A 56,043-nucleotide genomic window follows, 5' to 3' on the forward strand; every position below is an offset into this window, starting at 1 on the left:
CACCACCCGGATCTCGCCGCCCCGCGCGGCGAAGTCGTCCATGAACGCGGGGATCAGCAGCCGGAAGTCGACCGCGTGGAACGGCTCCGCGACGTTCGCCGTGAACTCCAGCGGCGGCTCCCCCTTGATCGAGAGCTTGGCGGTGCGCATCAGCGACGCGGGATCCCGGTAGTGCTCGCTGCCCAGCTCCCGCTCCCTGGCCTGGGTGTGACCCATCCTGGCCACGGTGCTGGGCAGCCGCGACGCGCGCATCGCGGCGGCGTCCCGCTCGCAGTAGAGCGTCGTCTCGACGCCGCGTTGCCGCAGCCGCAGCGCCAGGGTCAATCCCGAGATGCCCGCGCCCACGATCCCGATGCCCGCCATGCGAACCCCCTTTGTGCCGGCTTGTCACCAGTGCACGTGGCGCGGCTTGCAGTTGGATTGGAGCACCCTTGGTGGCCGGGCAAACTGGTAGGTGTGCCAGCCACCCTTCCTGACGGCGATCCCGTGCCCACCTCCGGCGAGCTGCCCGGCAGCGCCCTGAGGGGTCTCGGCGAGCGGCCGTTCGGCTTCTACGTGCATGTGCCGTTCTGCGTGACCCGCTGCGGCTACTGCGACTTCAACACCTACACCTCCGCCGAGCTGGGCCCCGGCGCCTCGCACCACGACTACGCGGACACGGTCGTCGAGGAGATCCGCCTGGCCCGCCGCGTCCTGGGCCAGGCCGACCTGCCGGTGGAGACGGTGTTCTTCGGCGGTGGCACGCCCACGCTGCTGCCCCCGGAAGACCTGGCCAGGATCCTCGCCGCCATCGGCTCCGAGTTCGGGCTGCGGCCGGGAGCCGAGGTCACCACGGAGGCCAACCCCGAGTCGGTCGACCCCTCCTACCTGGAAAAACTCCGCCACGGCGGGTTCAACCGGATCAGCTTCGGCATGCAGAGCGCCCGCGAGCACGTGCTGCGGGTCCTCGAACGCGGGCACACGCCCGGCAGGGCGGCGGCGGCCGTACAGGAAGCAAGGAAGGCCGGGTTCGAGCACGTCAACATCGACCTGATCTACAGCGCGCCAGGCGAGTCCGACGACGACTGGCGGGCCTCGCTGGCCGCCGCGATCGAGGCCGGGCCCGACCACGTGTCGGCCTACTCGCTGATCGTCGAGGAGGGCACCAGGCTGGCCGCCCGGATCAGGCGCGGCGAGCTGCCGATGCCCGACGACGACGTGGCCGCCGACCGCTACCTGATCGCCGACGAGATGCTGGCCGAGGCCGGGTTCCAGTGGTACGAGGTGTCCAACTGGGCCACCACCGACGCCGCCCGCTGCCGGCACAACCTGCTCTACTGGACCGGCGGCGACTGGTGGGCGGCAGGCCCGGGTGCCCACAGCCACGTCGGCGGCACCCGCTGGTGGAACGTCAAACACCCGGCCGCCTACGCCCAGCGCCTTGCGGCCGGCGTCTCGCCCGCCCACGCGCGCGAGGTGCTCGGCCAGGACGACCGCGACGCCGAGCGGCTCATGCTGGAGCTGCGGCTGATCTCCGGCTACCCGCTGGCGGAGGTGGCGCCCGCCGCGCGCACGACCGTGGCGAGCGCCCTGGCGCGCGGGTTGCTGGAGCCCGAGCCGTTCAAGTCGGGCCTGATGGTGCTGACCCTGAAGGGGCGGCTGCTGGCCGACGCCCTCATCAGGGACCTCCTGGTCTAGCTGATCATGCGGATGGAGAAGGGGTAGCGGTAGTTCTCGCCCTTGTTGGCGGCCAGGGCGGCCTGGATGTGGAAGATCAGGGACAGGACCCAGATGACCGGCAGCAGGAAGATGCCGATGATGATGATCGACAGGATGCCCGCGACGGCGTAGCCGATGAACATCGTGATCTGGAAGTTGAGCGCCTCGGCCGACTGGTCCCTGACGTAGGGCGACTCGTCCTTCTTCATCAGGTAGATGACCAGCGGGCCGACAAAGGAGACCAGCAGGCCCAGCAGGTGGGAGAGCATGGCCATGGTGGTGTCGTCGCTGCCGGGGCGGGGGCCGTACCTGCCGGGGATGTACGGCTGGCCCGGGGGCGGGCCGTACGCCTGGCCGGGATACTGCTGAGGAGCCGGGCCGTAGCCGGGCGGGGGCTGTCCATAACCGGGCCCGTAGTTCGGCGCCGAGCCGGGCTGCTGGCCATAAGGGGTGTTCGGGTAGGAATTGGGCTGCTGACCATAGCCGGGCTGACCAAGACCGGGCTGGCCATATCCAGGCTGGCCAGATCCGGGCTGCTCGCCATAGCCGGGCTGCCGGCCGTAGTCGGGCTGCTGAGGGGCGGGGCCCGCGCTGGGCGGCAGGTCCTCGGGGGTCACGCGGCGCGTGGCGTCGTCATCGGGCAGTGGCTGGGACGGGTCCTGGCTCATGGTGCCTCCGTAACGAAGTCGATCAGTTCCTCGACCCGGCCGAGCAGCTCCGGCTCAAGGTCCGTGTACGTCGAGACGGCGCCGAGAATCCGGCGCCACGCCTGCGCCGGCTCCATGCGCCAGCCCAAAGCGGAGATCACGCCCTCCTTCCAGGGCACCCCGCGCGGCACCTCGGGCCAGGCGGGGATACGCAGCACGGACGGCTTGACCGCCTGCCAGATGTCGATGTACGGGTGCCCCACCACCAGCACGTCAGGCGAGGTGATCTCGGCGGCGATCCTGCTCTCCTTGGAACCGGGCACCAGGTGGTCGACCAGCACACCCAGGCGCCGCCCCGGCTCGGGGTCGAACTCCGCGACGATGGCGGGAAGGTCGTCGACGCCTTCCAGGTATTCGACCACGACCCCTTCGACCCGCAGGTCATGGCCCCAGATCTTCTCCACGAGCGCGGCGTCGTGCACGCCTTCGACGTAGATGCGGCTCTCCCTGGCGACCCGCGCCCGCAGCCCCTCCACGGCGATCGAGCCCGAGGCGCTGCGCCTGGGGGCCGCGGGGGCGGCCGGCGGGCGTACCAGGGTGACGGGTTTGCCGTCCAGCAGGAACGCGGCCGGCGCGAGCGGGAACAGGCGGCGCTTGCCGAACCGGTCTTCGAGGGTGACCGCCTCCTTGTCGCACGCCACCACCGCGCCGCAGAAGCCGCTGTCGGCATCCTCCACGACGAGGTCCAGCTCGGCGGGCACCTGAGGGATCTTGCCCTTGCCCGGCCGCCGCCAATTTCCCGCCAGTACATCGCCCTCGTACACACGGGGACCGTAGCAAATCACCCGCTGACCGCAAGGCGCTTGCGCGCGCCGTTCCGGCGTACCAGGACGACGATCGTGCCCGCGATCCCGATGAGCAGCCCGGCGACGGGGAACAGGAACAGCGCGGCCAGCCCACCGGCGATGCCGCCGCCGGCGGCGGACAGCATGTCGCGGCCCACGCCGTAGCGGACGCCGGCCTGCTCGGCGTTGGCGCACGTGAGCTGGTAGTCGCCCTTGGCCGGGGCGTTGATGACGAGGAACTGCTCCCAGGTGGTGCCGTTCGCCGTGATCGTCTGGGTGCCCGTGGTCTTGGCCAGCTTGGCCGGACCCGGGCCGCCCGTGATCGCGCACTGGTACGTGATCTTCGCGTCGCTGGCGACGTAGAGGGCGGGCTTGTCGGCCGGGTCGACCGTCACGGTGATGCTCTCGCCCGGCGCGAACGTCTTGGTCGGAGCCGCGTTGACCACGCCCCCGAGCACTCCGCCGGCGAACAGGCCCACGCCGGCGACCGCGCACACCACGGCCACGGCCCAGACCACCGCCAGCCACCACAGGCGGGGCTTGATGGCTTTTGGGTCGATTCGTGGAGGGAACTGGGGTGCTTGGCCGTATTGTCCGTACTGCGGAAAAGGCCCGGACTGGGTGGGCTGCCCGTACGGTGGCGGCTGCCCGTACTGCGGTGGCCCATACTGTTGCGGTCCTCCAAAGCCGGGCTGCGGACCGTATGGAGGTGGCTGCGGCTGACCGTGGTGCGGACCCTGCCCAGGCGGCGGGCCGTACGACGGGGGCTGGGAATCGTCGGTCATGTGCGCAAGTGTGAGGCCTGACGCTTTCAAGAAGCTAGCAGCAGGTGTTATCGCACCTTGTGGGCGGGAGCCGTACACTTGGCACTCGGGAACACCGAGTGCCAGTCAGGACGTTCCTGAAGAGGGGCAGAGGCAGGAGGTGAGCACGTGCTCGACGATCGGAAACTGGCGGTGCTCCGCGCCATTGTCGAAGACTACGTGTCCACCAACGAACCGGTGGGCTCCAAGGCGCTCGCCGAGCGCCACAACCTGAAGGTCTCCCCGGCGACGGTCAGGAACGACATGGCCGCGCTGGAGGAGGAGGGATATATCACCCAGCCGCACACCAGCGCGGGCCGCGTGCCGACGGACAAGGGCTATCGCCTGTTCGTCGACCGGCTCTCGCAGGTCAAGCCGCTCTCGTCGGCCGAGCGCCGGGCGATCGAGACCTTCCTCGCCGGGGCCGTCGACCTCGACGACGTGGTCACCCGCACGGTCCGGCTGCTGGCGCAGCTCACCAGGCAGGTGGCGGTCGTGCAATACCCGACGCTGACGCGTTCAACGGTCCGGCACGTCGAGCTGGTCCCGCTGAACGACCGCCGCGTCATGCTGGTGCTGATCACCAACACCGGCCGCGTCGAGCAGCGCGTGATCGAGCTGCCCGAGGCGGTGGAGGACACCCGGATCGCGCACATGCGCGCCGTGCTCAACGCCTGCCTCGACGGCTGCGGCCTCAGCACCGTTCCCGAGCTGGTCGCCGACCTGCCGGAACGCCTGCCCCTCGAAGACCGGCCCGCGGTGGCCACGATCCTGTCCGTGCTGCTCGAAACCCTGGTGGAGCGGCACGACGAGAAGATCGTGTTCGCCGGCGCGGCCAACCTCGCCGGAGCCGACTTCACGATCGGCCTGCGCGACGTGCTGGAGGCACTGGAAGAGCAGGTGGTCCTCATGCGCCTGCTCGGCGAGACTTCCACAGACACCCCGTCCGCGCTCACCGTGCGCATCGGCTCGGAAAACCCCTACCTGCGGGGGACATCCATCGTCGCGACCGGATACGGTTCAGGCGACAACCAACTGGCCCGGCTCGGTGTGCTGGGGCCGACCAGGATGGACTATCCCGTGACGATGGGCGCCGTACGCGCGGTGGCACGCTACGTCAGCCAGATCCTGGCTGCATCATAAGAGGTCGATAAGTGGCAAACAGCGACTACTACGCCACCCTCGGGGTGCGCCGTGACGCAAGTCAGGACGAGATCAAGAAGGCCTATCGCCGACTCGCCCGCGAGCTGCACCCCGACGTGAACCCCGACCCTGAGACCCAGGAGCGGTTCAAGGAGATCACGCAGGCCTACGAGGTGCTGTCCGATCCGAACAAGCGCCAGATGTACGACCTGGGTGGCGACCCCTTCGGCGGCGCGGGAGCGGCCGCGGGCGCCGGTGGCTTCGGCGCCGGCTTCCCGTTCAGCGACATCATGGACGCCTTCTTCGGCACCGCCGGCGGCACCCGGGGGCCGCGCTCGCGCGCCCGCAGAGGCCGCAACGCCACCATCCGGGTGGAGCTCGACCTGCGCGAGACGGCCTTCGGCACCACCCGCGAGCTGGTCGTCGACACGGCCGTGCTGTGCGAGGTCTGCCACGGGGCCGGCGCCGCCTCCGGCACCCACCCCGACACCTGTGACATGTGCAACGGGCGCGGCGAGATCTCCCAGGTCACCCGCTCGTTCCTGGGCCAGGTCATGACCTCGCGGCCGTGCCCGCAGTGCGGCGGCTTCGGCACCATCATCCGCCACCCCTGCCAGGAGTGCTCGGGCGACGGCCGGGTGCGCACCCGCCGCACCATCAAGGTCCGCATCCCCGCGGGCGTCGAGGACGGCACCCACATCCAGCTCGCCGGCGAGGGCGAGGTCGGCCCCGGCGGCGGCCCACCCGGAGACCTGTTCCTCGAAATCGTCGAGCGGGCCCACGAGATCTTCGAACGGCGCGGCGACGACCTCCACTGCACCGTCCAGATCCCGATGACGGCCGCCGCGCTCGGCACCATCCTCACCGTCGAGACGCTCGACGGCTCCGAGGAGATCGACGTCCGCCCCGGCACGCAGTCCGGGCAGGTCATCACCATGTACGGGCGCGGCGTGCAGCGGCTCAACGAGTCCGGCCGCGGCGACCTGCTCATCCACGTCAACGTCGAGACCCCGACCCGTCTCGACACGGCACAGGAGGAGCTTCTTCGCGAGCTGTCCCGGCAGCGTGGGGAGGAACGGCCGCCGGGGAAGTTCGCGCCGGGGCAGCAGGGTTTTTTCTCCCGTCTGCGTGACGCCTTCAACGGAAGGTGAGCGCACCGGTTTTCCTGGCCTCTGACCTCGACGGGCCGGAGCTGACGCTCGACGGCCCCGAGGGGCGGCACGCGGCCTCCGTACGCCGCCTGCGGGCCGGCGAGCGGGTCGACCTGACCGACGGCGCCGGCTCCGTCGCCGAATGCGTCGTCCGCGAGGCGCTGAAAGACGCCCTCCGGCTCGACGTGCTGCGCCGCTACGAGGTCGAGGCGCCCAAGCCCCGGCTGGCCGTCGTCCAGGGGCTGCCCAAGGGCGACCGGGGCGAACTGGCCGTCGAGATGATGACCGAGGCCGGCGTCGACGTGATCGTCCCCTGGTCGGCCGCGCGCAGCATCACGCAGTGGAAGGGCGACAAGGTCGCCAAGGCGCTGGGCCGCTGGCGCGCCACCGCCCGCGAGGCGGGCAAGCAGGCCCGCCGCTTCCACCTGCCCGAAGTGACCGAACCGGCCACGACCGCGCGCGTCGAGCGGCTGCTGGCCGACGCGGCGCTGGGGCTGGTGCTGCACGAGGAGTCCGCGGAACCGCTGTCCGGCGTGGCGCTGCCCGCCGGCGGCGACATCGTGATCGTCGTGGGACCAGAGGGCGGCGTGTCCGACGAGGAACTGGCCAGATTCAGGGCCGCCAAGGCCGTGCCCGTGCTGCTGGGGCCGACGATCCTGCGCACCTCCACGGCGGGCGTGGCGGCGGCGTCCGTGCTGCTCAGCCGTACCGGACGCTGGTGAACTAAGAGCGTCCGTGCCGCCTAAGGCCGTGCTGCCTAGGGCGTCGTCTGCGAGTCGATCAGCGGGCTGGCCAGCTCCGTCGGAGCCGGAGTCTCCGTCACCTCGTCGGACGGCGGGCACTCGTCCAGCGGGCACGGCGTCGGCTGCGCCGTCGTCTCCTCCACGGTCGGCGTCGGCGTGGGCGTCGAAGAACAGGTGGCAGGCGGCTCGGCCTGCTCGGGAAGCGGCGACGGGCAGTCTGTGGGCGACGGGCTGGGCGACGGCGACGGCCTGCTGGTCGACTCGGCCTTCTTCGTGGGCTTCGGCGACGGCCTCGGAGTGTCGGGAATCACGCCCACCTGCGGTTGCTCAGGCGACGGCTCCTTCTCCGGCGGCTGCGGGGCGCGCGTGGTGGAGGAATTGGACGGGAACTCGGAGCTCTCATCGTCCACGACCCGCACGGGCTGCTCATTTATGATCTTGGTACGCAGTTCCGGAACGGCCATCACGATCGTCCCCGCGACCAGGACGGCACTGGCGGCGGCCGCACCCGCACGCCACCAGAACAGGTTACGAACTCCGCGCCGCTCGATCCGGCCACGGATGATCTCCAGCCCTTCCGGCGAGGGCACGACCGCGTCCGCCTCCGCGCGGAGCGCACGGCGCAACACGTCGCCGTACTCGTCGGGGAGCTGGGTCATGACATTTTCTCCAGGACCGATCGCAAGGCGGCCATGCCACGGGCCGTGTGGCTTTTGACCGCCCCCTTGCTGATGCCCATGGCGTGGGCGATCTCAGCTTCGGACAGATCACCGTAGTAGCGTAGAACCAGTGCTTCTCTCTGTCTGGTCGGCAGGGCACGTAACGCCTCGATCACGGCGGAGCGTTCCAGCTCGCCGATCGCGCCGTTCTCGGCGCTCGGGGCGTCGGGCAGGCCCTTCGGAGCATACTTCTCGACGACCGCCCGGTGACGCAGCACGGACCGGGACCGGTTGACGACGGACTGACGCAAGTAGGCGAGCGCCTTGTCGGGATCGCGCAACCTGCGCCAGGCGCCATGAATGGCGACGAACGCATCCTGCACGACTTCCTCGGCGGTTGCAATGTCGCGCACCAGCAACACCGCAAGACGCACCAATGACCGAAAGTGCGCACTATAGAGCGCAGTCACGGCCATGTCGGCATCCCACCCGACCGGCACCGCCCCCATCGACCTGTCGGCCAGGAGGGTTTCGGTGGTCACATCAGTGGGACGCGCGGCCTTCCCAGAGGGTTTACGCTCTTCCGGTTCTTGAGGTTTCCCCGGTTCCTTAGGGTGCATTACCCAGTCGTGTCCTCGCCAGGTGGCGCCTCGCCCGACCCTGAATCGTCTCTTTTTTTGCTGAAGTGTCGCACACTAACCCTAACCGTGTTGATCTTCGTACGCACGACGCAGGTGATTACCGATTCGCAACGGACTCGCTGACAACGACGCCTCGATAGGGTGACCAGGTGAGCGATTGCCTCTTCTGCAAAATCGTCGCCAAGGAGTTCAACGCCGAGATCGTCTACGAGACCGGCCGGACACTGGCGTTCCGCGACATCAAGCCCCAGGCGCCCACCCACGTGCTGGTGATCCCCAAAGACCACCACGCCGACGCCGCCACCCTCGCCAGAGCCGACGACGGCCTCGCCGACGAGGTGCTCAAGGCCGCACACGCCGTCGCCGTGCAAGAAGGCGTGGCCGAAGGCGGCTACCGCATCGTCTTCAACACCGGCGCCGACGCCGGCCAGACCGTCTTCCACGTGCACGCCCACGTGCTCGGCGGACGCGACCTCACCTGGCCGCCCGGCTGATCATCCGCCGAAAGCCGGACGCGGTGATATTGACGCGAGCAATCGGCCTGCTCCCGGATACGATGGGCGAAGAAGCACACCGAAAGAGACCGGGAGGCATCAGGCCACTGGCCTGCCCATGTCCGAACTACACGAATCCCGACGCACGGCACCTCCCTCGCGCACTCAAGCGAAGGTGCTGATACCGGATGAATACCCGATGGTCAGCCTCCTGGGCTCCCGCGACGAGCTGCTACGCGTCATCGAGGGCGCCTTCCGGGCCGACATCCACGTGCGGGGCAACGAGATCACCGTCACCGGCAGCCCAGACGAGAGCGGCACCGTCGTGCGGCTCTTCGAAGAGCTGGTCGAAGTGCTGCGCAGCGGCGGCGAACTCACCCCCGACGCGGTCGAGCGCAGCATCGCCATGCTGCGCATGACATCCGACCGCCCCGCCGAGGTGCTGTCCCTCGACATCCTCTCCTCGCGCGGCCGGACCATCCGCCCGAAGACGGTCAACCAGAAGCGCTACGTCGACGCGATCGACCAGCACACCGTCGTCTTCGGCATCGGCCCGGCCGGCACCGGCAAGACCTACCTCGCCATGGCCAAGGCCGTCCGCGCGCTGCAGGAGAAGCGGGTCAACCGCATCATCCTGACCCGCCCGGCCGTCGAGGCGGGCGAACGGCTCGGCTTCCTGCCCGGCACCCTCTACGAGAAGATCGACCCCTATCTGCGGCCGCTCTACGACGCGCTGCACGACATGGTCGACCCCGACTCGATCCCCAAGCTGATGGCCGCGGGCACGATCGAGGTCGCGCCGCTCGCGTACATGCGAGGCAGGGCATTGCCAAACGGGACAGGTGTGCTGACACCGGACGGCTGGCGCTCTATCGGGGAGCTGGAAGTCGGTGACCTCGTCATAGGGTCGAACGGCGAACCGACTCCCGTGCTGGGCGTCTATCCGCAGGGCGAGAAGAAGATCTATCGGCTCTTCAGCCAGGACGGTGCTTCGGTGCTCGCCTCCGAAGATCATCTCTGGTCTGTCCGCACGCGCGACGACGCCGACCGTGGCAAGCCGTGGCGGGTGCTGGAGACGAAGGAGATGATCGGCGACCTGCGGACGGCGCACCATCGGAAGTGGGAGTTGCCGCTGCTGAGCGCACCGGTCTGCTTCCCCGGGCAGCCGGTCCCGATGGACCCCTACGCAGTGGGTCTGCTCCTGGGAGACGGATGTGTCACCGGGACGACGCCCCCGAGCCTGGCGACGAACGACCCAGAGCTGGTCGAAGCGCTCGAGCGTGCTCTCCCCGGCGTCCAGGCAAAGCCCAACGGTGGTCCGGACCATGTGCTCAACCGGGTGAGCGAGCCCGGCGGCAGCATGACGATCGCCAATCCGATCACTGACGTCATGCGGCGCCTGGAGCTTTCAGGCCGCGGTTCGTCCGCGAAGTTCGTTCCTGAGGTCTATCTTCGCAACACGCCGGAGATCAGGACCGCCGTTCTTCAGGGTCTGCTCGACGCGGACGGAGGACCTGTCACCCAGCAGGACCGGACGTGCCGGATTCAGTTCAGCACCGTGTCGCCGCGGCTGCGTGACGACGTCGTCTTCCTCGTTCAGTCTCTCGGAGGCGTGGTCTACCGGCGTACTCGTCAGGCGGAAGGGCACAAGCCGGGGTCGGCGAGCGGCACGCGGGTCCACCGCCACGATACGCATGTCCTCGACATCCGGCTTCCGGAGGGCATCGAACCCTTCCGGCTGTCGCGCAAGGCGGAGGTCTACAAGGCTCATGGTGGCGGTCGCCCCATGCGCTACGTGGACCGCATCGAGCCGCGTGGCACGGCGGAGTGCGTGTGCATCCAGGTGGCGGCCGAGGACTCGCTCTACGTCACCGAAGACTTCCTCCTGACGCACAACACCCTGAATGACGCGTTCATCATTCTCGACGAGGCACAGAACTCCTCGGCCGAGCAGATGAAGATGTTCCTCACCCGGCTCGGGTTCAACTCCAAGATCGTGGTGACGGGTGACGTGACGCAGGTGGACCTGCCCTCGGGCACGGTCAGTGGGCTGCGGGTGGTGCAGGAGATCCTCGACGGCATCCCCGACATCCACTTCGCGCGGCTGTCCAGCGCCGACGTGGTGAGGCACAAGCTGGTCAGTGACATCGTCGACGCCTACGGGCGCTACGACGCCCTGCAGGAGCCCAAGCGCATCCAGCAGCAGCAACGGGGGAAGCGGCGGGTGAGCGACCGTGAGCATTGAGATCAACAACGAGTCCGGCGTAGGGGTGGACGAGGAGGGTCTGTCCGCCCTGGCCGGTCACGTGCTCGGCGAGATGGGCATCAACCCGCTCGCCGAGTTGTCCATCGTGGTGGTCGATGAGGACGCCATGGCCGAGTTGCACGAGAAGTGGATGGGCGAGCCGGGCCCGACCGACGTGCTGGCGTTCCCGATGGACGAGTTGCGTCCCGGGGGCGGCGCGCGTGGCGAGTCCGAGGGTCCCGCGGATCCGGCGCTCCTCGGCGACGTCGTGCTCTGCCCGCACGTGGCCGCCAGGCAGGCGGAGGAGGCGGGTCACACTACGGCGGAGGAGCTGGAGCTGTTGTGCACGCACGGCATCCTTCATCTGCTCGGCTATGACCATGCCGAGCCGGAGGAGCACAAGGAGATGTTCGGACTGCAGGCCCGGCTCCTCGAGTCGTGGCAGGAGGTGCGCAACCCGCGGTGAACGCCTGGTTGCTGTCAGCCATCGCCCTCGTCGTCATCGGTGGCCTGATCGCCAGTGCGGAGACGGCGTTGACGCGCATTTCGCGAGTGCGTGCCGACGAGTACGTGCGTGAGCGCAGGCGGGGGGCCGTTCGGCTGCACGCCATCGTGACCGACCCGCCGCGCTACCTCAATCTGCTGCTGTTGCTGCGGCTGAGTTGTGAGCTGGTCGCGACGGTGATCGCGACGCTGCTGTTCATCGATCTCATGCACGACCAGGGCTGGGCCTATTTCTGGGCCGCCGTCGTCATGATCGTGATCAGTTATGTGGTGGTCGGTGTCATGCCGCGGACGCTGGGGCGTCAGCACGCCGAGCCGATCGCGCTGGCGAGCGCTCCCATCGTGTACGGCCTGACGCGCATCTTCGGCCCGTTGCCCAAGCTGCTCATCCTGCTCGGCAACGCGCTGACGCCCGGCAAGGGCTTCCGTGACGGGCCGTTCACGTCGGAGGCCGAGCTGCGTGACCTGGTCGACCTGGCCGAGGAGCGCCGGGTGATCGAGCCGGACGAGCGCGAGATGATCCATTCGGTCTTCGAGCTGGGTGACACGCTGGTGCGCGAGGTCATGGTGCCGCGCACCGACATGGTCTACATCGAGCGGGGCAAGTCGATCAGCCAGGCGCTGTCGCTCGCGTTGCGCAGTGGGTTCTCGCGGATTCCGGTGGTGGGTGAGAACGAGGACGACGTCGTCGGCATCGCCTATCTCAAGGACATCGCTCGCAAGATTCACGAGTCGGGTGAGGGCGGGGGCAAGGAGCCGGTCGAGTCGATCATGCGTCCGGCCGCATACGTGCCCGAGAGCAAGCCCATCGACCAGCTCATGCGGGAGATGCAGGCCAGGCAGATCCACATCGCCATCGTCATCGACGAATACGGCGGCACGGCGGGCCTGGTCACCATCGAGGACGTCCTGGAGGAGATCGTCGGTGAGATCACCGACGAATACGACCAGGAGGCGCCGCGGGTGGAGTCCATGCCGGACGGCGGTATGCGGGTGACCGCCCGCATGCCGGTGGACGAGCTGGGCGAGCTGTTCGACACGGAGATCGACGTGGACGACGTGGAGACGGTGGGCGGGCTGCTGGCGCACGCGCTCGGCCGGGTTCCGATCGCCGGGTCGCACGCGGAGGTGGCCGGGCTGGACCTGACGGCCGAGAGCCTGGCGGGCCGCCGTAACCGCATCAGCACGGTGGTGGTCCGGCCGGTCGCGCCGCCGGAGGACGAGGTGGTCTCGGCGGCGGCGGAGCGCGACTAACGGCCCGCGATCAACGGCGCGATCAACGGCTTGGACAAATGCCGCAAGCGTTCTACAAGTCTTCTGCAAGCCGGGTCCGCCACTCTCTTCTTACGACATCCAGTGCGGTGGGTGTCACAGGAGGAAGCGTCCGAAGGCCGGGTGGGGTTCGCGGCCAGAGGGTGCTCCTGGGGGGACGACGGCATCACGGTTCGCTGTGACGCTGGTCGGCGTAAAGGGTGTTCTCGTCCGGAAAACCGGGTGGGGGCACCCTTTTTGCGTATTGGTGGAAACTCCGGTGGATTGCCGCATTCGTCGGTGGGGGAGGCTGCGATCCAGGGGGGATCATGAAAGGCAAACCGGGGATCATCGCCTGCGTCCTGCTGGCCGGCGGCCTTGCGGGATGCGGCGGCGGGGGAGCCGAGAGCTTCCTCGACGCGCAGGCCATGGCGCAGTTGCACGAGGTGCTCAGCAAGGAGCCGCGACTGCCGGACGGCTTCACGGTCAGACCGCAGCAGGCGTGGCGCATGCCGTTCGGACAGGCGGACAGGAACTGCCGGGCCCTGCTGGAGCCCGCAGGGGGGCGGGCGCCCAAGCAGGCGCTGACCGCCCAGGCGGCCGTCAGCTACCACGGCGACGGGCTGGGGGAGCAGGCCGGGGTGGGGCTGGCCAGGTACGCGAACAAGGGGGCGGAAGGGCACCTGAACGACCTGGCGAAGGCGCTGGGGTCGTGCCACGCGGTGCGTACCTCCAGCGGCACCGACCTGCGGTTGCAGCGGCTCGCGGTCAAGGACACGGGGGACGAGGCGCTCGGCGCGCGGTTGCGCGGGCGGCTGAACGGCTATCCGTACGCGATGGACGTCGTGGTCACGCGGGTGGGCGACACCCTGGTGTCCGTGGTGCACACGGGGATGAACGAGGTGGACGCCGCCCGTACCAGGAAGGTGGTCGACGCGGCGATTTCCATGGCCAGCGCCTAACCTGGATCCCGTGACTCTCGATCCTGAAGACAGCAAGCTCATCACGCTGGCCCGGGCGGCCAGGGCGCGCAACGGCTCCGCCGAGGGGGCCGCCGTGCGCGACGAGACCGGCCGCACCTACTCGGCGACCGACGTGGCGCTGTCCGCGCTGACGCTGTCGGCGGTGCAGGTGGCCGTCGCCATGGCGATCTCCAGCGGCGCGCGGTCCCTGGAGGCCGTCGCGCTGGTGAGCGAGGGCGTCCCGAGCGCCGCCGACGAGGCCGTGGCCGCCGAGCTGGGCGTCAAGGCGCCGCTCGTCGCCGGCCCCGACGGCACCCTGCGAGGCTGACGTGCCGATGTCGCCGTTCCTGGCGAGGCTGCGGGAGAAGGTCGGCTGCGATCTGCTGATGCTGCCGTCGGTGACCGGGTTCGTGTTCGACGACGCCGGGCGCCTGCTGCTGGCCCGGCACGACGACGTGAAACTCTGGGCGGCGCCCGGCGGCGGCGTCGATCCGGACGAGCGGCCCGAGGACGCCGTGGTCAGGGAGCTGCGGGAGGAGGTCGGCGTCACGGTCGAGGTGCGCGGCCTGATCGGCGTCTACGGCGGCCCCGAGTTCCAGACCGTCTACCCGAACGGGCACCGGGTCGGCTACGTGATCGCGGCCTTCGGCTGCGTGATCGCCTCGGGCGAGCCGGAGGCCGACGGCGTGGAGATCAACGAGGTTCGCTGGGTCCCGGAGGAGCGACTGTCCTCGTACGAGACCACCGCGTGGACACCCGTCGTGGCGCCGAAGGCGTTCGCGTGGTGGCGTGAACACGCTCGATGATGGGACAGAATGCACTAGTGACTTCGCCAGACAGCCATCGCGCCGGATTCGCCTGCTTCGTGGGGAGGCCGAACGTCGGCAAGTCCACGTTGATGAACGCCCTGGTCGGCACGAAGGTGGCGATCACGTCGTCCAAGCCGCAGACCACCAGGCGCGTCATCAGGGGCATCGTGCACCGGCCCGAAGCCCAGCTCATCATCGTCGACACGCCCGGCCTGCACCGCCCGCGCACCCTGCTCGGCGAGCGGCTCGACAGCCTGGTGCTGTCCACGCTCACCGAGGTCGACGTGATCGGCTTCTGCCTGCCGGCCAACGAGCCGATCGGCAAGGGCGACCGGTTCATCGCCGACAAGCTCGCGGCCGTCAAGAAGACCCCGGTGATCGCCGTCGTCACCAAGTGCGACCTGGCGAGCAAGGAGCAGATCGCCGAGCAGTTGCTGGCGGTGTCGCAGATGGCGGAGTTCGCCGCGATCGTGCCGGTGTCGGCGTCGGCGGGGGAGCAGCTCGACGTGCTGGCGGACGTGCTGATCGAGCACCTGCCGGAGTCGCCGCCGCTTTACGAGGACGGCCGGCTCACCGACGAGCCCGAGCAGGTGCTGGTCGGTGAGCTGATCAGGGAGGCGGCGCTGGAGGGCGTACGCGACGAGCTGCCGCACTCGATCGCCGTGGTCGTGGACGAGATGCTGCCCCGCGAGGGGCGCGACGACCTGCTCGACATCTACGCGCACATGTTCGTGGAGCGGCCCTCGCAGAAGGCCATCGTCATCGGGCACAAGGGGGAGCGGCTGCGCGACGTGGGCACCAAGGCCCGCAAGCAGATCGAGGCGCTGCTGGGCACGCGGGTCTATCTCGACCTGCGGATCAGTGTGGCCAAGGACTGGCAGCGCGACCCCAAGCAGCTTCGCCGCCTGGGCTTCTACGACTGATCCTTTTCATGAGCGGCGGACGAGGGCGAGGATCGACAGGACGACGACGGTCAGTGCGCTGGCCAGCGCGCCGAACCAGCCGAACCTGAGCACCGGCTCGATCGACAGCAGGTCGCCCAGGTCGATGGAGAGCCGGTCGCGCAGGCCGCTGCCCTCGGTCAGGAACCGTACGAGCACCAGCATGGCGACGCCGCCGGGGACGATGGCCAGGGCGGCGACCCTCGGGCGGCTCAGCGCCCCGGCCAGGCCGCAGCCCAGCGCCACCAGGCCGGCGACCAGCGTGTAGACGCCGAACGGGTCGTCGACGCCGCGGACGTCGCTGGTCACGCCGCCTCCGATGATGCTGCTGGTCGCCTGGAGGCCGGCCCAGGGCAGGACCGCGCAGAACACCAGGAGGGCGCCGGCGATCGCCACGGCCAGCGCGTAGCCGCGGCGGGTTCTTGGTGGGGCGGGCGTGGGCTTGAGGTGGTCGGCCACACGATCACTGTAAGCCGGGCATGGCCCGTCCACCACCGTACGCGACGGTGTCGTCACCATGACGGCCCATATTTCGCATTCCCGCCGTACTCCGGCCGGGGTCCCTACTGAAGGGAGGCGGGGTCGCCAGGTGCTTGCCGTGCTTTCTGGAGGTCACTGGGGTGTGGTGGTAGCGGTGTGTTCGCCCCATTCCAGGCGGGTGCGGAGCTGGACCGCGTCGGTGGCCAGGGCGGAGACGAGGGTGCCCGAGCCCGCCAGCGGGAGGACGGCGACGCCGTCGCCGAGGGCCGGTTCCTTGGCGCAGGTCGTCAGGAACGTGGTGCCGACGCAGCGCGCCGTGCCGTAGACGGCGGGGGAGGCGTCCAGGGCCGGGTCGCCGACGGTGAACTCCTGCCGGAGCAGCGGCAGCCCGTCGCGGGTCGCGTCGAAGCGCGCGTGGCAGCGCCCCGGCCGCTCCCCGTGGCGGCCGAAGACGATCTCCTCCCGCCAGAAGACGTTCGCGTCCGCCTCCAGCGCGAGCCGTACCAGGAGGCGGTGCGCGCAGCCGGCGGCGAGCACCGTGGGCTCCGGCGCGAACCGCAGCGTCGCGCCCGCCCCCACCCGTGCGGTGACCAGCAGCTCCGACTCGCCGTCTCCGGGCAGGACCAGCGTGGCCGCGACCGAGCCCAGCTCCAGGGTGGTGCGCGGGGCGACGTACAGGTCCAGCGCCAGCCGGTCGCCCCCGAGCGGCCCGGCGGCGGTCGAAATGAGATGGACACTGTACGGGCCCGTCTGGCGCAGCGTCAGCGGTGGCGCCGAGGCCAGGCGGCGCACGATGGTCCGGCCGTCGTCCGCCAGCGCGGTCGCCACCGCGGCAGAGGCCCGCATGGCCATGAGGTGGGCCACTAGACGGGGGAGGACGCGTGGGCGTGCGACCAGGCCCGCACTTGTTCGGAGACCCAGCCGGCGACGGTGGCCGCGGCCGGTTCCTGCCGGATCGAGGTGAACAGCACCGGCCGCTCACCTCGTACGGCCGCCGCGTCGCGCGCCATCACGCCCAGGTCGGCGCCCACCATCGGTGCCAGGTCCGTCTTGTTGATCACCAGCAGGTCCGCGGAAGTGACGCCGGGCCCGCCCTTGCGCGGCACCTTGTCGCCGCCCGACACGTCCAGCACGAAGATCTGCCGGTCGGCCAGCCCCCGGCTGAACGTGGCCGTCAGGTTGTCGCCGCCGCTCTCCACGATCACCAGGTCGAGCGGGCCGAACCGGTGCTCCAGCGTTTCCACGGCGTCCAGGTTGGCGGCGATGTCGTCGCGGATGGCCGTGTGCGGGCAGCAGCCGGTCTCGACGGCCAGGATGCGCTCCTGGTCGAGTACGCCCGCCCGGCGCAGGAAGTCGGCGTCCTCGGTGGTGTAGATGTCGTTCGTCACCACGCCCAGGGACAGAGACGGGCCCAGCGTCCGGCACAGGGCGGCGACCAGGGCGGTCTTGCCGCTGCCCACGGGACCGCCCACCCCGAGGCGCAGCGCGCGGCCGCGGCCGTCGGGGGCGTGGTGATGGTCGTCGTGATTGGCTCCCATGTTCTGAAGGTCCTTCCTAAGAGACGAACAGCCTGACCTCGGCCTGAGCGTGCTGCTCGGCCAGCAGGTCGAGGGCGGGTGCGGAGTAGGCGGGCAGTGTTTCCCACCGAAGCGGGGCGGCCGCGAGGCAGGCTTCCGCGGCGACGGCGGTGAGGTCGGGGGTCAGGCGGGCCAGCAGGGCGTGCACCGCGACCGGGTCCAGGCCGAGCAGCCGGACCGCCGCCGTGGCCGGGCCGCTGACCGCGTGGTACGCCGCCGCCAGCGCGGCCTCCTCCGGAGTGGCCCCGGCCGCGTGGGCGGCCGCCCCGAGCACGATCGGATGATGGGGGTTGGGTATGGCCCGCGCCAGTTCGTCCAGCACGGCCGACGGCCACACCCGGCGGGCGACCCGGAGCAGCAGCCGCCCCTGCGTCCTGGAGGCGTCCCGCTGCGCGGGCGAGGCGGTCCTGGCGTCCACCTCCGCGTCGAGCGCCTCCCAGGGCGGGGACGGCGCGCAGGCGGCCGCCGTCAGGGCGGCCGTGACCGTGCCGGTCGTGCGCAGGCGGCCGTGCAGGAAGGCCGCCAGCGACGGCACGTCGTGGACCGCCCCCGAGGCGATGGCGCGCTCCGTGCCGCCCGAGTGGGCGTGGCCGCCGGCCGGGAGGCGGGAGTCGGTGAGGAGGAGCAGCGACGGATGCATCAGAACAGGAAGTAGCGCTGCGTCATCGGCAGGCTGGTGGCGGGGGCGGGTTCGATGAGGTCGCCATTGACGCGGACCTCGAAGGTGTCGGGGGCGACCTCGATCTCGGGCAGGGCGTCGTTGAGCGGCATCGAGGACTTCCCGCGCCGCCGTACGTCCTCGACCGGGGCCAGCCGGCGGCGTACGGCCAGCCGGTCGGCCAGGCCCGACTCCAGGGCGAGCGGCGAGACGAAGTGCAGCGAGGTGGCCGCCGCCGTGACCGGCGAGGCGCCGAACATGGGCCGCGGCAGCACCGGCTGCGGCGTCGGGATGGAGGCGTTGGCGTCGCCCATCTGGGCCCAGGCCACCATGCCGCCCTTGAGCACGAGGTCGGGCTTGACCCCGAAGAACGCCGGGTCCCACAGGACGAGGTCGGCGAGCTTGCCCGGTTCGACCGAGCCGACCTCGCCGTCGAGGCCATGGGCGACGGCCGGGCAGATCGTGTATTTCGCGATGTAGCGGCGGGCGCGCAGATTGTCGGCCGGGCCGTCGCCCAGCGAGCCGCGGCGGGCCTTCATGACGTGCGCCGTCTGCCATGTGCGGATGATCGTCTCGCCGATCCGCCCCATGGCCTGCGAGTCGGAGCCGATCATCGAGATCGCCCCGAGGTCGTGCAGCACGTCCTCGGCGGCCATGGTGGTCGGCCTGATGCGCGACTCGGCGAAGGCCAGGTCCTCCGGGATCGACGGGTTGAGGTGGTGGCAGACCATCAGCATGTCGAGGTGCTCGTCGAGCGTGTTGACGGTGTGCGGCCTGGTCGGGTTGGTGGAGGACGGGAGCACGTTGGGGTAGGCGGCCACCCGGATGATGTCGGGCGCGTGCCCGCCTCCGGCCCCTTCGGTGTGGTACGCGTGGATCATCCGGTCGCCGATCGCCTTGAGCGTCGACTCGACGAAGCCGGCCTCGTTCAGGGTGTCGGTGTGGATCGTGACCTGCACGCCGGAGGCGTCGGCCACGCTCAGGCAGGCGTCGATGGCGGCCGGCGTCGTGCCCCAGTCTTCGTGCAGCTTGAAGCCGGAGGCCCCGGCCTTGAGCTGTTCGAGCAGGCCGTCGCTGCTCACGGTGTTGCCCTTGCCGAGCAGCGCGAAGTTCAGTGGGTAGGCGTCCAGTGACTCCAGCATCCGGCCGAGATACCAGGTCCCGGTGACGGTGGTGGCCTTGGTGCCCTCGACGGGCCCGGTGCCGCCGCCGACGATCGTGGTGACGCCGGAGCCGATGGCCTCGTCGAGGAGTTGCGGGCAGATCAGGTGGACGTGCGAGTCGACGGCCCCGGCGGTGAGGATCTTGCCGTTGCCCGCGAGCACCTCCGTGGACGGCCCGATGACCAGGTCGACGCCGTCCATGGTGTCGGGGTTGCCGGCCTTGCCGATGGCGTAGATGCGGCCGTCGCGGATGCCGACGTCGGCCTTGACGACGCCCCAGTGGTCGAGGATCACCGCGCCGGTGATGACCAGGTCGGGCGCGCCCTCCGCCCGGGTGGTGCGCGCCTGTCCCATGGACTCGCGGATGACCTTGCCACCGCCGAAGACGGCCTCGTCGCCGGGCCCGGCGGGGCCCATGGACCGGTCTTCGGTGACCTCGATGAACAGGTCGGTGTCGGCCAGGCGGATGCGGTCGCCGGTGGTGGGGCCGTAGAGCGCCGCGTACCGGGCGCGTGAGATGTCAGCCATCGAGCGGCCCCGCCCACTCAGGCCGCAGGCCCGGCACCACCCGGTGGCCGGCCAGCGGCACCAGCGTCACGTCGCGCTCCACGCCTGGCTCGAACCTGACCGCCGTCCCGGCGGGCACGTCGAGGCGCATCCCCCAGGCCGCTTTCCTGTCGAACGAAAGGCCGGGGTTGGCGGCGGCGAAGTGGTAGTGCGAGCCCACCTGCACCGGCCGGTCGGCCGTGTTGACCACCCGCACCGTCACCCGCTCGCGCCCCGGGTTGAGCGCGATCGTCCCTTCCGGGTGCGTGTACTCGCCCGGGATCACGGGATGGGCCTGTGGACGGTGACCAGCTTCGTGCCGTCGGGGAATGTGGCCTCGATCTGCACGCTGTCCAGCATCTCCGGTACGCCCTCCATGACGTCGGCCCGCGCGAGCACCGACCGTCCCGCCTCCATCAGGTCGGCCACGCTGCGGCCGTCTCTGGCACCCTCCATGAGGAAGGAGGCGATGATGGCGGTAGCCTCGGGGTGGTTGAGCCGCAGGCCCCTGGCCCGCCGCTCGCGCGCGACCCCGGCCGCGACGTGGATGAGCAGCCGCTCCTGCTCGTGTGAGGTAAGCCGCATGGCCGGACCATAGGAACCGGCGGTTTCCACGCTGTTGCCGGGTGATGTCGTGTTGGTTTCGCGCCGCGCGGGTGAACATCGCGAGTTTCTGTGAACGCTTGGCAATCGCCAATTAACAAATGGGATCTTCCGGCGAAATGTCGCGGAGTCACCTTTCTCGCAGAACCGGTCTGCAGGAAGGAACTCCTGTGCGCATCTCCCGCCCGATAGTCTCCGCGCTGCTCCTCTCAGCCCTCGTGGCCTGCGGATCCAACGCCGAAACCGCCACTTCCGCCAAAGAGATCAAGGTCGGTCTGCTCCATTCCCTGAGCGGCACGATGGCGATCAGCGAGGTCACCGTCCGCGACGCCGAACTGCTCGCGATCGAGGAGATCAACAAAGCCGGAGGTGTGCTCGGCAAGCAACTCGTCCCCGTCGTCGAGGACGGCGCCTCCGACTGGCCGACGTTCGCCGAGAAGGCCACGAAGCTCATCAGGCAGGACAAGGTCGCCACCGTCTTCGGCGGCTGGACGTCGGCCAGCAGGAAGGCGATGCTGCCGGTCTTCGAACGGTATAAAGCGCTGCTGTGGTATCCGGTGCAGTACGAGGGCCTGGAGAGCTCGCCGTACATCTTCTACACCGGCGCCACCACCAACCAGCAGATCATCCCCGGCCTCGACTATCTCAAGGAACAGGGCAAGAAGAAGCTGTTCCTGGTCGGCAGCGACTACGTCTTCCCGCGCACCGCTAACAAGATCATCAAGGCGTACGCGGCCGCGAACGGCATGGAGATCCTCGGCGAGGAGTACACCCCGCTGGGCCACACCGAATACTCCACGCTGGTCAACAAGGTCATGGGCGCCAAACCGGACGCGGTCTTCAACACGCTCAACGGGGATTCGAACGTCGCGTTCTTCAAGCAGCTCAAGAGCGCGGGCGCGACGGCGGAGAGCATGCCCGTGCTGTCGGTGAGCGTCGCCGAGGAGGAGGTCACCGGCATCGGCGTGGACAACATCGCCGGCCAGCCGGTCGCCTGGAACTACTACCAGACCACCGAGACCCCGGCCAACGACGCGTTCGTCAAGGCGTACAAGGCGAAATACGGTCAGAACAAGGTCACCAGCGACCCCATGGAGGCCGGCTACAACGCCGTCTACCTGTGGGCCGAGGCGGTCAAGAAGGCGGGTTCGACCGAGGTCGAGGCGGTCAAGAAGGCCGCGCCGGGCATCGCGCTCGAACGCCCCGAGGGCCTGGTCACCATCGACGGCGAGAACCAGCACATGTACAAGACCGCCCGCATCGGCATCATCCAGCCGGACGGCCTGATCAAGCAGGTGTGGGACTCGGGCGAGCCCATCAAGCCCGACCCCTTCCTCAAGGGCTACCCGTGGGCCGGCGGCCTGGCGGCGGGACAGTGATGACGGCCTTCGTCAACCAGCTTCCCATCGGGCTGTCCATCGGGGCGGTGCTGCTGCTCATCGCGCTCGGGCTGACGTTCACGTTCGGCCAGATGGGCGTGATCAACATGGCGCACGGCGAGTTCATCATGGCCGGGGCCTACACCGCGTTCCTGCTGGGCGACCTGGTGCTGGCGCTGCCGGTGGCGTTCCTGGTCGCCGGGGTCATGGGGCTGATCCTGGAGCGGGCCGCGATCAGGCACTTCTACGGCCGCCCGCTGGACACGCTGCTGCTCACCTGGGGCGTCAGCCTGGTGCTGCAGCAGCTCGCCCGCGACCTGTTCGGCGCGCCCAACGTGCAGGTGACCGCGCCGTCGTGGCTGGCGGGCGGCGTGGGCATCCTGCCGTACAACCGGCTGTTCATCATGGGGCTCGCGATCGCCGGCGTGGTCGCGGTGTGGGCGTACCTGACCAGGACCGGGCTGGGGCGCAGGACGCAGGCCGTCGTGCAGAACCGGCAACTGGCCGCGACCAGCGGGATCGACACCGGCCGGGTGGACATGCTGACGTTCTTCATCGGGTCGGGGCTGGCGGGCGTGGCCGGGGTGGCGCTGACGCTCATCGGTCCCGTCGGGCCGGCGCTCGGGACGTACTACATCGTGGACGCGTTCCTCGTCGTGGTCGCCGGCGGGCTCGGGCAACTGCGCGGAGCCGTGCTCGCGGCCATCGGGCTCGGGCTGCTCAACTCCTACGCCGAGTTCTGGTCGGACGCCTCGCTCGCGAAGGTGATCGTCTTCGCCGTCATCATCGCGTTCCTGCAGATCCGGCCGCAGGGCATGTTCGTGCTGAGGTCGAGGGTGCTCACATGATCAAGAGACATCTGCCCTTCGCGGCCGTGGCCGTGGTCGCGCTGGTGGCCGCGCCGCTGCTGCTGGAGCCGTTCCGGCTGGGGCTGCTGGCCAAGTATCTCTGCTACGCGATCGTCGCCCTCGGGATCGGGCTGGCCTGGGGGAAAGGCGGCATGTTGACGCTCGGCCAGGGCGTGTTCTTCGGGCTCGGCGGCTACTCGATGGCGATGTACCTCAAGCTCACCGAGGCCGGCGACGGCGGGCTGCCCGACTTCATGGTGTGGAGCGGGGTCGAGAACCTGCCCGCCCTGTGGACGCCGTTCGCCAACCCGGTCTTCGCCCTCGGGATGGCGGTGCTCGGGCCCGTGCTGCTCGCGCTGGTCCTGGGCACGCTGGTGTTCCGGCAGCGGGTACGCGGCGCGTACTTCGCCATCCTCACCCAGGCCCTGGCCGCAGCCATGGTCATCCTGCTGGTCGGCCAGCAGGGGCTGACCGGCGGCACCAACGGCATGACCAACTTCTTCGAGCTCTTCGGCCAGGACCTCGCCGACGACTCCACCCAGCGGGGGCTCTACCTGGTCGTCGCGAGCGTGCTCGGCGTGCTCTACCTCGCCACCCGGCAACTGGTGAACAGCCGGTACGGCCGCCTGCTCGTCGCCGTCCGCGACGGCGAGGACCGGGTGCGCTTCCTCGGCTACGACCCGGCCCTGGTCAAGACCGTCACCTTCGCCGCCTCGGCGGGCATGGCCGGGCTGGCGGGCGCGCTGTTCGTCCCGGTCGTCGGCATCATCTCGCCCGCGCTGCTCGGCGTCGTGCCCTCGCTCGAACTCGTCGTCGCGGTGGCCGTCGGCGGGCGGCACGCGCTGGCCGGGGCCGTGCTCGGCGCGGTCGTCATGGGCTACGCCAAGACCGCGTTCAGCGAGCAGTTCGCCGACGGCTGGCTCTACCTGCAGGGCGCGCTGTTCATCCTGGTCATGACACTGGCGCCCAAGGGGATCGCCGGTCTCACGGAGAGGCTGCGACGTGCTCGAACTACGTGACGTCCAGGTCGTGTTCGACGGCTTCCGCGCGCTCGACGGCGTGGACCTGACCGTGCCCGACGGGGAGCTGCGCTTCCTCATCGGGCCCAACGGGGCCGGCAAGACCACGCTCATCGACGTGATCACCGGGCTCACCAGGCCGGCCGCCGGGACCGTGCGGTTCGGTGGCCAGGACCTGGTCGGCAGGAAGGAGCACCAGATCGTCCGGCTGGGCGTCGGCCGGACGTTCCAGACGTCGGTCGTGTTCGAGGAGCTCACCGTCCTGGAGAACCTCGACCTGGCGGCCAGCTTCAGGAAGCCGCTGTGGTCGCTGGCCCGGCGCCGCAAGGGCGTCTCTGAGGCCGTCGAGGAGGCCCTGACCAGGACCGGTCTCGAAGACCTCGCCGAACGTTCGGCCGGCGTTCTCTCGCACGGCCAGCGCCAGTGGCTCGAAATCGGGATGCTGCTCGCGCAGCGGCCCCGGCTGCTGCTCCTGGACGAGCCGGTGGCGGGCATGTCCAAGGACGAACGCGAGCGCACCGGTGAGCTGCTCACCCAGATCGCCGACGACCACACGGTGATCGTGGTGGAGCACGACATGGAGTTCTTGCGGCGGCACGCCTCGAAGGTGAGCGTGCTGCACGAGGGCAAGGTGCTCGTGGAGGGGTCGGTGGAGCAGGTCAGCGCCGATCCTCGCGTACAGGAGGTCTATCTGGGGAGGAGGGCTGGCGATGCTGTCGGTAACCGGCCTTGAGTCGGGGTACGGGAGAGCCCGCGTCCTGTTCGGCGTCTCACTGGAGGTCGGGCCAGGGCAGCTCGTGTGCGTCATGGGACGCAACGGCGTCGGCAAGACCACGCTGCTCAACACCGTCATGGGGGTGCTGCCCGCGACGGCGGGCACGGTGACGTTCGACGGCCGCGACATCACCAGGCTCAAGCCGCACGAGCGCGTACGCCTGGGCATGGGGTACGTCCCCCAGGGCCACCAGTGCTTCCCCCAGCTTTCCGTGCTGGGCAACCTGCTGGTGACCGTGGAGGCCGCCAAGCAGCCCAGGGAGGCCGTCGACGAGGCACTGGAGATCTTCCCCGCGCTCAGGCCCCTGCTCAAGCGGAGCGCCGGCCACCTGTCGGGCGGCCAGCAGCAGCAGCTCGCCATGGCCCGCGCCCTGGTGACCCGGCCCAGGATGCTCATCCTCGACGAGCCCACCGAGGGCATCCAGCCCTCGATCATCCTGGAGATCGAGGCGGCCATCGAGCGGCTGCACGCCTCCGGGCTGGCCGTGCTGCTCGTCGAGCAGTATCTGGACATCGCGCTGCGGCTGGCCGACACGTTCGTCATCCTCGACGGCGGGCACGTCGTCCGCACCGGCGCCGCCGAGGAGCTCCACCGCGAGGACGTCCAGCGGTTGCTCGCCGTCTAGAGCCCGGCGAGCAGCGCTCGGGCGTTGGCGGCGCCCGAGCGGTCGCCCGTCTCGTCGAAGACGGTCAGGGCGGACACCGTCAGCTCACGGGCCCGGTCCATCGCGCCCTCCGCCCGGTTCACCCGGGCCAGCGCCAGCAGGGCGTGGGCGTCGAGCAGGCGGTCGCCGAGGCGTACGGCGATGCTCCTGGCCCGCTCGGCGGCCGACCTGGCGGCCGGCTTGGCGGCCTGGGACAGGTAGACGGCGGTCAGGTCGAGCAGCGTGTCGGCCTGCCGGTGACGGTCGCCCAGCTCGGTCAGGTGCCCGATGGCGGTCAGCAGGCGCTGCGCGGCCTCGTCGAGGCGCCCCGCCCGGCGCAGCACCGCGCCGAGCACCCGCTCGGCGTCGGCGGAGTCGCGCAGGTTGCCGGCGCCCGCCAGGCAGGTGAGCAGGGCCTGCTCGGCCTCGTCGAGGCGGCCCAGTTCGAGGTGGACGCGGCCGAGCCGGCGCCTGACGTGGTCGACGTCGCGGGCCCGGCCCTCGCGCAGGAACGTCTCCAGCGCCGGCCGCAGCACCTCGTGCGCCCGCTCCCACTGCCGCTCGGCCAGGTGCAGGTCGCCCTGGTCGAGCAGGATGAGCGCCTCGCCCCGCCGGTCGCCGGCCCGCCGCGCCGACTCCAGCGCCAGCCCGGACACCGTCCGCCAGTCGTCCAGGTACCGGTGCCGCTCCAGGTAGGGCGCCAGCAGGTGCCCCAGCTCCCAGCAGCCGTCGTCGAGCCTGGCCGCGTGCAGGTCGGCGACCAGGCTGACCAGGAACGCCCGCTCGGCCTCCAGCCACTCGACCGACTCCCTGATGTCCCTGGTCTGCACGGCCGTGCCCGGATCGCCCGACACCAGTGAGAACCGCGACGCCCGCACCCGGGCCGGCACCACCGCCGCCAGCTTGTCCAGCACCCCGGGCGCCGGCTGCTCGCGGGCGAACAGCCGGGTCAGGTCGTGCATCCGGTAGCGGACCTGGCCCGCCACGTCGACGCCGTGCGTCTCCAGCAGCCCCGCGTCCACCAGCGCCTCCGCGTGCCCGCCGAGCTGCTCGGTCACCCAGTCGGCGAAGTCGGGCGCGGACAGCGCGCCGAGCCCGCGCAGCGTCCGCCGGGCCGGCTCGGGCAGGCCGTCGAAGCCGATCGCGAACACGCTGCGCACCGCCTGGTCGCCCGCGTGCAGCCGGTCGAGCCGCCCGTGCTCGTCCTGCAGCAGGCTCACCAGGTAGTCGACGGTCCACTCGGGCCGGGCGGCCAGCCGGGAGCCGGCCACGCGCAACGCGATCGGCAGGCCGCCGCAGAAGGCCGCCAACCGGCGCAGGGAGTCGTCGGCCTGGCGGCCCGAACCGCTGACGAGCAGGTCGAGCGCCTCGCCGTCGTCCAGCACGCCGACCGACAGCCGCATGGCGCCGGTCAGGCCGCCGAGCGACGAGCGGCTCGTCACGACCGTCGGGCAGGAGGTGAGCAGCGGGCGCACCTGGGCCTCGCTCGCCGCGTTGTCCAGCATCACCAGCAGGCCGCGGTTGGCCGTGTAGGTGCGGAACAGGCGCTCGCGCTGCTCCAGCGAGGCGGGGATGGCCTGGGCCGGGCAGCCCAGCCAGCGCAGGAAGTCCTCCAGGACCGCCGCGGGGGTGGTCGTCTCGCGCAGGTCGGCGTACAGGATGCCGTCGGGGAAGCTCTCGCGCGCCCGCCAGGCCGCGTGCACCGCCAGGGCCGACTTGCCCGCGCCCGCCTGGCCGTGCACCACGACCTGGCCGCCGATCACCCGGTCGAGCAGCTCTTCCCGGCCGGTGAAGCCGGCCACGTCGGGCGGCAGCAGCACCGGCGGGCCCGCCGAGACATGCAGGGACACGTCGTCGTGCAGCATGCGATGGTAGAGGAGCTGCAGCTCGGGGTCGGGCTCGATGGCGTGGCCGCCGTCGAGCCGGTCGCGCAGCACCGCGTACGCCGCCAGCGCGTCCACCCGGCGGCCGCTGCGGTAGAGGGCCAGCATGTACTGGCCACGGAAGCGCTGCCACAGGGGGTGTTCCTTGGTCAGCCGCCGCAGCTCGGCCAGCAGCTCACGGTGGCGCCCCGCGTCGAGGTCGGCCTGCACCCGGCGCTCCAGCGCGAGCAGCCGCAGCTCCTCCAGCTCCTCGCGCAACCGCAGCGTCTCGGTCCACCGCTCGCCCTCGGGGTCGACGTCCGCCAGCGCGTCGCCGCGCCACAGCGACAGGGCCTCCTCGTAGGCGCCCTGGTCGACCAGCAGCCGGAACCGGTCCACGTCGAGCAGTCCGCCGGCCAGCACGTACGACCCCGACACGGTCGTGATCACGTCCTTGCCGACCAGCCTGCGCAGCTCGCCCACGTAGCCGCGGACCAGGGAGTCGGACCGGTCACCGCCCTCGCGCGGCCAGAGCAGCCTGCGCAGCCGCTCGACGGTCAGCGGACGGCCGGCGTTGAGCAGGAACATCGCCAGCAGGTCACGGTGCTTCGGCACGGTGGGCGTGCGGTCGATCCCGTCGCCGTCGCGAACCTCGAGCGGCCCCATGATGCGGAATTCCACGCAACCTACCTTTGAGGAGGAGAAAGAGGTAACACCTTGTGTAGAACAACAGTTATACCTGGTAGTGGATTATCATCACCATGACGGCTGTTTGCCCGGGTAACGGCTATCGTCACTGACCAGGCAAACAGCACTGTTTCAGCAGGAGCCCTGTCCGGCTTCTCGCTGAACGTCGATCGAAGGCGCCTCGCCTTCATGGGGCGGCATCGCGGAGGCCACCATCATGGGGCCGTCCGCGGTGCCGTCGACTTTCTCCAGGAAATCGGCCCAGACCGCCGGTACGGTGAGCGCCGAGATGGAGAACCACTGTCCGGCCATCCTGGGATCGTCGGCTTCCAGCGAGACGGTCACATCCCACTGGCCGGAGGCGCGGGCGGGGTCGACGCGGTAGAAGTCCGTCGTCCTCTTCCGCGGCCACCCCGTTTTCCTGCGCACGGCCACGAGCAACGCCATGCCCTCGGCGAGCTTCGCGGTCCCCCGGACGGCGGGACAGGGCGAGGCGGTGGCGCCCGCTCCGACCGCCGGCGCCACGATGGCGATCGCCGGAGAGTCGTCGCCGGCGACGGCGGCGCGGATGGTCAGCAGCCCGGCGGGTACGCCGACCAGCGCCGCGACCACCGTGAAGACGGTGACGACGACCTTCCCTCGCCTCCCCCTTTTCGCGGGGCCGGACCCGACGTCGTTGTCGGGTGCCGCTGGGTTATCGGGCATTGTTGATACATCCTCCTATCTCGGAAGAGTGACGGTACGCGCATAACGCGCGGTACCGACAAAGTATCGGAATTGTGGGTGGCGCGGGCAAAGCGCAGCGAATCATGCCAATATGCCCGTATTCCACAAATGCGAAAGATGCTCCCGTTGGGAATGGCCGGTCAGGGCTTCGCGGGTCATCGGCCAATGGCTGAATCGCTCATGGCCGCGCAGGTGGAGGGCTGTTCTGAGATCAACTTGAGGTTGATTCCAGATTCCATTGCAAGGAAAGAGGTGTTACCGATTGTCTGCGTTATTGGCCCAGATTTGTGCCGACTGCACGATTTCTTCCAGATGACCGCTGTGGGCGCCGTGCCAGTAGATCTGGCCACAGTCGGCACAGCGGCCGTAGGCGTCGTAGCTGCGCCGCGTGCCCGCCTCCAGCAGGGGCTCGACCTCGTCCTTCGTCACCGGCACCAGCTCGCCGTTGCACGCCGTGCAGCGCGTCCACGGGCGCAGCGGCGGGGAGAAGCGTTCGAGCAGGTCGCGGAGCTGGTCGGCGGGGGCGGAGCCGCGGACGTAGGCGCCCAGCCACAGCGCGCGGCGGCGCAGCAGGCCGCGGTCCTGCGTGAGCAGCACCCGGCGCTCCTCGTTGGCCTGCACCACCAGCGCCGGGTCGTCCATGTCGTTGTGGTAGGCGGTGTCGATGCCGAGCAGGCGCAGCCGCCGCGCGAGCGTGCCCAGGTGCACGTCGAGCAGGAAGCGCGGCTCCGCGGGCAGTTGCTGGGGCCGCGGCACCGGATGGACCTCCACCACGTCGCCGTGCGCCGGCTGGTAGGAGGGCGGCACGCCCCTGCCGTTCACCACCATGGGACCCACCTCGGTCAGCGGGATGCCGATCGACTCGACGTGGTGGCCCAGCGTGGAGGTGCCGTCCGGCGTCACCTCCTGCCACTCCTGGCGGCGGCTGACGGGCAGGAACATCTTCAGCTCTGGGGCGATGCGCATACGTGCGGTCACGAGGTCCATTCTGTGGCACCAGATAACGTGAATTCATGCCCATATCCCGCCGCTCCCTTCTCGGTCTGGTCGCGCTGGCGGCCGGGTGCTCGGGGAGTGGTGACGGGCACGAGGAGCTGCGACTGGCGACCGGGCTGGCCGGCGGGCCGTACGGGCAGCTCGGCGACCGGCTGGCCGAGGAGCTGCGGCGCGACGGGCTGCGCGTGCGGGTGCTGCGCACCGCCGCCAGCGTGCAGAACCTCGGGATGATGGCCGGCGGGCGCGCGGACGTGGGGTTCGCGCTGGCCGACAGCGCCGACGACGCGGTACGCGTACGGCATCAGCCCGTCGCCGCGCTGGCCCGCATGTACATGAACTACGTCCACCTCGTCGTCCCCAGGGAATCGAGGATCACCACGGTGGCGGCGCTGGCCGGCCGGGCCGTGTCCATCGGCGTGCAGGGATCGGGCACGGCGGTGACCGCCACCCGCGTGCTGGCCGCCGCCGAGCCGGCCCGGCCGCCCGAGGTTGTCCGGCTGGATCTGGACGACTCCATCAAGGCGCTGCGCGACGGCGAGATCGAGGCGTTCTTCTGGTCGGGTGGCGTGCCCACGCCCGCGCTGGCCGCGCTCGGCGGCATCCGGCTCGTGCCGCTGGAGTCGCTGGTGCCGGTGCTGCGGCGCGGGTTCGGGCCCGTGTACGAGCACGCGTCCGTGCCCGCGGGCGCCTACGGGGCCACCGAGCCGGTGCCGACCCTGGGCACGCCCAGCTACCTGATGTGCCGGAGTTCGCTGTCCGGGGATCTGGCGTACACGATCACCGAGACGCTCTTCCGCGCCCGCGACCGTCTCAAGGCCCCGTCGGCTCCCGGCGGGCGCCTCGACAAGCGCTACGCCATCGGCACCGGTGTCGTGCCCTTGCACGCGGGCGCGGCCCGCTACTACCGGTCCGTCTACGGCTGAGGGAGCCGGAGTTCGACCACCAGCCCGTGCGGTGCCGCTGGGAGGAGGTGCAGCGTGGCGCCGCAGGCGCGGGCCAGCTCGGCGGCGATGGCCAGGCCGAGGCCGCTGCCGGGTACGTTCGCGTGGGTGCCGGAGCGCCAGAACCGTCCCAGCGCCTCCGCGCGCTCCTCCTCGCTCAGCCCGGGCCCGTCGTCGGTCACCCGGAGCACGCCGTCGTGGAGGGTGACGGTCACGGTGCCGTTCGGGGGGACGAACTTCTGGGCGTTGTCGAGGGCGATGTCCGCGATCCTGGCCGCCGGTTCCGGAACCACCACCGATTCTGAAATGTCGGTTATGAGGTGCACGTCCTTCGCCGCGTACACCTCCCGCCACGTCGCCAGCCGCGGCCCCAGCGCGGTCTCCTTGCTCTCGGCGCCCGCCTCGACCCTGGCCAGCGTCAGCAGGTCGGCCACCAGCAGCGCCAGCCGGTCCAGCTCGGCCATCGCCTCCTCGTACTCGGCCGTGCCCTCCGCCCGCAGATGCGGCTCCAGGTTCTCCAGCCGCAGGCCCAGCACCGTGAGCGGTGTCCGCAGCTCGTGCGAGGCGTCGGCCACGAACGCCCGCTGCCGCTCCATCGCGATGGAGACCGCGTCGGCCATCGCGTTGAAGCGCTCCTCCAGCCGCCGCAGCTCCGAAGGGCCGACACCGGGATGCGCCCGCGCGTCGAGGCGGCCCCGCGCGATGGCCCGCGTGGCCTGGTCCAGCTCGGTGACCGGCCGCAGGATCCAGCGGGCCAGCCGCCTGGCCGCCAGCACCGAGGAGGCCAGGGCCGCCAGCGCGCCGAGCGCCAGCGCGCCCCACACCAGCGACACGTCCAGCCGGGCCTGGTCCGTGGGGGTCTCCAGGAGCACCACGCCCGAGAGCTGGGCGTCCCTGCCCGCCGGTTCGGCCAGCAGCACGGTGGCCGGTCCGAAGGGGCCGATCGTGGGCAGGTCCTCGGTGGTGCGGCCGGCCAGCGCCAGGCGCAGCGCGTCGCGGTCGTCGGCCTCGAAGCGGCCCGCGGTCAGGCGGAGTGAGCCGTCGCGGTCGCGTACGCGGACGGCGGCGCCGTACAGGTCGGAGTAGCGGGTGATCTCGGCGATCAGCCCCGTGCGGTCGCCGTCCCGCGCCGCCTGGTCGGCCAGCTCGGCGAAGCGGGTGGCGTCGGCGCGGCGGTCGAGCAGCAGCCGGTTGGTCCGGTGGGAGGCGTAGGCCAGGCCCAGCGGGATCGCCAGCGCCGCGATGAGGAACACGATCAGCGTGGTGAACGTGACCACCAGCCGCGCGTTCACGCCGTCGAGCCCAGCCGGTAGCCGGTCCCGCGCAGCGTCTCCACCAGCCCCGGGCGGCCGGTCTTCGAGCGCAGGTTCGCCACGTGGACGTCCAGCGAACGGGACGCCGACAGCAGCGGGTCACCCCACACCTCGTCGAGGATCTCCTCCCGGCCGCGCACCACGCCGGGCTCGCGCGCCAGCAGCGCCAGCAGGTCGAACTCGCGCCTGGTCAGCGTCACCGGCTCGCCGGCCACCGTCACCTGACGGGACTCCAGGTCGATGCGCACGTCGCCGACGCTCACCACGTCGTCGCGGTGCGGCAGCGGGCGGGTGCCGCGCCGCATCACGGCCTCCATGCGGGCCATCAGCTCGACCGTACGGAACGGCTTGACCAGGTAGTCGTCCGCCCCAGACCGCAGGCCGCGCAGCACCTCGCGCTCCTCGGTACGGGCGGTGACCACGATCAGCGGCACCGCCGACACCCGGCGCAGGCGGCGCAGCGCGTCGAGCCCGTCCATGTCGGGCAGGCCCAGGTCCAGCAGCACGAAGTCGGCGCCCCCCGCCAGGCGGAGGGCGTCGACGGCCAGCCCCGCCCGGGTGACCTGGTGGCCGTGCCGGGCGAGGGCCGTGGTGAGCGCGGAGGCGAGCCGATCGTCGTCTTCGACCAGGAGAACTCGCATGTCGCCAGGTTATGTGCGGATCGGCACCGGCTCATGCGTGCCCTGCTCGGCGCGCGAGAGGGCCGCGTCCCTGGTCTCGCGCATGGTCAGGTAGACGAGGAGGGACACGGCAGCGCAGCCGGAGACGTACCAGAAGAAGCCGGACTCGATGCCGCTGTCCTTGAACCACAGCGCCACGTACTCGGCGGTGCCGCCGAACAGGGCGTTCGCGATCGCGTACGGGAGCGCCACCCCGAGGGCGCGCACGTTCGTCGGGAACAACTCGGCCTTCACCACCGCGTTGATCGAGGTGTAGCCGGTGATGATGATCAGCCCGGTGAGCGAGAGCAGCAGCCCGCCGCCGAACCCTGTCACCCCGCCCAGCGCGGTCATCAGCGGCACCGTGCCCACCATCGACCCGATCCCGAACGTGATCAGCAACGGCCTGCGCCCGATCCGGTCCGACAGCGCGCCCGCCAGCGGCTGCAGGCACATGAAGATGAACAGCGCGCAGAAGCTCACCAGCGTGGCCGTCTCCTTGGCCAGGCCGGCGGTGTTCGACAGGTACTTGGTGAGGTAGGTCGTGTACGTGTAGTACGCGACCGTGCCGCCCATCGTCAGGGCGATGACCAGCAGCGCCTCCTTCTTGTGGGCGAGCAGCGCCTTGATCGTGCCGCGCCCGGCCTGGCCCTCCTCCTGCTGCTCCTCCTCGTCGTACGCGTCCGTCTCCATGAGGTTGCGGCGCAGGTAGAACACGACCGCGGCGGCCAGGGCGCCGACGATGAAGGGGATGCGCCAGCCCCAGGAGTTCAGGGCCTCCTTGGACATCGAGTTCTGCAGGACGATCTGCAGGCCGAGGCCGACGAGCTGGCCCGCGGTCATGGAGACGTACTGGAAGCTGGAGGCGAAGCCGCGGCGGCCGGGCGGGGTGGCCTCGGTGAGGTACGTGGCGCTGGCCGCGTACTCGCCGCCGACGGACAATCCCTGCAGCAGGCGCGCCACCACCAGCACCGCGGCGCCGAAGTAGCCGACCGCCTCGTACGTGGGCGCGATCGCGATCAGCAGCGCGCTGGCCGACATCAGCGTGACGGTGAGCGTGAGCGCCGCCTTGCGGCCCTTCCTGTCGGCGTAGCGGCCGAGCAGCCAGCCGCCGAGCGGGCGCATGAAGAAGCCGACGGCGAAGATGGCGGCCGTGTTGAGCAGCTTCGCCGTGTCGTTGCCCTCAGGGAAGAAGGAGGCGGCGAAATAGACGGCGAAACTGCTGTAGACGAACCAGTCGTACCACTCGACCATGTTGCCGATCGAGCCGCCGACCACGGCTTTCCACGGGACGCGTGCCTTGCTCACCGAATACCTCCTGGGGGGGAGTAGTTGCAGGCCAGAGCCTTACCCCAGAAGGATGTTCGGACAAGGGAGCAAAGGTCAGATCTAACGTGCGCTTAACATGGGCTTACCTCAGCGCAACGGCGGTTCGGCGTTCTTCGCCCTCTCCAGCGCCAGCTCCGGCCACCATTCGCCGGCCTGCGGGGTTACGATGCCGCGCTCCGGGTCCTTCTCACCGTCGGTGCCGCGGCGGCACCGGCCGCTCGACGTGCCCGCGCGGGCGATCCACAGGTAGGCGTCGACCAGCTCATCGTTCGTCTCCGTCGTGGGCCGCGGGCCGACACCCCTGTCCGGCGGGTTGCACCACGTCTGCGGGTCTTTGTAGAGCCCCTTCTTCGGGGACCAGGAGCCCTTGCCGTTTCTCGCGGTGTCGACGACGAAGTGCGGCTGCTTCGCCGGATCCGGCCGGAGACCGTCAGGGCAGCCCTTCCTGCCGTGCGTCAACTGGATGCCGACGCAGGTGGACAGCGCCTTGCCGTACAGGATGGCCTTCTCCGTGGCCTGGTGGGCGGTGGCATTGACGAAGAACCCGTCCGCCTTGTCCACCCCCGCGCCGACCAGCCGCTCCGCCATTTCGGCGGCGCCCGGGTAGAGCTCCACGCCGCCGTCGAGGTAGACGGCCGTGTTCGGGCCGGCCTTGAGGATCGCCACCGCCTTTCTGACGTCCTGGTAACGCTGCTCGGCGGTGCCCGCCATCGCGCACTGCTTGGTGCCGGGGGTCTTGACCAGGCTGGACGGCTCCAGGATGACCGCCGCCCTGGCCTGCCCGATCCGCTGGGCGATGCCCTCCAACCAGTTCTGGTACGTGTTCATGTCGGTGTCGGCGGGAACGCAGTCGCCGCCCGGCATGGAGTTGATCAGGAACACGGGGACGCCCTGCCCGGCTCTGGCCAGCGTCTCCTCGACCGTGACCGGGGCCTCGGTGCCGGCCAGGCGGATGGCATGGGGGACCTTGGCCAGCTTGGCCATCAGCTCCGAGTCCGCCGGCCGGTCCTTCTCCCAAGCCCTGGCCTGCTTGTCGGCCGCCGGTTCGGGCGGGGCGTAGAAGAGGACGTTCTGCTGCGCCGTCAGCGGGTTCTTGACGCTGAGAGTTTTCGTCGTGGGGGCGTCGTCCTGACCGGGCAGGGCGATCGCGGCCGTCACCCCGGCCGCCGCGACCACCACGGCCGCGACCCCGGCCACCAGCTTCCGCTTCTGGGCCGGCGGCCGGGTCGGCGGAGCGGTTTCCCGGCCCGGTTCGCTCTCCTGGACCGGTTCGCTCTCCTCGACCGGCGGGATCGTGCCTGAACCGCTCAACCGGTCCATGAGGTCCTGGGCCGTGGGACGCTCGGCGGGGCTCTTGGTCAGGGAGGCCGCGACCAGGTCGCGCAGGGGCCCCGTGAGGCCGGTGAGGGCAGGGGCCTCGTTGATGATGCGCAGCAGGATCTCCGGGACGGAGCCCGTACCGAAGGGGGCGTTGCCACTGGCGGCGAAGGCCACCGTGCAGCCCCACGAGAAGATGTCCGACGGCGGCCCGATCGTGGCGCCCGAGATCTGCTCGGGCGACATGTACGACGGCGTCCCCACGATCGCGCTGCTCATCTCCGCGTCCATCAACTGCGCGATGCCGAAGTCGATGACCTTGGGGCCCACCTGGGAGAGCAGCACGTTCGCCGGCTTGAGGTCGCGGTGGACCACCCCGGCCCCGTGGATGGCGCGCAGGGCCATGGCCATCGCGGCGGCCAGCCCGTCCAGCTCCGACCCCTTCAGCGGCCCCGACCGGCGGACCGCCTCCCCGAGACTGGGACCTTCGACGTATTCCGTGACCAGGTAGGCCACGTCGCCCTCCACGTCGGCGTCCAGCACAGGGGCGGTACAGAAGCGGGCGACCCGCTTGGCGGCCGCCACCTCGCGGGCGAAACGGCGCCGGAAGTCGGCGTGGGCGTCCATCCTGGCGTGGATCAGCTTGACGGCCACCCGCGTGTCGTCAGGGCCCTGCCCCAGGTAGACGACGCCCATGCCGCCCTCGCCCAGCCGCCCGAGGAGGGCGTAAGGTCCCACCTGCCGCGGATCCCTGTCCCTCAGCGCCTCCAAGGTCATAGATCGTCAGGTTAGTCCCGAGTGCTCCTCCGCGCCTACAGCTCCAGCCGCCACTCGGTCCACTCGTCGAAGAGCTCGAACCCCATGGCCTCGTTGATGGCGAGCATGTGGGCGTTGGAGGTGGCGTTCCAGGTGATGACGCGTTCGATGTGCGGCTCGTGTTCCCGCAGCGCGAGCAGGTTGCCGAGCTTGAGCAGCAGCCCCAGGCGGTGGCCCCGGTGCTCGCGCAGCACCGTCGTGTCGGACTGGGCGGCCCACGTGTGGGAGCGGTCGGTCCTGACGTACACGCGCGTGTAGCCCGCGGGCGCGCCGTCGGAGTCGCGGCGGGCGATCGCGGTGTAGCAGGTCTCGCCGAGTCCGGGGATGCGCTGGTCGCGGTCACGGACTCGGTCGAGGGTGAAGGTGACGTTCTCGACGCCGCCGTCACGCGGGGCGTCGTTCATGCCGTTCATGAGCGTCGCCAGGTCCGGCAGCAGTTCGGGGGCGGCCGGGCCGATCGAGAGCTCCAGGCTGTAGCCCTTGGCCTCGGGCATCAGGCGTTCCAGGGCGGGCCAGTCGGCCTGGGTGAGGTCGAGCGTGCGGCGGGCCTGCCGCAGGGCCACCGTCATGCCGTGGGCCTCGGCGAACCGGGCGCCGCTGCCGGTGGCCGGGGTCTCGGTGAGGACCAGGCTCCTGCCGTGCGTGCGCAGACGGTCCAAGGCATGCTCGAACAGGGCCGAGCCGAGGCCGCGGCCCGCGCGCTCCGGGCGTACGGCGAGGGGGAACAACCAGCCCATGTGGGTGTTGTCGAGCTGGGAGAGCGACAGCGCGTAGCCGCCCGCCACCTTGCCGTCCTCGACCACCGCCCACGCCTCGGGCCGCTCACCAGGGGTGTGCGTGAAGATGTCGCGGCGGAAACGGGCGTAGGAGAGCAGAGGGCCCGGGTCGTCGGCGGCCGAGGAGGCCGCGAACGCGTCGTGAAGCCCTCTGATCAGGTCCTCGTCCGGCCGGTCGTCGAGTTCGATGGGCTGGATGCGCATGCGCTCAGCAAATCGCAGGCGACCAGGGGAAGCGAACGATTTTCCGGCTTGGTTTCCGCTCGGGGTTCGCGCCGCTACTGGCGGTAGTTCTCCACCTCGCGGGCCGGGCGGGCGCCGGCGCCCTCGGGGTCCGCGCCCGCGTCGCGCCTGGCCCTGCGCTGCCTGAGCAGATCCCAGCACTGGTCGAGGGCGCTTTCCAGCTCCCTGATGCGCGCGTGCTCCTCGTCGGAGGTGACGTCGCCCGCTGAGAGTTTGTCGCGCAGCTCGTGCTCTTCGGTGACCAGAGCGCTGATCCTGGTGAGAATCTCGTCGTCCCGCATGCCCAAGACTCTAATCATCGCGTGATAGAACACGCCCTATGTCTGGTATCGCGCTGGTAAGGAAGCCCGGCTCCCGGCTCGCCGAGGGCATCGTGACGCACATCGAGCGCGAACCTGTGGACCATGAGCGGGCTCTCGTCCAGCACGACGCCTATGTCGAGGCCCTGGCCGCTCATGGGTGGCGGCCCGTGCACGTACCGGTTGCCGAGGATCTGCCCGACTCTCCGTTCGTGGAGGACACGGTGGTGGTGTCGGGGCGGGTGGCCGTACTGACCAGGCCGGGGGCGCCGGAACGGCGGCCCGAGGTGGAGTCCGTGGCGGCGGTCGTGCGGGAGCTGGGGCTGAAGGCGGTCAGGATCGCGCGGCCCGGCACGCTCGACGGCGGCGACGTCCTGCAGTCAGGCCCCACCGTGTACGTGGGCAGGTCCGCCCGCACCAACCCCGAGGGCATCACGCAGTTGACCGCCCTGCTGCCCGAGCGGCAGGTCGTGCCCGTGGACATGCGGGGTGTGCTGCACCTGAAGTCGGCCGTGACCGCCCTGCCCGACGGCACGCTGATCGGGGATCCCCGGCACGTGGACCTGCCCGGGCTGCTGGTGCCGGAGGAGGAGGCGGGCGCGCACGTGGTGCCGCTGGGCGGGGACCGCGTGCTGCTGGCCGCGTCGGCGCCGGCGACGGCCGCCATGCTGGAGCGGCGCGGGTTTGCCACGATAAAAGTGGATATTTCAGAGTATGAGAAGCTAGAAGGCTGCGTCACTTGCCTCAGCGTCCTCATCGCCGACTGACGCTCCCACGATGTCGTTCTCATGATGTCGTTCTCATGATGTGAGATCCAGGACGGCGCATCCCGAGACCTCTGGTAGCGTCTATGGCATGCTGCGCGGGCTCCTTCTTAGCTGCCGCGGCGGGGGCCTCTGAGGCCGGCTCCCTCGCCGCGGAGCGAGTCATGCGCGTCGGCCGCTTTCTTCCGGACCGACGAGGAGCTTCCGACATGACCGCTCAGCAGCCCAGTTCCATGCCGATCAGCCGTTATCAGCCGTTCGAACCCATCCGGCTGACCGACCGCACCTGGCCCGACCAGGTCATCACCAAGGCGCCCCGATGGTGCGCGGTGGACCTGCGTGACGGCAACCAGGCACTGATCGACCCGATGGACTCGCACCGCAAGCTGCAGATGTTCGAATTGCTCGTACGCATGGGCTACAAGGAGATCGAAGTAGGCTTCCCGGCCGCCTCGCAGACCGACTTCGACTTCATCCGGCAGATCATCGAAGAGGGCCGCGTGCCCGACGACGTCGTCATCCAGGTGCTGACCCAGGCCAGGCCCGAGCTGATCGAGCGTACCTTCGAGTCGATCGAGGGCGCCAAGCAGGCCATCGTCCACCTGTACAACTCGACCTCCACCCTCCAGCGCCGCGTCGTGTTCGGCCAGGACAAGGACGGCATCACCGCCATCGCGGTCGAGGGCGCCAAGCTGGTCAAGAAGCTGGCCGACGCCACCGACGTGGACGTCTACTTCCAGTATTCGCCGGAGTCGTTCACCGGCACCGAGCTCGAATACGCCGTCGAGGTGTGCGACGCGGTCAACGAGGTCTGGCAGCCCACCCCCGACCGCAAGGTCATCATCAACCTGCCCGCCACCGTCGAGATGGCGACGCCCAACATCTACGCCGACCAGATCGAGTGGATGCACCGCAACCTCAGGCACCGCGACTCGATCGTGCTGTCCCTGCACCCGCACAACGACCGCGGCAGCGCCGTGGCCGCCGCAGAGCTGGGCTACATGGCCGGCGCCGACCGCATCGAGGGCTGCCTGTTCGGCAACGGCGAGCGCACCGGCAACGTCTGCCTGGTCACCCTGGGCATGAACCTGTTCTCCCAGGGCGTCGACCCCGAGATCGACTTCAGTGACATCGACGAGATCCGTCGCATCACCGAATACTGCAACCAGCTGCCCGTGCACCCGCGCCACCCGTGGGGCGGCGAGCTGGTCTACACCGCCTTCTCCGGCTCCCACCAGGACGCCATCAAGAAGGGCTTCGAACACCTGGAGCGCGACGCGGCGGCGGCCGGCGTACCGGTCGACGCGTTCACCTGGGCGGTCCCCTACCTGCCGATCGACCCCAAGGACATCGGCCGCAGCTACGAGGCCGTCATCCGGGTCAACAGCCAGTCGGGCAAGGGCGGCGTCGCCTACATCATGAAGGCCGACCACCAGCTCGACCTGCCGCGCCGGCTGCAGATCGAGTTCTCCAAGGTCGTCCAGGCGCGCACCGACACCGAGGGCGGCGAGATCAGCCCGGCCGCCATGTACGAGATCTTCCGCGACGAATACCTGCCCAACCCGGCCAACCGCTGGGGCCGCCTGAGCCTGCTGGCCCACCGCCACGAGTCCACGGTCGACGACCAGGACCGCATCAGCGCCGACGTCCGCCTCGACGGCGAGATCCGCGAGATCGCGGGCACCGGCAACGGCCCGATCTCGGCCTTCATCGACGCGATCGCCCAGGTCGGCATCCAGGTGCGGGTCCTCGACTACGTGGAGCACGCGATGAGCGCGGGCACCGACGCCAAGGCCGCCTCCTACCTGGAGTGCGAGGTCAACGGGCAGGTGCTGTGGGGTGTCGGCGTCGACGCCAACACGACGACGGCCGCCCTCAAGGCCATCATCTCCGTCGTCAACCGCGCCTCCCGCTGACCCCTGCGTTAGGGCCCCCGGTTCTCGGGGGCCCTATTCGCCGGGAGTGCAGCGGTACACGCCGCCGTAGCGCTTCTGAGCGATGCGCATCAGCGCCGTAAGGTCCTTGATCCCGTCCCTGCCCGCGGCGACCCGGGCCAGGTAGATGTCGACCAGCCGATCCTTGCCGCCACAGCGGAACTTCGCGCTCACCCGGTACGGCTGATCGGCCAGCACGGTATTCGTCAGCCGGACGGCCATGCCGTCACCCAGGTCGGCGGGGAGCTTGACTCCGTCGTATCTGCTGTAGAGCCGGCGTCTGTCGTTCATGAGGAAGTCCAGATGTTCCTGGGTCGTCCCGTCGCCCACCTGCAACCAGCTCACCTCCAGGGGGTGGGGGTTCGTATCGGGCGCCCAGCACTCGCCGCTCGTCCCGGTGCCGGTCGTCGTCTCGGCGAGAGCTCCCGTTGTGCCGCTGACCACACGGAATGCCTGTTCAGGAACAAGCTCGCAGAGGTAGGGGGCGGCGTCCGCGATCGGCGTCGGCGGTGGAACCGAGGTGGGGGTTGGGGCGCCGCCTGCGGTGCAGGCCAGAGCACAGAAGGCCAGAGCGATCAAGGTGGCCCAGAGGCGGTGAGGCTTCACTGGCTGTCTCCCGTGGGAGGGGGGTCGTTCAGGCCGAGATGAGCGGTCACCTTGTCGGTCTGGTGCAGGGTCGTGTCGAAACGATTGAGCAGCCCACTGGTTCCGCCTCTCTTCCTGGCCCATGCGAGAAACTGGCCGTACTCGTCCGGAGTCATCTCGGCGAAAGGCTTCAGAGCCGGCGGATTCCCGGTCGTGAACGGCTCGTTCCGTATGTTGACCCCGTTCAGCACACTCTTGTTCAGCAAGGCCGTGGCGAGCATCTGTTCTCCCAACCTGAACACGGCCAGCTGATTGTCCGCGATGCTCTGCTGCGCCTCGTCCATCGTCCGTCCCTGGACGAACATGCGCTGGGCGACCTGTTTGGCGATCTCGTCGTACGCGGCCCCGGCGAACTTGTCGTACCCCTTGCCGAGCATGTCGCCGAACGCCCCCTTGGCCAGTTCGCCCACGTATTTGGCGCCCGGCACCGGCAGCAGCCCCAGCGCGCTGCCCACCATGCCTTTCAGCGCCTCGTCCGCCTTCTTGTCGTTCAGCCCCTGCGCGATCAGTCCTTGTTTGCGGATCTCCGTCAGGAACCCGAAGGGCTCCGCCTCCTCCACGGCCCGGTCCTCCAGGAAGCGCAGGACGTCGTCCTTGTCGACCACGCCGTTCAGGTTGAAGTCGTACTGCTTGACGTCCGCCTTCGTGAACCCGAGCCGCTCGGCGTTGCCCGCGTCGAGGCCCACGGGTGGCACGGTGTCGAGTGCCGCTCTCATGTGTTCGGTCTGCGCCCTGATCAGCTCTTCGAACGCGACATCGTCCGCGGTGGCCATCACCAGCGCGAAGGACATGTCCGTGGCCGTGACCCCGTTGAATGTCTTGTGGTTCAGGATCAGCCGGGAGAGTTGGTCGATGTTGGCGGCGATCGCCCGGCCCAGGGGGAGGCCCAAGGGAAGGTAGCGATCGAAGAGCTCTCTGTTCTTGATCTCCAGGGTGCCGTCCGGGGCTTTGCCGACGGCTTCGTGCACCTGGCCGGAGATGATTTTGATCATCTCGGTCGCCAGCTTCTGAGAGGTCGCGTCCTGGCCGGTGGTCGCGGTCGTCAGCATGTCCCTGATCGGCTTGTAGTCCTTCAAGTGATGGGTGGCGCGCCACCGGGTCGTCAGGAGATAGCTCAGCACGGACTCCTTCCACCCGGCCGGCGTGTGATCCAGCAGGGCATGGGACGCCTCCCGGCCGTGCTTCGCAGCATGGAACAGGTCCTCCACCACAGAGAACTTGCCCTTCATGTCCGGGCCGCTCATGTGGCTGCCGGGTCTCAGCTGGAGGTTCAGGCCGAGGGCGCCGGCCAGGTCGAGGATGGGGAGCCGGGCTCCGCCGGCCGCCCACTGGTCCTTGCGTTGGTCGTGTTCGTAGACGATCACGTCGCGGCCGACGGTCTCCATGAACTGCCTCGAGTACGGCGGTTTGCCGTCGTGGGTGCGCCAGATGAGGGCCTGGGCCTGGTAGCCCGAGTAGCTCGTGCCGCCGGCCTCGTGCTGGGCCCGTCCTTCCGTCACCAGGTCCTTGAGGAAGTCGGCGCCCGCGTAGGCGGGACTTTTCGGGTTGGTGCCTTTGGCGAGGATCGTGCTCAGCATGCTGAGGGTCTTCTTGCCCTGGCCGGAGAGCCGGGTCGCGCGCTCGGTGTCCTGGTGGCGGGTGGCGTCGCGCAGTGCGAGAGCGAGTGAGCCGGGCAGTCGCGTCACGCCGCGCGCTCCCAGCGTGGTGAGGAACGACTTGGCGAACGCCGGGTCGCCGGCCCGTGACGCGTACTTCTCCAGTTCGGCCAGGGCCGCGGCGTCGCCGTTGGCGGCTCGGAGGGCGGCGCGGCCCGCGAGTGTGCCCTCCAGGAGGCCCTTGGCGGTGTCCAGGTCGTCGGGGATCTCCAGGAAGCTGCCCGCGGCGGTGCTCCGGCCGAAGGTGATCTTCTGTTGTGCCAGTTCGTGGACCAGTTTCTGGCGTCGTCGCAGGTCCTCGGCCTGGGAGGTGACCCGGCCCGCGAGTTGCCGGAGCCGGGCCGCCGGAGCGGGGTCGAGGCCGGCGCTCGTCAGCTCGCCGTGCAGCGCCTGCGCCAGCTCCTCCAGCCGCCGGCCGGCCTCGGTGTGCTTGCTCGCCATCGTGTCGAACTCGGGCTGCCTGACCCCGGTGAACTCCGTCATGGCCTGTCCTGGGTCGCGGCCAGCTTCTGGTTCGCGCTGTGGACGGCTCGCGTGAGCAGGTCGCGCAGCTCTCGCTGGGCGGCGTGGACGTCCGCGCCGAACCTGGCGCCCGTCGGCCCCACCCACGCGTCCTTCTCCATCAGGCGGCAGGGGAGATCGAGCGCCCACCAGTGCTCGTCCGAGAGGCGCTGGATCCGCTCCGCCACGGCCCGCATCGCCTCACGATCGAGGTCGGCCACGATGACCTCCTTGTAGGGCTGGCCGAACCGGAACGGATCAGGAGGCCACGTCTTCCACGTGCTCACACGCTGACACCGTCCCGTCGGCGGGACAAGCGGAAACGCGATGAAGGTATGGAACGGCGGCGGATCCGTTAGTGAACGTTGCGTTTCTTCGGGGCGAATCCTATGCTGTTTAGAGAACGAGTCGTTCTCTAAAGGGCGGTCTGATGGGATTCGTGCTGGCCGGTGTGATGCTGGCGATGTTGCTGGGGGCGCTCGATCAGACGATCATGGCGCCCGCCCTCCCGGCCGTCGCGGGGAGTCTGGGCGGGCTCGATCAGATGCCCGCCGTGATCAGCGCCTATCTCGTCGCCGCCACCGTCGTCATGCCCGTGTACGGCAAACTCGGCGACCGGTACGGCCGCAAGCCCACCATGCAGGTCGCCATCGTGATCTTCGTGACCGGGGCCGTGCTGTGCGCCGTGGCGACGTCGATGCCGCAGTTCATCGCCTTCCGGGCGGTGCAGGGGCTGGGCGGCGGCGGGCTGATGATCGGGGCGCAGGCGATCATCGGGGAGGTCGTCAGCCCGCGGGAGCGGGGGCGGTATCTCGGGCTCATCGGGGCCGCGTACGTCGTGGCCGCCGTGGGCGGGCCGTTGATCGGCGGGTTCTTCATCGACCAGTTCGGCTGGCGGTGGATCTTCGCCATCTACCCGCCGCTGGGGCTGCTGGCGCTGGCCGTGCTGAGTGCCACGCTCAAGTTGCCCAAGCCCGTCACACGGGCGCCGCTCGATGTCGCGGGGGCGGTCACGCTGGCCGTCGCCGTGGTGGGGGTGGTCATGGTGGGGCAGACCCGGAATGCCGGCTATCTGGTGCTGGCCGCGGCAGGGTTCGTGGGATGGCTGGTGAGCGCCCGGTACGCCAAGGACCCGATCCTGCCGCTCCGGCTGTTCAAGGACCGGGCCTTCGCGGTGCCGGTGACGATCAGCCTGCTGATCGGGTTCGCGTTGTTCGGGACGATCACGTATATGCCGGCGTACCTGCAGATCGCGCTGCGCACCAGCGCCACGCAGGCCGGGCTGCTGGTGACCGCGCTCATGGGCGGCGTGCTGTTCACCACCATCGTGTCGGGCCGCCTGATCACCCGGACCGGCGTGTACAAGCCCTACCCCGTCGCGGGCACGCTCCTGGCGGCCGCAGGGCTCGGGCTGGTCGGGCTCGCCGGTGCCTCGCCGCTCATGCTGGCACTGGCCATGCTGCTGACCGGGCTCGGAGTCGGGCTCGTCATGCAGGTCATGGTGCTGGCCGCGCAGAACGCCGTCGAGTACGCCGACCTGGGCACCGCCACCTCCTCGGTGACGTTCCTGCGCCAGATCGGGGCGTCGGCCGGGGTCGCGCTGGTGGGCGCGCTGATCACGCTGCGCTTCTCCGACGGCGTGCCCACCGCCGTGCCCGCCGACCTGCCCGACAGCGTGCGGGACGCCTTCGCCGAGGCCGTACCGCCCGTGTTCGCCGCCATGGCGCCGCTGTTCGCCGTGGCGTTCTTCCTCGCGCTGGCGCTGCCGGCGCGACCGCTCCGTACCACCGCTTATGCCGAGGAGAGACAGTGAAACTCGTCGCACCCCTGAACGCCTTCGGCCGCGGCGACCTCGCCCTGGCCGGTGGCAAGGGCGCCAACCTGGGGGAGCTGGTCCAGAACGTCTTCCCCGTGCCCGACGGCTTCGTCGTTACCACGCACGCCTACGAGCTGGTCGCGCAGGGTCACGACACGCGGGCCTACTTCGAGCAGGTCCAGCCGTCCGGCGAGCTGCGGCAGGCGATCGCCGGCGCCTACGCCGAGCTCGGCGGCGGGGCCGTGGCCGTACGATCGAGCGCCACCGCCGAGGACCTGCCCGGGGCCGCGTTCGCCGGTCAGCAGGACACCTACCTGAACGTCGTGGGGGAGCAGGACCTGCTCGACGCCGTACGCCGCTGCTGGGGCTCGCTCTGGACCGACCGCGCGATCGCCTACCGCGCCAAGCTGGGGATCGACGCCGCCGAGGTACGGATCGCGGTGGTCGTGCAGCGCATGGTCGAGGCGGAGCTGGCGGGCGTCATGTTCACGGCCGACCCGATCAGCGGCGACCGCGGCAGGATCGTGATCGACGCCAGTAGCGGGCTGGGCGAGGCCGTCGTCTCCGGCCTGGTCACGCCCGACCACTACGTGATCCACCCGTCGGGCCGGACCGACTTCACGCCGGGTCGCCGCGAGGTGGTCATCCGCGGCGCGGCCGGCGGGGGCGTCGTCCACCAAAGCGCCGCCGGGCCTGGGCCTGAGCGGTTGCCTGAGCGGGCGCTCGTGGAGCTGGCGCGGCTGGGCAGGGAGGTGGCCGCGCACTTCGGGCGCCCTCAGGACATCGAGTGGGCGTACGCGGGCGGCCGCGTCCACCTGCTGCAGGCCAGGCCGATGACCGCGCTGCCGCCGCCCCCGGTGGGCCGGCTCAACCCGATTCAGCGCCGCCTGTGCACGATCCTGCTGGAATATCTGCCGGAACGGCCGTATCCGATCGACATGTCGACCTGGTTGCCGGACGGCCCGGCCGGGCTGATGGCCAAGGTGATGGACAGCTTCGGAGTGGTGGGCGCGTTCGAGGGGTTTCTGCGGGAGGAGGACGGCGTCGTCTATCAGCTCATACCGCCGACGCCGCGACCCACCGTGCGAATGCTCGGGATGCCGTTCCGGTTCGTGGCCAAGGCCAGGAGGTACGACCCCGCGCGGTGGACCGAGGACCGGCGCTTCCGCGACTACCTGGGGGCGGTCAAGGAGCTGGCCGCCCGCGACCTGACCGCGATGCCGTGGGCGACGCTCCTGCGGATGCCCCGGCAGGCGCTCGCCCTGGTGCGGCCGGTGGCGGACCTGCGGATCGACTACCTGCCGGGGACCGGGCTCGCGCTGCTGCGCCTGCTGGTGGCCGTCAGGCTGCTCGGCCGGCGGGAGCTGTTCGCCGATCTGCTGTACGGGGCGCGTACCCGCACCACCGACGCCAACGCGGAGCTGGCCCGGCTGGCCGGGCTGGCCGAGCGCACCGGGGCGCTGGACGCCGACCCGATGCCCGCGGCCTTCGCGGCCGAGCTGGCGGCCTTCCTCGACGAATACGGCCACCGCGAGACGTCCAGCCCCATCCTCGTCACCCCGCCCACCTGGGCGGACGCCCCTGAGACCGTCCTCGGCCTGATCAGGGCCCTGGCGGGCGTACCTTCCGAGCATCAGAAGGACGATGGCGCGCTCGACCGGCTGCTTCGGCATCCGTTCCTGCGCTCGAAGCGGCGCCGTGCTCGCGTCGTGCGGTGGGTGGCGGCGGCGCGGGCGGGCGTCGCGTTCCGTGAGGACAGCCACTTCTCCTTCACGATGCCGCAGCCCGTCCTGCGCAGGTCGCTGCTGGAGATGGGCCGCCGTCTGCGCGACGCGGGCGTGCTCGACCGCCCGGAGGACGTCTTCCACCTGCGGCTGGAGGAGCTGGAGGCGATTCCGGACGTGGCCGAGCTGCCGTGCGCGGACTCCGGGCGGCTGCGGGAGACGGTCAGGGCGCGGGCGGTCAAGCGCGAGGAGCTGTCAGGCGTACGGCTCATCGACCCGGCCGCGGTCTTCCCCGTCCACGAGACGGGCGACGCGCTGGTCGCCGGTGCTCCGGCCGGTGGTGGCACCGCGACGGGGCCGGTGAAGGTGATCAGGGAACCGAAGGAGTTCGGCAGGCTGGAGGCGGGTGACGTGCTCGTGTGCCCTTACACGAATCCGTCGTGGACGCCGCTGTTCCAGCGGGCGGCGGCGGTGGTCGTGGACACCGGCGGCGCGGCGTCGCACGCGGCCATCGTGGCCAGGGAGTACGGCATCCCGGCCGTCATGGGCACCGGCCAGGCGACGGCCGTGCTGCGGGACGGTCAGGTCGTCACCGTCAACGGCGACACCGGTCTGGTCACCGGCGCTCCATAGGATGCATGCCATGGTCACCGACCACCGCAAGCTGCCACGCCGCCGGGGCGAGGCCCTCAGCGCCGCCATCTACCAGGCCACGCTCGACGAGCTGGCCGAGGTCGGCTATGCCGGGCTCACCATGGAGCGGGTGGCCGAGCGCGCCAAGGCCAGCAAGGCGTCGCTCTACCGGCGCTGGCCCACCCGTATCGAGCTGGTGATGGAGGCGGTCTATCACTCCCTGCCCACCCCCGAGTCCTCGCCCGACACGGGCAACCTGCGCGACGACCTGGTGGCCGTGCTCAGTAGCATGGCGCGGCACCTGTCGGGCCCGGCCGGAGAGGCGATGCGCGGGCTGCTCGGCGAGGCGCTCAGGGGCGAGTCGCCGCTGAGCACCATGCGGGAGAACTCGCAGGGCAAGGCCAGGAAGATGATGGAGGAGATCGTGCGCCGCGCGGTCGAGCGGGGGGAGGTGGACCCGGCGGACGTCACCCCCCGCCGCCTCGACGCCGGGCACGCGCTGCTGCGCCACCACTTCCTGCACCACGGCTCCATCCCCGAACGGCTCGTCGTCGAGATCGTGGACGAGGTCATCGTCCCTCTCCTCAAACGATCATGAGCTGTCGGTCGGGGTGGGAGCGGAGCGAACCGGCCGAGGTGATCCGGTACGGCTTGCGCCGCTCCTCCGAGGCTGATGAGCACGAGCAGCGCCACGTCGGTGAAGCGCCCGAGCTCCGATGTCCTGCGTGCCAGGTATTCGGTAAGACTTGGTAAGTCTTACCGAGCAAGTCCCATCGCCCCGGCCATCAGGCGCATCGAGTGGCCGAACGCCCCGCGCCGGTTCTCGATCGTGTTGTTGAACTGGCCGAACACCTCGAAGTTGACCCACCCGTACAGGGCGGTCCACCCCGTGAGCGCGTGCCAGATCACATCGCCGGGCACCTCCGGCATGAGGTCGCGGAACGCGGCCACCTCCGGTTCGAGCTCCTCCGGGGCCGTCCCCGCAGGGGCCCGCACCGCGCCCGCACGCCAGGCGTCCGAGATGATGTGGCCCAGCACGGTGACGTCGCGCACCCGGGCCGCGACCGTGTCCTGGGGCGCCTGGTAGCCGGGCACGGGGGAGCCGTAGAGCAGCGCGTATTCGTGCGGGTGCGCCACCGCCCAGTCGCGCACCCCGTGGCAGGTCGCCAGCCAGCGGTGCAGGTAGTGGTCGCGGGGGACGACCGCCTCCGCCTGCTCGACGGCCTCGCCCAGGGCGTTGTAGCCGTCGATGATCAAGGCGGTCAGCAGGTCGTCGCGGCTCGGGAAATAGCGGTAGATGGCCGAGGAGACCATGCCCATCTCCCGCGCCACCGCCCGCAGGGACAGTCCGCCGGCCCCGTCGGTGGCGAGCTGGCGGCGCGCGATATCGGTGATCTCCCTGGTGAGCTCGGCCCTGACACGTTCTCTGGCGGTTCGGCTGGCTGTCATGAACAGCAGGTTATCAGAGCGCTGCCAAAAAACGAGAGCACCGCTCTTGACGATTGGTGCTCTTTTGCGAGAGCATTGCTCTCAGAAAGCGAAGGAGACGGAAATGGCCAAGCACGCGAACGCCGCACTGATGTTCTTCCTGGAACTCGGCGTGTTGATCTCCGTGGGATACTGGGGCTTCACGGTCAGCCCCCACTGGGTGATCAAGGTTCTCGCCGGGCTGGGCGGCCCCGCGCTGTTCATCGCCGCGTGGGCGCTGTTCGGAGCGGGCGGCGGCGCGAACGCCACGTTTCCGCTCACCGGCCTGGCCCGCGCCGCGCTGGAGATCCTCTGGTTCGGCGGCGGCGCCCTGGCGCACTACGCCTCCGGCCTGACGACCTCCGCCGTCGTCTTCTTCGCAGTCTTCGTCCTCAACGCCGTCCTCCGCATCGTCTGGAAGCAGGTCTGATCATGGGTAAGCACGTTGTCGTCGGTTCCGGCCAGGTCGGCTCGCACGTGGCCGCCAAGCTCGTCGCCCAGGGTCACGAGGTCACCGTCGTGACCCGCTCGGGCAGCGGTCCGGAAGGGGCGGTCAAGGTGGCCGCCGACATCGCGGACCAGGCCCGCCTGATCGAGGTCACCAAGGGCGCCGACGTCCTGTACAACTGCGTCAACCCGCAGTATCACCGCTGGCTCACCGACTGGCCGCCGATGGCCGCGTCGTTCCTGGCCGCCGCCGAGTCGAGCGGCGCCGTGCTGGTGATGCTGGGCAACCTCTACGCGTACGGTCCCGTCTCCGTCCCGATGACCGAGGACCTGCCGCTGTCCTCGCCCAACCCCAAGTTCCGGGTACGGGCGAAGATGTGGGACGACGCGCTGGCCGCGCACGAGGCCGGCCGGATCAGGGCGACCGAGGTGCGCGGCTCCGACTACTTCGGCCCTGGCGCCACCGACCAGTCCTACCTGGGCGACCGCTTCATCGTCCCGCTCAAGGCGGGCAAGAGCGTGCAGCTCATCTGGCCGGGTGACGTGCCGCACAGCTTCACCTACCTGCCCGACGTGGCCGACGCGCTGATCACGGCCGGCACCGACGAGCGGGCCTGGGGCCGCCCCTGGCACGTGCCCACGGCGGAACCCCTGACGTTCCGGGGGATCGGGACACGGATGGCCGAGCTGCTCGGCCGGCCGGCGCCCAGGTTCTCGCAGGTGCCGTGGCCGGTCATCCGGCTCGGCGGGCTGTTCTCGCCCATGATGCGCGAGCTCAAGCACGTCCGCTACCAGTTCACCGCGCCCTTCGTGCTCGACTCCTCGGCCTTCCAGCGCACGTTCGGCGTCGCGCCTACCCCGATCGACGAGGCGTTCAAAGCTACGCTCGGGGCGTGAAGATAGCCATGATCGGCCTGGGCGACATCGCGGAGAAGGCATACCTCCCCGTCCTCGCCGCTCAGCCCGGTCTCGACCTGCACCTCTGTACCCGCAACACGGCCCGGCTCGACCGGCTCGGCGACACCTACCGGATCGCCCGCCGGTCGAGCAGCGTGGACGAGGTGGTCAAGGCCGGGGCCGACGCGGCGTTCGTGCACGCCGCCACCGACGCCCACCCGGAGATCGTCGAGTCGCTGCTCGACGCCGGGATCCACGTCTACGTCGACAAGCCGATCGCCTACACGCTGGCCGAGTCCGAGCACCTCGCCGGCCTCGCGAAGGCGGCGGACCGATCCCTGATGGTCGGCTTCAACCGCCGCCACGCGCCCGGGTACGCCGAACTCGCCGCTCACCCCCGCCACCTCGTCGTCATGCAGAAGAACCGCGACAACCTCCCGGACACCCCGCGCCGGGCGGTCTTCGACGACTTCGTGCACGTGGTGGACACCCTCAGGTTCCTCGCCCCCGGCCAGGTCACCGGCACCACGATCAGGACCCGCGTCAAGGACGGCCTGATCGAGCACATCGTCCTGGAGCTGTCCGGCGACGGCTTCACCGCGCTCGGCGTCATGAACCGGATGAGCGGCGCGAACGAGGAGACCTGCGAGGCCATGGGCGACGGCGCCAAGCGCCGCGTGGTCAACCTCGGCGACGTCGTCGACTACCGGGGCGGCGAGCTGCTGGCCAGGCGGCCCGACTGGGTGCCGGTCGCCCGGCAGCGCGGCATCGAGCAGATCTGCCTGGAGTTCCTCACCGCCGTCCGCGACGGCCGCCGCGTCGACGCCGACGACGCCCTCGCCACCCACGCCATCTGCGAGGAGATCGTCGCCCAGGCCGCCTGAGCCCCGCGCCGTCCGCGAGTCGCCCAGACCGCCTGAGCCTTCTCTACGAGGGCTGCCTGAGCCGCATGACCCGGTCGGCCCTGGCGAACATCCGCTGGAACGGCCCGCCCCCCAGCCGGGTCAGCACGGTGTAGCCCTTGGTGTCGTTCAGCGGGCTGGAGGACGACACGACGCCCGCCACCGCGCCGCCGTACAGGGCGGGGCCGCCGCTGCCGCCCGCCGCGGCGTGGCAGTTGCGGGTGACCATCACCCCCGGCCCCTGGGAGATCCCTTCGACGGTGTCGCCCAGGCAGCGGTACATCTCGGTGCCGGGGTAGCCCTTGCCCGCCGGGTAGCCGAGCAGTTCGAGGCCGCGGAGCTGGGTGCCCCTGGTGGTGGGCATCGCCGGCAGGCCCCGCCCGGTCACGGCCTCCAGCGGGCGCTTGCGGCTCACGACGCCGACCAGGCCCACGTCGTACGGCAGCAGCTCCGTCGAGAACGCCCGCCCGCTCCACTTCCCCGGGACCCACGTACGGACCACCGGCCAGACCCCCAGCGGCGGCCGCCCCCGGTCGTAGCCGGGCAGGAACGCCAGGTGCTTGAGCGGCCGCCCGTCGTGGAAGAGGCAGTGCGCCGCCGTCAGCACCAGGCTGCGGCTGCGCGAACCGATCACCGTGCCGCCGCACAGCACGTCCGACCTGGTGACCGGATCGCGGCCGAGCAGCACCCCGGTCAGCCGCCGCGCCCCCGTATAGGGACGCGGGACCGGCGCGTAGCCCAGGCGGTCGCCGTCAGGGGTCAGCACGCGGGGCATCGGCACGTTGCGCTGCGACACCTCGGTGACGGCGGCCGGGTCGAGCAGGACCAGAGACAGCACCAACCTGAGCACCTTCCCACTCTAAGACGAAGATGATCAGTGCCCTGACCTGCGACATCAAGGTTTACCCTAACTTGTGTACGCGGAACCGAGGGCCCGCAGCCGGGCGTGCGCCCCCTCGTACACGCCGGTCTCGCCCAGACACGCCTTGGGCACCTTGGCGACCATCGTGTAGTTGGTGTCGCACACGTTCCCGACCGGCGCCTGCCCGGCCTGGCTGACGAGCTGGTAGGCGTCCAGGGCGTCCAGCCCGGTCAGCTCCGGGGTCCAGGTGACCAGGTCGTGCAGTTCCGGCTCCGCTGCCTGGCCACGTAGTGCACGACCACCGAGACGTGCAGCAGCAGGAAGGCGGTCAGCGCGCCGAAGTTGACCAGCGAGGTCAGCTCGCCGAGGCCGGTGGTCCTGGTGCTCATGAAGATGCCGATGACCAGCGAGAGCCCGGCCACCACCAGGGTCGCGTAGCACCGACAGCCAGTGCCTGCCGGCGAACGCGGTGGCCCGCGGTGGCGGTGTTCGTCTCCGATCGGGGGGCCGAGTTGCTCGCCCGGGTGGACGGTACGGTGGCCGAGCAGCAGGGGGTGATCGGGCCGGCGTTCGGGCGCGAGCGCACCGAGCAGCTCATGCGCGACCTGGAGAGCCTGGTGGAGGCGCTCGACTACGCCGAGCCGCGGCACTGAGAGCGCCCCCACCAGATCCGTTATTGCTGGTCCATCCGCTTGATGTGGTCTTGCAGGGCTCGCTTCTGCTCGGCGGGGTCCGGCTTCCCCGCCACGTCGCGCATCATCGACTCGACGAAGTCGTACTTCGACATCCTCGGCGTGAGCCCTTCCTTGCTCGCGCGGTAGCGGAAGGCGTCGTACACCGCGCCGAGCCACCGCCGGTACTGGACGGGGTTCGTGTGCGGATTGTCCACCTCGCCCGTCGAGAACGTGATAGCGCCCCAGAACGTCACGTGGCCGGCGGGCACGCCGAACATGCACGGGCAGAGGGGATCCATCGCAGTGCTGAAATCGACGTGGGAGTAGGCGTCGCCGAAGGCGTGCAGGGCGTTCTCCTGCGCCGCCGAGAACCTGGGCGGGAACAACTTCTTGAACATGTCGGGCGGAAGCACGATAGTGCCTCCGGTGAACGGATGGACCATGTGGGGAACCACCGGGATACGTGTGGTGATGTCCATGTCCTCGACGACCGCCCGGACGTCGTCACCCGCCGCCCTCTGGGTCTCCAGCGCGTTCCTCCTGTTCAACAGGTGAGTGCTCTGGAAGTGCCCGGCGGGGTCGTTCTGGTTCCACAACGAGGACCAGCTCGTCGCCACGCGGCTGTCGAGGTCCGGAGCGAAGGCGGCCTTGCCGAGGTCGTACGACACCTGTGAGGGGAGCCCCGCGGCCAGGGCGGCGGCCTGTGTCGTCCACTGGTGCCCGACCTCCTCCCAGTTGCCGCTCGGGTCGAAGCGGCCGACCGGGTCGTTGGCGGCGTAGCTGTACCCGGCCAGGTTGGCGCTGCGGAACACACCGCCGTTCGGTTTGCCGTCCAGGTAGGAGCCGGCCGCCGGGTCCGCGGACTGCCACTGGCTCATCCTGGGGTCGTAGTAGCGGGCCCCGTGGTAGGTGAAGCCGGTCTCGGCGTCGAGCTCCTTGCCGGTGAACTGGTAGAGGGTCTGGTCGTCCGAGCGCGCGTCGACCCAGGTCTCCCCGGTCGGGAAGTACTCAAGGTGCTGGGAGACCTTCCCCTCCCTGTCGGTGCCGTACGCGGTCGAGCCGAGATGGTCGCTCTGGTAGAAGAACTGGTCGTTCTCGAAGGTGTCGTCCGCCTTCATGGTCTTCGAGACGATCCTGGTGCCGGCCACGAAGACGTGCTTGAACTCGGCGTGCCCGCGGGTCGTGTAGAACTGGTTCGGATAGAGGCTGATCTGCGCCCCGTCCTTGACCACGCGCGTGCCCTGGTCGTCGTAGGCGAAGCGGACGGTCGGCGGCTGCTCCGCCTTGGCGCACCCGGTGGCGTCCTGCGGCTGCGGGATGAACCTGGAGTCGTCGTGGACGCAGGCCAGGCGGTTCTCCTCGTCCCAGATGAGCTGTCTGCGCTGGCCGCCGCGCGGGGTGACGCGGTCGGTCAGGTTGCCGTTCGCGTCATAGGTCAGCTCGACGTCACCGACCGTCTTGGTGGTGTGCGCCTTGCCGGCGGCGTAGGTGTAGGGCTGGACGTAGGTGGTGTCCGGCTGGGGCTGGTCGGGCTGGTTCTCGACGACGAGCCTGTGGTCCTGGGCCTTGCGGGTCAGGTTGTGGATGGTGTCGTACGCCATCGACAGCGTGTACGTGTCGGTCTGATCAGGCGTGTACCGGTACGCGCCGGTGGCGGCGGTGAGCCGGTAGAGGTTGTCGTAGGTGAAGGTCTGGGTGGTGGGGCCGTTCAGCCGGGAATGGTCGTCGTGGCCCGGCAGGTCGACGTCGTTGTGCAGACGGGTGACGTTGCCGACGGCGTCGTAGCCGAAGCCCAGCTTCTGGATGACGTGGCCGCCCGGCTGCGCCGACCTCAGGGTGGCCAGCCTGCGGTCCTCCGCGTCGTAGGCGAACGTGGTGCGCACGCCGTTGCCCAGGTCCATCGCGACCCGCTGGCCGAACTTGTCGTAGTCGATCCGCTTCAGGTAGGAGTACTCGCTGCCCTTCTTCGACCCGCCGGCCGAGGTGATCATCCCGCCGCTGTCGTAGGCGTAGGTGAGCACCTCGCCGTCCTTGTAGGTGAGCTGGAGCACGCGGCCGAAGCTGTCGTAGCTGTAGGCCGTGGTGAAGTCGCGGTAGTACGGGCCGCGCACCGTGCGGGTCTCCTTCGTGACCTCGCCCAGCGGGCCGTACTCGCGGGCGACCTCACCCGCGCCGTCCTGGATCTTGCTCACCCGGCCGGCCGTGTTGCCCGGCGCGCCCGCCGCGCCATAGGTGTAGCGCACGTTGTTGCCGGTGAAGACCGGGTAGTTGATCTCCGTCAGCCGGTTCTGGTCGTAGGTGTAGGTGACCGCCGCCGGGCGCTTGGCCAGGTTGGCCGTGACCTCGCGGACCGGGTTGCCCGCCGGGTCGTACACGGTCGTGGTGGTGCCGCCGTCCGGGGTGCTGATCGCGGTCCTGCGGCCCAGGTCGTCGTAGTTGGACAGGGTGCGGTTGCCGCGGTCGTCGGTGACGGTGACGATCTGGCCCAGCGGGTCGAAGGCGTAGCCGGTCCAGATGGGCGGGTCGGTGGCCTTGGCCCCCGGCTCGCGCACGGCGGTGGTCCGCTGGCTGACGTCGACGTAGGAGCGCCGCACGTTGCCCTTGGCGTCGGTGACGGCCATCTCGAACTGGCGGACGCCCGCCCGGTCGTTCCCGAACCCGTAGGCGGTGGTGGTCACGCTCTCGTCCGGGAGCTGCGACCTGACCGTGCGGTCCAGCACGTCGTAGTCGGTCACCGTGGGCCGCACGGTGTCGAAGCCCGCGGCGAAGGTGGTGTTGGCGGTGCCCTTCCGCTCGCTGGTCGGGTAGTACTGCTTGACGGCGCGGCCGAACTCGTCGAAGACGATCCGGCCCGAGACGGTCATGGCCTCGGTGCCGTCCAGCGTCGCGTCCTTCTTGGTCTGGACGGTACGCCCCAGCCCGTCGGTGAAGGTGATCGTGTCGATGGTGTCGAGCTCCACGACGCCGCCCGCCTTCCGGTCCAGGTGCCGGGTGACGGCGTAGGGCACGGTCGCGTCGTGGTGGTACTCGATGCCGATCGTGGGCCGCCACCAGCCGCGCTCGAGCGGGCCGGTCAACGACGTCAGCCGGCCGGCCGCGTCATAGGTGCTCTCCTGCCGCTGCCCGTTGACGTCCACGGCGGTGAGCTGCGTGCCGAACCGCAGGTCATAGGTGGCCGACGAGGTGAGGCCGAAGCTGTCGGTGGTGGCGGTGACGTAATTGCCGATCACGTCGTCGTAGGTGTAGGACAGCCGGTAGCGCTGCGCGCGGTGGTTCTGTGGCGAGGTGCGCGTCGCGATCGTGCCGGTGGGATGGTAGGTCAGGTCGGTGACCGCGGCGGTGTTGTCGGCCAGCAGGGCCCGGTGCTGGGTGACGTTGCCGGTCCGGCAGTCCACGGTGGAGTCCGCGCGGCGCATGACCTTGCCCCCGCCGCGGACCTGGAGCGTCCGTGGCACGCCGACGATGTGGGTGTCGGCGCACGTGGTGTAGCCGGTGACGGTCTCGACGTCGTCGCCCGTGCCCGGCTCGCCGTACTCGATCTTCTTGGTCAGGTTGCCGAGCTCGTCGTACGACATCTCGGTCCTGGTCTGCTTGCCGGCCTGCGCCTGGCCCTCGAACCAGCTGGCCTCGACCCGCGTGAGCTGCGGGAACCGGGTGCCGCCGCCCAGGTCGCGGACGTCGTAGGTGTTCTCGGTCCTGGTGAACGGCTTGCCCGCGCCGTCGGCCAGGCTCTCGCTGAGGAGCAGGCCGCGCGTGTGGAAACCGCTGGTGTCGAACGTCGAGGTGGTGCTCCTGAGCGCCTTGCCCGACCGGTCGAGCTGCGTGGTGACGAGCCTGCCGTAGCCGAGGAACTCCCGCTCCAGCCGGTCCTGTACGCCGTCCGCGTAGCTGAAGGCCGTGTGCTGGACGTCGGGGCCGTCGCCGGCCAGGC

At 70.3% G+C, this 56,043-nt stretch carries 55 protein-coding genes and 3 pseudogenes (2 of these 58 cut by a window edge); 29 read left to right on the forward strand and 29 right to left on the reverse strand.

Features of this window, described 5'->3' with window-relative positions:
- On the reverse strand, positions 1-363 hold the 5' portion of the coding sequence (locus C4V41_RS01835) for an FAD-dependent oxidoreductase (RefSeq protein ID WP_103953944.1). 864 nt of this gene lie to the left of the window's left edge; the window shows 363 of its 1,227 coding nt (coding positions 1-363); its start codon is at positions 361-363; the stop codon falls past the left edge of the window.
- Positions 364-456: 93 nt separating this feature from the next.
- On the opposite strand from C4V41_RS01835, the gene hemW reads away from it, so the two are divergent.
- Complete coding sequence (hemW, locus tag C4V41_RS01840; protein ID WP_103953945.1) at positions 457-1,677, forward strand: radical SAM family heme chaperone HemW; 1,221 nt, start codon at positions 457-459, stop codon at positions 1,675-1,677.
- Here hemW and C4V41_RS01845 read toward each other — a convergent pair.
- The 3 genes from C4V41_RS01845 to C4V41_RS01855 are packed head-to-tail and all read right to left on the reverse strand — an operon-like array spanning position 1,674 to position 3,708.
- Positions 1,674-2,366: a DUF4870 domain-containing protein gene (locus C4V41_RS01845; RefSeq protein ID WP_103953946.1), complete on the reverse strand. Its 693-nt coding sequence runs from the start codon at positions 2,364-2,366 to the stop codon at positions 1,674-1,676. The genes hemW and C4V41_RS01845 overlap by 4 nt on opposite strands.
- Positions 2,363-3,169, reverse strand: coding sequence for a DUF3097 domain-containing protein (locus C4V41_RS01850; RefSeq protein ID WP_103953947.1), 807 nt, complete (start codon positions 3,167-3,169; stop codon positions 2,363-2,365). The genes C4V41_RS01845 and C4V41_RS01850 overlap by 4 nt, the downstream gene beginning before the upstream one ends.
- A 17-nt stretch (positions 3,170-3,186) precedes the next feature.
- A complete protein-coding gene (locus C4V41_RS01855) occupies positions 3,187-3,708 on the reverse strand; it encodes a hypothetical protein (RefSeq protein WP_235029856.1) in 522 nt (173 codons plus the stop codon).
- Between the two features lie 414 nt (positions 3,709-4,122).
- Between C4V41_RS01855 and hrcA the strand changes: the two genes are divergently transcribed.
- Genes hrcA through C4V41_RS01870 form a run of 3 tightly spaced genes read left to right on the forward strand, consistent with a single transcriptional unit; the run spans position 4,123 to position 7,009 of the window.
- Complete coding sequence (gene hrcA / locus C4V41_RS01860; RefSeq protein ID WP_103953948.1) at positions 4,123-5,136, forward strand: heat-inducible transcriptional repressor HrcA; 1,014 nt, start codon at positions 4,123-4,125, stop codon at positions 5,134-5,136.
- 11 nt (positions 5,137-5,147) lie between these two features.
- Entirely contained in the window at positions 5,148-6,287 is a 1,140-nt protein-coding gene (gene dnaJ / locus C4V41_RS01865) for a molecular chaperone DnaJ (protein ID WP_103953949.1), read from the forward strand.
- Positions 6,284-7,009 (forward strand): 16S rRNA (uracil(1498)-N(3))-methyltransferase, encoded by a 726-nt coding sequence (locus C4V41_RS01870; RefSeq protein ID WP_103953950.1) that lies wholly within the window; start codon positions 6,284-6,286, stop codon positions 7,007-7,009. Before dnaJ ends, C4V41_RS01870 begins: the two co-directional genes overlap by 4 nt.
- Before the next feature lie 35 nt (positions 7,010-7,044).
- Here C4V41_RS01870 and C4V41_RS01875 read toward each other — a convergent pair whose 3' ends face one another.
- Both C4V41_RS01875 and C4V41_RS01880 read right to left on the reverse strand, forming a co-directional pair.
- Positions 7,045-7,689, reverse strand: coding sequence for a hypothetical protein (locus tag C4V41_RS01875; RefSeq protein WP_103953951.1), 645 nt, complete (start codon positions 7,687-7,689; stop codon positions 7,045-7,047).
- Positions 7,686-8,198 (reverse strand): SigE family RNA polymerase sigma factor, encoded by a 513-nt coding sequence (locus tag C4V41_RS01880; protein WP_080047132.1) that lies wholly within the window; start codon positions 8,196-8,198, stop codon positions 7,686-7,688. The genes C4V41_RS01875 and C4V41_RS01880 overlap by 4 nt, the downstream gene beginning before the upstream one ends.
- A gap of 281 nt (positions 8,199-8,479) precedes the next feature.
- Between C4V41_RS01880 and C4V41_RS01885 the strand changes: the two genes are divergently transcribed.
- The 10 genes and pseudogenes from C4V41_RS01885 to era all read left to right on the forward strand — a co-directional run bounded on the left by C4V41_RS01885 (position 8,480) and on the right by era (position 15,518).
- Positions 8,480-8,824, forward strand: a complete 345-nt coding sequence (locus C4V41_RS01885; RefSeq protein ID WP_103953952.1) for a histidine triad nucleotide-binding protein — start codon at positions 8,480-8,482, stop codon at positions 8,822-8,824.
- A 199-nt stretch (positions 8,825-9,023) separates the two neighbouring features.
- Positions 9,024-9,653: pseudogene (locus C4V41_RS63895) on the forward strand (PhoH family protein); the annotation flags it as partial.
- 561 nt (positions 9,654-10,214) lie between these two features.
- Positions 10,215-10,466, forward strand: a pseudogene (locus tag C4V41_RS63900) (LAGLIDADG family homing endonuclease); the annotation flags it as partial.
- A gap of 255 nt (positions 10,467-10,721) precedes the next feature.
- Positions 10,722-11,069, forward strand: a pseudogene (locus C4V41_RS63905) (PhoH family protein); the annotation flags it as partial.
- Complete coding sequence (gene ybeY / locus C4V41_RS01895; protein ID WP_103953954.1) at positions 11,059-11,535, forward strand: rRNA maturation RNase YbeY; 477 nt, start codon at positions 11,059-11,061, stop codon at positions 11,533-11,535. The pseudogene C4V41_RS63905 and the gene ybeY, both read left to right, overlap by 11 nt.
- Positions 11,532-12,827, forward strand: coding sequence for a hemolysin family protein (locus C4V41_RS01900; protein WP_103953955.1), 1,296 nt, complete (start codon positions 11,532-11,534; stop codon positions 12,825-12,827). Before ybeY ends, C4V41_RS01900 begins: the two co-directional genes overlap by 4 nt.
- 326 nt (positions 12,828-13,153) lie before the next feature.
- The gene (locus tag C4V41_RS01905) at positions 13,154-13,786 is read left to right on the forward strand and encodes a hypothetical protein (protein ID WP_103953956.1); all 633 of its coding nucleotides are present in this window, start codon (positions 13,154-13,156) and stop codon (positions 13,784-13,786) included.
- A 10-nt stretch (positions 13,787-13,796) separates the two neighbouring features.
- A complete protein-coding gene (locus tag C4V41_RS01910) occupies positions 13,797-14,114 on the forward strand; it encodes a cytidine/deoxycytidylate deaminase family protein (RefSeq protein WP_103953957.1) in 318 nt (105 codons plus the stop codon).
- Positions 14,115-14,121: 7 nt separating this feature from the next.
- The gene (locus C4V41_RS01915; RefSeq protein WP_103953958.1) at positions 14,122-14,592 is read left to right on the forward strand and encodes an NUDIX domain-containing protein; all 471 of its coding nucleotides are present in this window, start codon (positions 14,122-14,124) and stop codon (positions 14,590-14,592) included.
- Complete coding sequence (era, locus tag C4V41_RS01920) at positions 14,589-15,518, forward strand: GTPase Era (protein WP_235029857.1); 930 nt, start codon at positions 14,589-14,591, stop codon at positions 15,516-15,518. Before C4V41_RS01915 ends, era begins: the two co-directional genes overlap by 4 nt.
- A gap of 6 nt (positions 15,519-15,524) precedes the next feature.
- Here era and C4V41_RS01925 read toward each other — a convergent pair whose 3' ends face one another.
- From C4V41_RS01925 to C4V41_RS01955, 7 genes are all read right to left on the reverse strand, one after another.
- Positions 15,525-15,995, reverse strand: coding sequence for a hypothetical protein (locus C4V41_RS01925; protein WP_103953960.1), 471 nt, complete (start codon positions 15,993-15,995; stop codon positions 15,525-15,527).
- Positions 15,996-16,148: 153 nt separating this feature from the next.
- Positions 16,149-16,862 (reverse strand): urease accessory protein UreD, encoded by a 714-nt coding sequence (locus C4V41_RS01930; protein WP_235029858.1) that lies wholly within the window; start codon positions 16,860-16,862, stop codon positions 16,149-16,151.
- A gap of 17 nt (positions 16,863-16,879) precedes the next feature.
- Positions 16,880-17,554, reverse strand: a complete 675-nt coding sequence (gene ureG, locus C4V41_RS01935; RefSeq protein ID WP_103953961.1) for an urease accessory protein UreG — start codon at positions 17,552-17,554, stop codon at positions 16,880-16,882.
- 16 nt (positions 17,555-17,570) lie between these two features.
- Entirely contained in the window at positions 17,571-18,233 is a 663-nt protein-coding gene (locus tag C4V41_RS01940) for an urease accessory protein UreF (protein ID WP_103953962.1), read from the reverse strand.
- Positions 18,233-19,942, reverse strand: coding sequence for an urease subunit alpha (locus C4V41_RS01945; RefSeq protein WP_103953963.1), 1,710 nt, complete (start codon positions 19,940-19,942; stop codon positions 18,233-18,235). Before C4V41_RS01945 ends, C4V41_RS01940 begins: the two co-directional genes overlap by 1 nt.
- Positions 19,935-20,246, reverse strand: a complete 312-nt coding sequence (locus C4V41_RS01950; RefSeq protein WP_103953964.1) for an urease subunit beta — start codon at positions 20,244-20,246, stop codon at positions 19,935-19,937. The genes C4V41_RS01945 and C4V41_RS01950 overlap by 8 nt, the downstream gene beginning before the upstream one ends.
- Positions 20,243-20,545 (reverse strand): urease subunit gamma, encoded by a 303-nt coding sequence (locus C4V41_RS01955; RefSeq protein ID WP_103953965.1) that lies wholly within the window; start codon positions 20,543-20,545, stop codon positions 20,243-20,245. The genes C4V41_RS01950 and C4V41_RS01955 overlap by 4 nt, the downstream gene beginning before the upstream one ends.
- A 188-nt stretch (positions 20,546-20,733) precedes the next feature.
- On the opposite strand from C4V41_RS01955, the gene urtA reads away from it, so the two are divergent.
- Genes urtA through urtE form a run of 5 tightly spaced genes read left to right on the forward strand, consistent with a single transcriptional unit; the run spans position 20,734 to position 25,209 of the window.
- A complete protein-coding gene (gene urtA, locus C4V41_RS01960) occupies positions 20,734-21,942 on the forward strand; it encodes an urea ABC transporter substrate-binding protein (protein ID WP_200823683.1) in 1,209 nt (402 codons plus the stop codon).
- Positions 21,942-22,790 carry an urea ABC transporter permease subunit UrtB gene (gene urtB / locus C4V41_RS01965; RefSeq protein WP_103953967.1) on the forward strand — a complete coding sequence of 283 codons (849 nt, stop codon included), beginning with the start codon at positions 21,942-21,944 and terminating at the stop codon, positions 22,788-22,790. Before urtA ends, urtB begins: the two co-directional genes overlap by 1 nt.
- Positions 22,787-23,809, forward strand: a complete 1,023-nt coding sequence (urtC, locus tag C4V41_RS01970; protein WP_103953968.1) for an urea ABC transporter permease subunit UrtC — start codon at positions 22,787-22,789, stop codon at positions 23,807-23,809. The genes urtB and urtC overlap by 4 nt, the downstream gene beginning before the upstream one ends.
- Positions 23,793-24,542, forward strand: a complete 750-nt coding sequence (gene urtD, locus C4V41_RS01975) for an urea ABC transporter ATP-binding protein UrtD (RefSeq protein ID WP_103953969.1) — start codon at positions 23,793-23,795, stop codon at positions 24,540-24,542. Before urtC ends, urtD begins: the two co-directional genes overlap by 17 nt.
- Positions 24,520-25,209, forward strand: a complete 690-nt coding sequence (urtE, locus tag C4V41_RS01980) for an urea ABC transporter ATP-binding subunit UrtE (RefSeq protein WP_103953970.1) — start codon at positions 24,520-24,522, stop codon at positions 25,207-25,209. Before urtD ends, urtE begins: the two co-directional genes overlap by 23 nt.
- Here urtE and C4V41_RS01985 read toward each other — a convergent pair.
- The 3 genes from C4V41_RS01985 to C4V41_RS01995 form a co-directional block, all read right to left on the reverse strand.
- Positions 25,206-27,770 carry an AfsR/SARP family transcriptional regulator gene (locus C4V41_RS01985; protein WP_103953971.1) on the reverse strand — a complete coding sequence of 855 codons (2,565 nt, stop codon included), beginning with the start codon at positions 27,768-27,770 and terminating at the stop codon, positions 25,206-25,208. The genes urtE and C4V41_RS01985 overlap by 4 nt on opposite strands.
- Before the next feature lie 138 nt (positions 27,771-27,908).
- The gene (locus C4V41_RS01990) at positions 27,909-28,481 is read right to left on the reverse strand and encodes a hypothetical protein (protein WP_103953972.1); all 573 of its coding nucleotides are present in this window, start codon (positions 28,479-28,481) and stop codon (positions 27,909-27,911) included.
- Positions 28,482-28,757: 276 nt separating this feature from the next.
- The gene (locus C4V41_RS01995; RefSeq protein WP_103953973.1) at positions 28,758-29,489 is read right to left on the reverse strand and encodes a Mut7-C RNAse domain-containing protein; all 732 of its coding nucleotides are present in this window, start codon (positions 29,487-29,489) and stop codon (positions 28,758-28,760) included.
- 26 nt (positions 29,490-29,515) lie between these two features.
- Here C4V41_RS01995 and C4V41_RS02000 point away from each other — a divergent pair, with 26 nt between their 5' ends.
- Positions 29,516-30,421 carry a TAXI family TRAP transporter solute-binding subunit gene (locus tag C4V41_RS02000; RefSeq protein ID WP_235029859.1) on the forward strand — a complete coding sequence of 302 codons (906 nt, stop codon included), beginning with the start codon at positions 29,516-29,518 and terminating at the stop codon, positions 30,419-30,421.
- Here the strand turns inward: C4V41_RS02000 and C4V41_RS02005 are convergent.
- The 6 genes from C4V41_RS02005 to C4V41_RS02030 form a co-directional block, all read right to left on the reverse strand.
- Entirely contained in the window at positions 30,412-31,731 is a 1,320-nt protein-coding gene (locus C4V41_RS02005) for a sensor histidine kinase (protein ID WP_103953974.1), read from the reverse strand. The genes C4V41_RS02000 and C4V41_RS02005 overlap by 10 nt on opposite strands.
- Positions 31,728-32,393 (reverse strand): response regulator transcription factor, encoded by a 666-nt coding sequence (locus tag C4V41_RS02010; protein WP_103953975.1) that lies wholly within the window; start codon positions 32,391-32,393, stop codon positions 31,728-31,730. Before C4V41_RS02010 ends, C4V41_RS02005 begins: the two co-directional genes overlap by 4 nt.
- Positions 32,394-32,402: 9 nt before the next feature.
- Positions 32,403-33,719, reverse strand: a complete 1,317-nt coding sequence (locus C4V41_RS02015) for an MFS transporter (RefSeq protein WP_200823684.1) — start codon at positions 33,717-33,719, stop codon at positions 32,403-32,405.
- Positions 33,720-33,827: 108 nt separating this feature from the next.
- On the reverse strand, positions 33,828-35,834 hold the full coding sequence (locus C4V41_RS02020; protein ID WP_103953976.1) for a protein kinase domain-containing protein: 2,007 nt from the start codon (positions 35,832-35,834) through the stop codon (positions 33,828-33,830).
- Between the two features lie 35 nt (positions 35,835-35,869).
- A complete protein-coding gene (locus C4V41_RS02025; RefSeq protein WP_103953977.1) occupies positions 35,870-36,853 on the reverse strand; it encodes a GNAT family N-acetyltransferase in 984 nt (327 codons plus the stop codon).
- A gap of 74 nt (positions 36,854-36,927) precedes the next feature.
- Positions 36,928-37,173, reverse strand: coding sequence for a DUF2630 family protein (locus C4V41_RS02030; protein ID WP_103953978.1), 246 nt, complete (start codon positions 37,171-37,173; stop codon positions 36,928-36,930).
- Positions 37,174-37,211: 38 nt separating this feature from the next.
- Here C4V41_RS02030 and ddaH point away from each other — a divergent pair, with 38 nt between their 5' ends.
- Entirely contained in the window at positions 37,212-37,958 is a 747-nt protein-coding gene (ddaH, locus tag C4V41_RS02035) for a dimethylargininase (RefSeq protein ID WP_103953979.1), read from the forward strand.
- A gap of 206 nt (positions 37,959-38,164) precedes the next feature.
- Complete coding sequence (gene leuA, locus C4V41_RS02040; RefSeq protein ID WP_103953980.1) at positions 38,165-39,871, forward strand: 2-isopropylmalate synthase; 1,707 nt, start codon at positions 38,165-38,167, stop codon at positions 39,869-39,871.
- Between the two features lie 33 nt (positions 39,872-39,904).
- On the opposite strand, the gene C4V41_RS02045 is transcribed toward leuA, so the two are convergent.
- The 3 genes from C4V41_RS02045 to C4V41_RS02055 form a co-directional block, all read right to left on the reverse strand.
- Complete coding sequence (locus C4V41_RS02045) at positions 39,905-40,333, reverse strand: hypothetical protein (RefSeq protein WP_146103491.1); 429 nt, start codon at positions 40,331-40,333, stop codon at positions 39,905-39,907.
- Between the two features lie 158 nt (positions 40,334-40,491).
- On the reverse strand, positions 40,492-42,672 hold the full coding sequence (locus C4V41_RS02050) for a hypothetical protein (RefSeq protein ID WP_103953982.1): 2,181 nt from the start codon (positions 42,670-42,672) through the stop codon (positions 40,492-40,494).
- Positions 42,669-42,977, reverse strand: coding sequence for a hypothetical protein (locus C4V41_RS02055; RefSeq protein ID WP_103953983.1), 309 nt, complete (start codon positions 42,975-42,977; stop codon positions 42,669-42,671). The genes C4V41_RS02050 and C4V41_RS02055 overlap by 4 nt, the downstream gene beginning before the upstream one ends.
- A 143-nt stretch (positions 42,978-43,120) precedes the next feature.
- Here C4V41_RS02055 and C4V41_RS02060 point away from each other — a divergent pair, with 143 nt between their 5' ends.
- The 3 genes from C4V41_RS02060 to C4V41_RS02070 are packed head-to-tail and all read left to right on the forward strand — an operon-like array spanning position 43,121 to position 47,461.
- Positions 43,121-44,503: an MDR family MFS transporter gene (locus C4V41_RS02060; protein WP_103953984.1), complete on the forward strand. Its 1,383-nt coding sequence runs from the start codon at positions 43,121-43,123 to the stop codon at positions 44,501-44,503.
- Complete coding sequence (locus C4V41_RS02065) at positions 44,500-46,863, forward strand: PEP/pyruvate-binding domain-containing protein (RefSeq protein WP_103953985.1); 2,364 nt, start codon at positions 44,500-44,502, stop codon at positions 46,861-46,863. Before C4V41_RS02060 ends, C4V41_RS02065 begins: the two co-directional genes overlap by 4 nt.
- Positions 46,864-46,873: 10 nt before the next feature.
- On the forward strand, positions 46,874-47,461 hold the full coding sequence (locus C4V41_RS02070) for a TetR/AcrR family transcriptional regulator (protein ID WP_103953986.1): 588 nt from the start codon (positions 46,874-46,876) through the stop codon (positions 47,459-47,461).
- Positions 47,462-47,619: 158 nt separating this feature from the next.
- Here C4V41_RS02070 and C4V41_RS02075 read toward each other — a convergent pair whose 3' ends face one another.
- Positions 47,620-48,312, reverse strand: coding sequence for a TetR/AcrR family transcriptional regulator (locus C4V41_RS02075; protein WP_103953987.1), 693 nt, complete (start codon positions 48,310-48,312; stop codon positions 47,620-47,622).
- A 103-nt stretch (positions 48,313-48,415) separates the two neighbouring features.
- Between C4V41_RS02075 and C4V41_RS02080 the strand changes: the two genes are divergently transcribed.
- Genes C4V41_RS02080 through C4V41_RS02090 form a run of 3 tightly spaced genes read left to right on the forward strand, consistent with a single transcriptional unit; the run spans position 48,416 to position 50,558 of the window.
- Entirely contained in the window at positions 48,416-48,760 is a 345-nt protein-coding gene (locus tag C4V41_RS02080; RefSeq protein WP_103953988.1) for a YrdB family protein, read from the forward strand.
- 2 nt (positions 48,761-48,762) lie between these two features.
- Complete coding sequence (locus C4V41_RS02085; protein WP_103953989.1) at positions 48,763-49,674, forward strand: NAD-dependent epimerase/dehydratase family protein; 912 nt, start codon at positions 48,763-48,765, stop codon at positions 49,672-49,674.
- A complete protein-coding gene (locus tag C4V41_RS02090; RefSeq protein WP_103953990.1) occupies positions 49,671-50,558 on the forward strand; it encodes a Gfo/Idh/MocA family protein in 888 nt (295 codons plus the stop codon). Before C4V41_RS02085 ends, C4V41_RS02090 begins: the two co-directional genes overlap by 4 nt.
- Before the next feature lie 43 nt (positions 50,559-50,601).
- On the opposite strand, the gene C4V41_RS02095 is transcribed toward C4V41_RS02090, so the two are convergent.
- Positions 50,602-51,426, reverse strand: a complete 825-nt coding sequence (locus C4V41_RS02095; RefSeq protein ID WP_146103492.1) for a trypsin-like serine peptidase — start codon at positions 51,424-51,426, stop codon at positions 50,602-50,604.
- Positions 51,427-51,668: 242 nt separating this feature from the next.
- Positions 51,669-51,863, reverse strand: coding sequence for a hypothetical protein (locus C4V41_RS02105; RefSeq protein ID WP_200823784.1), 195 nt, complete (start codon positions 51,861-51,863; stop codon positions 51,669-51,671).
- 54 nt (positions 51,864-51,917) lie between these two features.
- On the opposite strand from C4V41_RS02105, the gene C4V41_RS02110 reads away from it, so the two are divergent.
- Positions 51,918-52,091, forward strand: a complete 174-nt coding sequence (locus C4V41_RS02110) for a hypothetical protein (protein WP_235029860.1) — start codon at positions 51,918-51,920, stop codon at positions 52,089-52,091.
- A 20-nt stretch (positions 52,092-52,111) separates the two neighbouring features.
- Here C4V41_RS02110 and C4V41_RS02115 read toward each other — a convergent pair whose 3' ends face one another.
- Positions 52,112-56,043 carry the 3' end of a SpvB/TcaC N-terminal domain-containing protein gene (locus C4V41_RS02115; protein WP_146103493.1) on the reverse strand. It continues 4,720 nt past the right edge of the window, so 3,932 of the gene's 8,652 nt are visible here — the last part of the coding sequence; its start codon lies beyond the right edge, outside the window; it ends in the stop codon at positions 52,112-52,114.

The sequence above is a fragment of the Nonomuraea solani genome (genome assembly GCF_900108335.1).
Classification (GTDB): domain Bacteria; phylum Actinomycetota; class Actinomycetes; order Streptosporangiales; family Streptosporangiaceae; genus Nonomuraea; species Nonomuraea solani.

What these genes read in the sequence shown, in the direction of transcription:
- era (WP_235029857.1), top strand. Translation starts at nt 14,589, where the DNA reads ATGATGGGACAGAATGCACTAGTGACTTCGCCAGACAGCCATCGCGCC.
- C4V41_RS01905 (WP_103953956.1), top strand. Translation starts at nt 13,154, where the DNA reads ATGAAAGGCAAACCGGGGATCATCGCCTGCGTCCTGCTGGCCGGCGGC.
- C4V41_RS01940 (WP_103953962.1), bottom strand. Translation starts at nt 18,233, where the DNA reads ATGCATCCGTCGCTGCTCCTCCTCACCGACTCCCGCCTCCCGGCCGGC.
- C4V41_RS01915 (WP_103953958.1), top strand. Translation starts at nt 14,122, where the DNA reads ATGTCGCCGTTCCTGGCGAGGCTGCGGGAGAAGGTCGGCTGCGATCTG.
- C4V41_RS01880 (WP_080047132.1), bottom strand. Translation starts at nt 8,198, where the DNA reads ATGGGGGCGGTGCCGGTCGGGTGGGATGCCGACATGGCCGTGACTGCG.
- C4V41_RS02070 (WP_103953986.1), top strand. Translation starts at nt 46,874, where the DNA reads ATGGTCACCGACCACCGCAAGCTGCCACGCCGCCGGGGCGAGGCCCTC.
- C4V41_RS02000 (WP_235029859.1), top strand. Translation starts at nt 29,516, where the DNA reads ATGCCCATATCCCGCCGCTCCCTTCTCGGTCTGGTCGCGCTGGCGGCC.
- C4V41_RS01875 (WP_103953951.1), bottom strand. Translation starts at nt 7,689, where the DNA reads ATGACCCAGCTCCCCGACGAGTACGGCGACGTGTTGCGCCGTGCGCTC.
- urtB (WP_103953967.1), top strand. Translation starts at nt 21,942, where the DNA reads ATGACGGCCTTCGTCAACCAGCTTCCCATCGGGCTGTCCATCGGGGCG.
- C4V41_RS01845 (WP_103953946.1), bottom strand. Translation starts at nt 2,366, where the DNA reads ATGAGCCAGGACCCGTCCCAGCCACTGCCCGATGACGACGCCACGCGC.
- C4V41_RS02010 (WP_103953975.1), bottom strand. Translation starts at nt 32,393, where the DNA reads ATGCGAGTTCTCCTGGTCGAAGACGACGATCGGCTCGCCTCCGCGCTC.
- C4V41_RS02085 (WP_103953989.1), top strand. Translation starts at nt 48,763, where the DNA reads ATGGGTAAGCACGTTGTCGTCGGTTCCGGCCAGGTCGGCTCGCACGTG.
- C4V41_RS02030 (WP_103953978.1), bottom strand. Translation starts at nt 37,173, where the DNA reads ATGCGGGACGACGAGATTCTCACCAGGATCAGCGCTCTGGTCACCGAA.
- C4V41_RS01995 (WP_103953973.1), bottom strand. Translation starts at nt 29,489, where the DNA reads ATGGACCTCGTGACCGCACGTATGCGCATCGCCCCAGAGCTGAAGATG.
- C4V41_RS01930 (WP_235029858.1), bottom strand. Translation starts at nt 16,862, where the DNA reads ATGCGGGCCTCTGCCGCGGTGGCGACCGCGCTGGCGGACGACGGCCGG.
- C4V41_RS02075 (WP_103953987.1), bottom strand. Translation starts at nt 48,312, where the DNA reads ATGACAGCCAGCCGAACCGCCAGAGAACGTGTCAGGGCCGAGCTCACC.
- C4V41_RS01990 (WP_103953972.1), bottom strand. Translation starts at nt 28,481, where the DNA reads ATGCCCGATAACCCAGCGGCACCCGACAACGACGTCGGGTCCGGCCCC.
- C4V41_RS02080 (WP_103953988.1), top strand. Translation starts at nt 48,416, where the DNA reads ATGGCCAAGCACGCGAACGCCGCACTGATGTTCTTCCTGGAACTCGGC.
- C4V41_RS02025 (WP_103953977.1), bottom strand. Translation starts at nt 36,853, where the DNA reads ATGCGCATCCAGCCCATCGAACTCGACGACCGGCCGGACGAGGACCTG.
- C4V41_RS02060 (WP_103953984.1), top strand. Translation starts at nt 43,121, where the DNA reads ATGGGATTCGTGCTGGCCGGTGTGATGCTGGCGATGTTGCTGGGGGCG.
- ureG (WP_103953961.1), bottom strand. Translation starts at nt 17,554, where the DNA reads ATGGGAGCCAATCACGACGACCATCACCACGCCCCCGACGGCCGCGGC.
- C4V41_RS01955 (WP_103953965.1), bottom strand. Translation starts at nt 20,545, where the DNA reads ATGCGGCTTACCTCACACGAGCAGGAGCGGCTGCTCATCCACGTCGCG.
- urtE (WP_103953970.1), top strand. Translation starts at nt 24,520, where the DNA reads ATGCTGTCGGTAACCGGCCTTGAGTCGGGGTACGGGAGAGCCCGCGTC.
- C4V41_RS01945 (WP_103953963.1), bottom strand. Translation starts at nt 19,942, where the DNA reads ATGGCTGACATCTCACGCGCCCGGTACGCGGCGCTCTACGGCCCCACC.
- ddaH (WP_103953979.1), top strand. Translation starts at nt 37,212, where the DNA reads ATGTCTGGTATCGCGCTGGTAAGGAAGCCCGGCTCCCGGCTCGCCGAG.
- C4V41_RS02020 (WP_103953976.1), bottom strand. Translation starts at nt 35,834, where the DNA reads ATGACCTTGGAGGCGCTGAGGGACAGGGATCCGCGGCAGGTGGGACCT.
- urtC (WP_103953968.1), top strand. Translation starts at nt 22,787, where the DNA reads ATGATCAAGAGACATCTGCCCTTCGCGGCCGTGGCCGTGGTCGCGCTG.
- leuA (WP_103953980.1), top strand. Translation starts at nt 38,165, where the DNA reads ATGACCGCTCAGCAGCCCAGTTCCATGCCGATCAGCCGTTATCAGCCG.
- C4V41_RS02050 (WP_103953982.1), bottom strand. Translation starts at nt 42,672, where the DNA reads ATGACGGAGTTCACCGGGGTCAGGCAGCCCGAGTTCGACACGATGGCG.